Genomic DNA, 57,671 nt, shown 5'->3' on the forward strand with positions numbered 1-57,671 from the left:
GCTGCTGTCAGCGACCCTATTACCTGTTTTGTCTCTCCAGGCGGCAGAAGCACCCGCAACGACTCAGGTCAGCAAACCGCTGACGATTATCGATCTCTCGGAACTGCAGATCGACGGTGCCGCTGCGCTGGTCTTAACCTTCAGTCAGCCGCTGGATGAAAAACAGGATATCGCCCACATCGTCAGGCTGACCGATGATCAACAGGGCCGGGTAGATGGCGGCTGGGAGCTTTCCACTAACCGCAAAACGTTGCGCTTCCGCCATCCCGAGCCGTCCCGTCACTTCACCGTCACGGTGGATGCCGGACTGCGCGCGGCCAGCGGTGAGACGCTGACTGCCAATTACAGCCAGAAAATCGCCACCCGTGATATCCAGCCTATGGTGGGCTTTGCCAGTCGCGGTTCACTGCTGCCGCTGCGTATTACTCAGGGGCTGCCGGTACTGGCGCTGAACGTTGACCAGGTCGATGTCGATTTCTTCCGGATAAAGAATGCCGGCCTGGCGGAATTCCTCTCCCAGTGGAATTACGGTAATACCCTCTCCAGTTGGCAGTCGCAGGATCTGCTGAAAAGCAGCCAACTGGTCTATAGCGGACGCTTTGAGCTTAATCCGGCGCGTAACATCCGTGAAAAACTGCAGCTGCCGATGAGCGACATTACCGCCCTTCAACAGCCGGGCGTCTATCTGGCGGTAATGAAGCAGGCAGGTACCTATCGCTACAGCCAGCCCGCTACGCTTTTTACCCTCAGCGATATTGGCCTGTCACTGCATCGCTTCCCGACCCGGTTCGAACTGTTCGCCCAGAGTCTGGCAAACGGCCAGCCGCTTTCTGGCGTCAGCGTCAGGTTACTGGATGCGAAAGGGCAGGTTCTGCAAAGCGGTACCAGTGACAACACCGGTCATCTGCGCCTCAAGGCGGATGAAAAAGGTAAGCTCCTGCTGGCATTGCAGGGCGAGCAGACCTCGCTGATCGACCTGGCGCGTCCGGCGCTGGATTTAGCGGAGTTTCCGGTTGCCGGGCCTCAGGGCTATGACAAACAGCTGTTTGTCTTTGGCCCGCGCGATATCTACCGCCCAGGCGAAACGGTTATCGTGAATGCGCTGCTTCGCGATGCCGACGGACACCCCTTGCCTGCCCAGCCGATCAAAGCGGAACTGGTGCAACCCGACGGTCAGGTAATGCGTACCTTTGTCTGGCAGCCTGACGCGGGATTCTACCAGCAACGGCTGGCCCTGCCCGCCTCGGCGATGACCGGCGACTGGATGCTGCGACTGAATACCGGCGATAACCTGACGCGACAGTGGCATTTCCACGTCGAGGATTTTCTGCCAGAACGTATGACGTTGACCCTGAAAAACGACCCTCAGCCGCAGCCCAATGATGCCAGTGTTGAATTCGGTATTGAGGGACGCTATCTCTATGGCGCGCCTGCCGTGGGTAACACGTTACAGGGACAACTCTATCTGCGACCGGCACGCGAGGCGGTGACTGCACTGCCCGGCTACCAGTTTGGTGACATCACCGAAGAGGGGTTAAAGCGCACGCTGGATGAGGTGGATCTCCAGCTTGACGCCAGCGGTAAAGCACAACTGACGGTAGAGAATCAGTGGGATCAGCTCCACTCCCCGCTCAATCTGATCCTGCAGGCCAGCCTGCTGGAGACCGGCGGACGTCCGGTCACCCGTCGGGCCACCCAGGCCATCTGGCCCGCTGACGCGCTGCCAGGTATCCGGCCGCTGTTTGGTAACAAGGCGGTTTATGACTACCGCAGTGACCGCTATCACGATGAGCCGACCGTGCCGGAACAGAGCCTGGCCGAATTCGACATTGTCTATGCCAATAGTCAGGGCAAAAAACTGGCGGCAGAGAAGCTGGATGTGCGCCTGATCCGTGAACGCCGTGATGACTTCTGGAGCTTCTCTGACAGTGAAGGCTGGCAGTCGCAGTATAACAACAAGGATCTGCAGGAAGATGAACGCGCCATCTCTGTCCCGGCTGACGGCAGCACCAAAGTCAGCTTCCCGGTCGAGTGGGGCCACTACCGGCTGGAAGTTCAGGCGGGCGAAAAGATCGTCAGCAGTGTGCGGTTCCAGGCGGGTTATGACTGGCAGGATAACACCCACGGCACGGGTGCATTGCGTCCCGATCAGGTCAGACTGAAGCTGGATAAAGCGGCTTATCAACCTGGCGATACCGTGCATCTGCAGGTTGAGTCACCAGCGGCCGGTAAAGGTTATCTGATGGTGGAGTCGAGCAGCGGCACCCTCTGGTGGCAACCGCTGACCGTACCGCAGGGCGGCACAACGGTAGATGTGCCGGTGGCTGAGAGCTGGCGGCGTCACGATCTTTACTTCAGTGCCATCGTGGTGCGTGACGGCGATAAGGTCAGTGGTGCCACGCCAAAACGCGCAGTGGGGCTGTTACACCTGCCGATGGCGACGGAGGCGCGCCGCTTAAACCTGACGCTGGCTGCACCGGATAAAATCCGCCCCGATCAAAACCTGACGCTCAGGGTTCATGCCAGCCGTGACGGTGGCCCACTGCCTGAAAAAGTAAATGTGCTGCTGTCAGCGGTGGACAGCGGCGTATTGAGCGTGACGGATTTCAAAACGCCCGATCCGTGGCAGGCTTTCTTTGGCCGCAAGCGCTACAACGTCGATCAGTACGATGTGTTTGGTCAGCTGATCGAAGGCGGTGGCCGGCTGGCGGCGCTGCGGTTTGGTGGAGATGGCGAAGATGAATCGATGACGCGCGGCGGTAAAAAGCCGGTGACGCACGTCAATATCGTCGCACAACAGTTACAGGCGGTGACGCTAGATAAAGAGGGCAACGGATCGATTACGCTGCCGATCCCGGCCTTTAATGGTGAACTCCGGCTGATGACCCAGGCCTGGAGCGATGACAGCTTCGGTGCCGCAGAGCGCAAACTGGTGGTCGCGGCGCCCCTGATCAGCGAGCTGGCTACCCCACGTTTCCTTGCCAGCGGCGATACCGCATCCCTGGCGCTGGATCTCACTAACCTGACCGACCTGCCGCAAACCCTGAAGGTGGAACTGTCCAGCAGTGGCCTGGTGGATCTGGCCGGTGCTGCCAGTCAGAGTGTGACGCTGGCTAAAGGTGCACGCACCACATTGCAGATTCCGGTTACGGCGAAAACCGGTTTTGGTGAAGGCGAGGTTGCCGTGCAGATTTCCGGTCTGAATCTGCCGGGTGAGCAGGTGAAATCTGGCAAACAGCAGTGGAAAATTGGCGTCAGACCACCTTATCCGGCGCAGACGCTGAACTTTGATGCCGTTATCAATCCCGATCAGCCCTGGCAGGTTGCGGCTGCGGCATTCGCAGGGCTGGATGCTCAGACTCTGAGTGGACAGCTGACGCTGAGCAATCGACCGCCGCTGAACATCGCCCGCTATATCAGTGCACTTTACGCCTATCCCTACGGCTGTCTGGAACAGACCAGTAGCGGCCTCTGGCCTTCGCTCTACACCAGCCATGCTGAGCTGACCGCCATGGGCATTAAAACCAGCAGCGATGAGGCGCGTCGGGCCGCAGTCGACACCGGTATTGCCCGTCTGGCCGGGATGCAACGGGCTAACGGCAGCTTCGGGCTGTGGGATAAACAGAGTGAAGAGGAGTTCTGGCTAACGCCTTATGTCACGGACTTTCTGCTGCGCGCCAGTGAGGCAGGCTATGCGCTACCGGATAATGTGGTTGATCGCGCTAACGCACGGCTGTTGCGCTATCTGCAGGACCCATCGCAGATCAGCGGCGGCGGCAGTGAAAACAACGCCGCGCTGCAGTTTAGCGTTCAGGCTTACGCCGGACTGGTGCTGGCGCGTCAGCAGCGCGCACCACTGGGCGCGCTGCGCGCAGTGTACCAGCAGCGAGAGAAGTCCCGCTCCGGCCTGGCGCTGATGCAACTCGGCGTAGCGCTGAAGCTGATGGGTGACGGGCAGCGGTCGCAGCAGGCGATCATGCAGGGTGCCACGCTGACGCGCTCAGATAAAGAGTGGTATGGCGACTATGGCAGCACGGTGCGCGATCAGGGGATGATGATTGCCCTGTTAGCAGAGAATAAGCTTCAGCCTGATCTGCAAAATAGTCTGCTGCTGTCGCTGTCAAAAGAGGTCAACGGCAAGCGCTGGTTCTCGACCCAGGAGAATAACGCGCTCTATTCAGCAGCGCATACTCTGCAGCGTGCGCAGGGCGGAAGCTGGCAGGCGCAGCTGTCGGGCAATGCACAGCCCCTGCAGGGCGAGGCGCCACTGAATAAAGGGGTTGCGGCTGAACGCCTGTTGCAGGGCTTAGCCATCCGTAATCCGGGCAGTGCGCCGCTGTATGGTCGTCTGGATGTGACAGGCTATCCGCTGACCGCCCCGCAGCCGGAGAGCAATGTGCTCGGGATAAAACGTGAATACTTTACCCTGGATGGCAAAGCCGCCGATCTCAGTAATCTGCGCAGCGGCGAGTTGCTGGTGGTGCGTCTGACCGTTTCGTCGAAACGCAGCATCAGCGATGCGCTGGTGGTGGATCTGCTGCCTGCCGGTCTGGAGCTGGAAAACCAGAACCTGGCCGACAGCAGCGCCAGCCTCGGCGACAGTGCGGATGCGCTGAAAGAGAGCATGGGCGATATGCAGCAGGCTGACATTAAGCACATTGAGTTCCGCGACGATCGCTTTGTCGCAGCACTGGCGGTTGATACCTATCGTCCCGCGACGCTGATCTATCTGGCACGGGCAGTCACACCAGGTCGCTATCTGATGCCGCCATCGCAGGTCGAGTCAATGTATGTGCCGGAGTGGCGCGCCACCGGCAGTACGCCGTCGCAGTTGCATATTCAGTAAGTGACGCGACGCGTGGTAAAAATCAGCACTATCAAAAAGCGGTGGTTCGTGCTGCCGCTTTTTTTTCTGGCGCTGTGGCTGTTGACGTGGGGGCTGGATCGGCTATTCCCGTTACCGCTTAAACAGGTGCAGCCTTCGCGAATGATTGTTGCCAGCGACGGCACGCCCCTGTGGCGTTTTGCTGACAGCAAGGGGATCTGGCGCTATCCGGTTACGCCAGAGGACGTTGCTCCGGCCTATCTGCAGGCGCTGCTCACCTATGAAGATCGTTGGTTCTGGTATCACCCCGGCATCAATCCCCTGGCGCTGCTACGCGCCGCCTGGCAGGATCTCCGCCATCAGAGCGTGATTTCCGGGGGCAGCACCCTGACCATGCAGGTTGCACGCCTTATCGACCCGCAACCCCGTACGCTGCGCGGTAAGCTGGTTCAGGCCTGGCGCGCGCTGCAGCTTGAGTGGCATCTTTCTAAACGTGACATTCTGATGATCTACCTTAACCGTGCGCCCTTTGGCGGCACGCTGGAAGGGGTGGGGGCGGCAAGCTGGAGCTGGCTGGGAAAAGCCCCGTTACAGCTGACGCCGGGTGAGGCAGCGCTGCTGGCCGTTTTGCCGCAGGCACCCAGCCGTCTGCGCCCCGATCGCTGGCCTGAACGGGCGGAAGCCGCACGCAATAAAGTGCTGGATCGGCTGGCGCAATACCGTATCTGGACACCTGAACAGGTGGCGGAAATTCGTCAGGAACCGGTGTGGCTGCCACCGCGACAGATGCCGCAGATGGCGCCGCTGCTGGCCCGGCGGCTACTGTCGATCAGCCGCAACGATAAAATTGTCTCTACGCTCGACCCCTCACTGCAGCGCGAACTGGAAAGTCTGGCGCTGAACGTTAAAAACCAGCTTCCGCCGCGCACTTCGCTGGCGATGCTGGTGGTGGATCACACCACCATGGCGGTGCGCGGCTACGTCGGCTCGGCTGACTTTACCGATGACAGCCGTTTTGGTCATGTGGATATGATCGCCAGCGTGCGCTCGCCAGGCTCGGTGTTAAAACCCTTGATTTACGGTATGGCGCTGGACGAGGGGCTGATTCATGCCGAATCACTGCTGCAGGATGTACCACGTCGCTTTGGTGATTACCGGCCAGGCAATTTCGACACTGGGTTTCACGGGCCGGTCAGTGCCAGTGAAGCGCTGGTGCGATCCCTGAATCTGCCCGCCGTGCAGCTGCTGGAAGCGCTGGGACCGAAAAACGTCGCAGCGCGTCTGCGCAATGTCGGTCTCAACTTACGTTTCCCGCCCGGCGCTGAACCTAATCTTTCCCTGATTCTCGGCGGCACCGGGGCGCGGATGGATGAGATCGTGGCGGCCTACAGCGCCTTTGCCCGCCACGGCAACGCCGGTCAGCTGCGCTGGATGCCCGATCAACCCTTGCAGCAGCGGCCGCTGCTTTCGCCTGAGTCGGCGTGGATCATCCGGCGTATCCTGGCCGGCGAAGCCCAGCCTGCGGGTAATGGTAGCGTACCCGACGTGGTGCCACTGGCATGGAAAACCGGCACCAGTTACGGCTATCGCGACGCCTGGTCGGTCGGCATTAATCCCCGTTATCTGATTGGTGTCTGGGTCGGACGACCGGATGCCACCCCGGTTGCCGGGCAGTTTGGTTTTGCCTCTGCCGTGCCGATCATGAATCAGATTAATAGCATGCTGATGAGCCGCCTCGGCAGGCGGGACGTGCCGGGCGATCCGCGACCGGCCTCGGTGACGGTGGCGACCATTTGCTGGCCTGGCGGTCAGCCGCTGCCCGCCGGAGACGAAAATTGCCGCCAGCGACGACAAAGCTGGGTCGCCTCGGACACGTTGCCGCCAACCCTGCTTGCCCCCGGTCAGGAGAGCCACAGCGGATTACACATAGGCTACTGGCAGAATGCGCAGGGAATGCGCGTGGCAGCGGATTGCCCCGGCGCCACCCGTCACGAACGGCGGGTCTGGCCACTGCCGCTGGAAGCCTGGCTGCCGCCTCAGGAGCGGCGGGCGCAACGCCTGCCGCCTGTGGATACCCATTGTCCGCCGTTACAGCAGGGCAGTCGCGCACCGCTGATCGTCACCGGCGTGATTGAGGGGCAAATCGTCAGGCCGCTGCCGGGCAATAGTACGCTGACGATCCCGGTAGCGGTGCAGGGGGGGCAGGGCGCACAGCGCTGGTGGTTCCTGAATGGTGAGCCTTTGATGACGCAAAACGCCGCGGACAGCCTGTCACTGTATCTCAATAATCCGGGCGAGTACCAGTTGGTGGTGATGGATGAAGAGGGGCAACTTGTCTCGGTCACCTTCAGTCGGGGCTGATGATTTTTTGCGCTAAATCATAGTTGTGGCGCGCCTGCTTCGACTCAGATCAAGAATTTTCAACAAATTAGGGATCTCTGATAGGCAATGCCAGACTCAGCCCCTATAATCGGCGCCGTTTCTAACCGGGGCGGACGCCACCGGTTTCTTCAGAACGTCAAGACAGAGGTCATCATGGCAATCGAACGTACTTTTTCTATCATCAAGCCAAACGCCGTCGCTAAAAATGTGATTGGTGCTATCTACAACCGTTTTGAAAGCGCAGGCTTCAAAATCGTTGGCGCAAAAATGCTGCAGCTGAGCAAAGAGCAGGCTGAAGGTTTTTACGCTGAGCACCAGGGCAAGCCATTCTTCGAGGGTCTGGTTGAATTCATGACCTCTGGCCCGGTCGTTGTTTCCGTGCTGGAAGGTGAAAATGCTGTTCAGCGTCACCGTGACCTGATGGGTGCCACTAACCCGGCAAACGCTCTGGCTGGCACACTGCGTGCTGACTACGCTGACAGCTTCACCGAAAACGCCACGCACGGTTCAGATTCAGCTGAATCCGCTGCCCGCGAAATCGCCTACTTCTTTGGCGAAAACGAAATCTGCCCACGTACCCGTTAATCGCCTGGCGATAAACGTTACGTCGGCTTTACAAAAATCTGCCTGAGGGAGGCCACTCCCGCCTGTTATCAGGCTGCAGATGTTGTACAATATTGCGCCTTCATTGACTCCGCTTAATGAAGGCGCAATTTTTTACCTATCACTGAACAACGCCATAACGTGTAACAACGAGGCCAGAGAATATTATGTCCGAACAGATTGTGACGTCCGCGTCCGCATCCCCCATTGTCGTCTCCCCTAAAAACCAGAAAATAAACCTGCTGGATCTCAATCGTCAGCAGATGCGCGAATTCTTCCTGTCACTGGGCGAAAAACCGTTCCGCGCCGATCAGGTCATGAAGTGGATTTACCACTACTGCTGCGATGACTTCGAGCAGATGACCGACATCAACAAAAAGCTGCGTAACCGACTGATGGAATTGACAGAGATCCGTGCGCCAGAAGTGGCGGAAGAGATGCGCTCTACCGATGGCACCATTAAATGGGCCATTCGCGTGGGCGATCAACTGGTGGAAACGGTCTATATCCCGGAAGGCGATCGCGCCACGCTCTGTGTCTCTTCACAGGTGGGTTGTGCGCTGGAGTGTAAATTCTGTTCGACCGCACAGCAGGGCTTTAACCGTAACCTGCGGGTGTCAGAAATTATTGGTCAGGTATGGCGTGCGGCGAAAATTGTCGGCGCAGCGAAAATCACCGGCCAGCGTCCTATCACCAACGTGGTGATGATGGGCATGGGCGAGCCGCTGCTCAACCTTAATAACGTGGTTCCGGCGATGGAGATCATGCTGGATGACTTCGGTTTTGGTCTGTCGAAGCGTCGCGTGACGCTCTCTACCTCGGGTGTGGTGCCTGCGCTGGATAAACTGGGCGATATGATCGACGTCGCGCTGGCGATTTCACTGCATGCGCCGAATGATAAGCTGCGTGATGATATTGTCCCAATCAACAAAAAGTACAATATCGAAACCTTCCTGGCGGCAGTAAAACGCTACATTGGTAAATCTAACGCCAATCAGGGACGCGTGACCATTGAGTACGTATTGCTGGATCATGTTAATGACAGCACAGATGATGCGCATGAGCTTGCCGCATTACTGAAAGAAACACCGTGTAAAATCAACCTGATTCCCTGGAACCCCTTCCCGGGTGCGCCGTATGGTCGTAGCTCAAACAGCCGCATCGATCGTTTTTCCAAGGTCCTGATGGACTATGGTTTTACCACCATTGTGCGTAAAACCCGTGGCGACGACATTGATGCCGCCTGTGGTCAGTTAGCCGGAGAGGTGATTGACCGTACCAAGCGAACAATGCGTAAAAAAATGGCAGGTGAAGCCATATCTGTGAAGGCTCTCTAGAAGGGTGACAGAGTGCGTTTCCTGAAGTGATGACGCATGGCAGGCTGCAGGCTGTCAACGTCAACCGGATGGGAACGATTATGCGTAACGGATTACCTGCAGTTTTACTGGCGCTGTTTGTTGTAAGCGGGTGTGTCAGCGAGCCGCATCAACCCGGCGCTGAAGAGGTGCGTCTGCAATTAGGAATGCACTATCTGGCGGGGGGAGACTATGCTGCGGCTGAGCGGAACTTTCTGCGGGCACAGGCCGCCGCGCCAGAGGATTACCGGGTCTCGCTTGCGCTGGCACGACTGGCGCAGAAGCAGGGTAATCAGACAGCCGCCCAGGCGCAGTTTATACGGGCACAGCAGCAGGCCCCGGATAATGGTTTTGTTGCTAACAATTACGGTGCGTTTCTCTGCGCTTTAAGGCAGTATGACGAAGCGCATCAACAGTTTAGTTGGGCAAGAGAAGCACAGCAGTTTGATGCACGCAATGATGCGCTTGAACTGGCGGGATTTTGTTACCTGCAGGCTGGCAATGTTGCCGCAGCACGCAGGACATTACGCCAGACCATTGAGGCTGACAGGCGCAAAGCGGACTCGCTGCTATCGGAAGCTGAAAAGCAGATGACAGACAACCAACTGGCGAAGGTGCAGATTTTGCTCGACGTTTACCAGCAACAGTTGCCCGAAACGGCACGCAGTCTGGCGTTACACTTACGTTTCGCCGCGCTACAGGGAAATGCCGCTGACGTTTTACGTTATGGCGACCAGTTAGCGCGACGTTTTCCGCAATCGATACAGTACCAGCGTTATTTAGCTAATGAATACTGAAGCCACTCAAGAAAACTCTGCATTACACTCAACAGGCGAACGCCTGCGTCTGGCCCGTGAGCAGATGGGGCTGACGCAGCAGAACGTCGCTGAACGCCTGTGCCTGAAACTTTCTACCGTGCGTGACATTGAGGAAGATAAATCGCCTGCCGATCTGGCCTCCACGTTCCTGCGCGGATACATTCGCTCCTACGCGCGTCTGGTGCACATTCCTGAAGAGGAACTGCTACCGATGATGGCGAAACAGACACCTGTTCGGGCTACAAAGATCGAGCCGATGCAAAGTTTCTCACTGGGCAAGCGCCGCAAGAAACGCGACGGCTGGTTGATGATTTTCACCTGGCTAGTGGTGTTTGTAGTGGTGGGGCTGACCGGTGCCTGGTGGTGGCAGAATCATAAAGCGTCGCAGGATGATCTGGTGCCGATGACCGATCAGAACAGCAGCGGCGGTGATAACGGTCAGTCGATTCCGCTGGGTGAAACCAGCGGTGACAGCGCAGCGCCTGCTGCGCCGGACGAGAGCAATATCCCCACCCGCGACAATAACGCGGCCAGCACGCCAGCAAGTGCGGCTCCGGCCACCAGTGCCAACAATAGCGCGACCGCCGCCAAGCCGGATACCACCAGCAATGCCGTGGTTTCGCCGAGCCAGGCGCCCGTAGAAAACTCAGCGGCTGCACCTGCAGCCACCCAGTCCGGTACCAGCACATCACCTCAGATGCCAGTGGGGGCAGCGGCGGTCAGTGAACCGGCGGCTGACCCTAACGCGGTGGTGATGACCTTCAACGCCGACTGCTGGCTGGAAGTGAGCGATGCGACTGGCAAAAAACTGTTCAGCGGCATTCAGCGCAGTGGTGGTAAACTCAGCCTCGCAGGAACGCCTCCGTATCGTCTGAAAATTGGCGCGCCTTCCGCGGTTCAGGTGCAATATCAGAATCAGCCCGTTGATTTGAGTCGTTTTATCCGTAATAACCAGGTTGCTCGCCTGACGTTGGGTGCGCAATAACAGCGTATCGCGTACCGGGCAATTGTGGAGAAGAAATATGCATAACGAAGCACCCATTATCCGTCGTAAATCCAAACGCATTTACGTCGGCAAGGTGCCGGTCGGCGACGGCGCGCCAATCGCTGTTCAGTCGATGACCAACACCCGCACCACTGACGTGGCGGCGACGGTAAATCAGATCAAAGCCCTTGAGCGAGTCGGTGTCGACATCGTTCGTATCTCGGTGCCTACCATGGATGCCGCAGAAGCATTCAGGCTGATCAAGCAGCAGGTGAATGTTCCGCTGGTTGCCGATATTCATTTTGACTACCGCATCGCCCTGAAGGTCGCCGAATATGGCGTTGACTGCCTGCGCATCAATCCTGGTAATATCGGGAATAATGAGCGTATTCGTATGGTGGTCGACTGCGCGCGCGACAACAATATTCCGATTCGAATTGGCGTGAACGCCGGTTCGCTGGAAAAAGATCTGCAGGAAAAGTATGGCGAGCCGACGCCGCAAGCGTTGCTGGAATCCGCCATGCGCCATGTCGATCATCTTGACCGTCTCAACTTCGATCAATTCAAAGTCAGCGTAAAAGCCTCTGACGTTTTCCTCGCGGTTGAATCTTATCGTCTGCTGGCGAAACAGATTGAACAGCCACTTCATCTCGGCATTACCGAAGCGGGCGGTGCGCGGGCAGGCGCAGTGAAATCGGCGATTGGACTCGGTCTGCTGCTGTCAGAAGGGATCGGCGATACGCTGCGTATCTCACTGGCGGCCGATCCGGTAGAAGAAGTTAAAGTCGGTTTCGATATCCTGAAATCACTGCGCATTCGCTCTCGTGGTATTAACTTCATCGCCTGTCCAACCTGCTCACGTCAGGAATTTGACGTTATCGGCACGGTTAATGCCCTGGAGCAGCGTCTGGAAGATCTGATCACTCCGATGGATGTCTCCATTATCGGCTGTGTGGTCAACGGACCAGGCGAAGCGACCCTCTCTACGCTGGGCGTGACCGGCGGCAGCAAGAAAAGTGGTTTCTACGAGGATGGTGTACGTCAGCGCGATCGTCTCGACAACAATGACATGATCGACCAGCTGGAAGCGCGTATTCGAGCCAAAGCGTCGATGCTGGATGCCAGTCGACGTATTGATGTGCAGCATCTGGAAAAATAATGGCGTGCGCGGCCTGCGTGCGTGACTTTTTTGACTGAACCTGTGCGGTTTCATCCTCATAAGGTATGATGCCGGACAGGTTTTTTGCATTAAGAGATTTTAACGTGGCGAAGAATATTCAGGCGATTCGCGGGATGAACGACTACCTGCCTGCGGATACTGCCCTCTGGCAACGGATTGAAGGCGTTCTCAAGCAGACGCTGGCGAGCTACGGTTATAGCGAAATTCGCTTACCGCTGGTGGAGCAAACCCCACTGTTTAAACGCGCCATCGGTGAAGTCACCGACGTGGTTGAAAAAGAGATGTATACCTTCGAAGACCGCAACGGTGAAAGCCTGACGCTGCGTCCCGAAGGAACGGCGGGCTGCGTGCGTGCCGGTATCGAACACGGTTTACTCTACAACCAGGAACAGCGCCTGTGGTATATGGGGCCGATGTTCCGCTATGAGCGTCCGCAGAAAGGCCGCTATCGTCAGTTCTACCAGATTGGCGTAGAAGTATTTGGTCTGCAGGGACCGGACATCGATGCTGAACTGATCATGCTGAACGCCCGCTGGTGGAAAGCCCTGGGTATCGCCAATCACGTTCGTCTGGAACTCAATTCTATCGGTTCGCTGGAGGCGCGTGCGCATTACCGTGATGCGCTGGTTGCCTTTCTCGAACAGCACAAAGAGGTGCTGGATGAGGATTGCAAACGCCGCATGTACAGCAATCCGATGCGCGTTCTCGACAGTAAGAATCCCGATATTCAGCAGTTGCTGAATGATGCGCCACAGCTTGGCGACTATCTGGATGACGAATCACGCGAACACTTTAGTGGGCTGTGTGCCTTGCTGGATGATGCCGGAATCAGCTACACCGTCAATCAGCGTCTGGTGCGCGGTCTGGATTACTATAATCGCACCGTAATTGAATGGGTCACCGATAGCCTGGGTTCACAGGGCACGGTATGCGGCGGTGGTCGCTATGATGGCCTGGTGGAGCAGCTCGGTGGCCGCGCAACACCTGCCGTTGGTTTTGCCATGGGCATGGAGCGTCTGGTGCTGCTGGTTCAGGCAGTTAATCCTGAATTTGAACCGACGAGCAATGTGGATGTCTATGTTATCGCTTCAGGTCAGGGCGTGCAGTCTGCTGCAATGCAACTGGCTGAGAAATTGCGTGATGAAGCGCCAGAATTGAGGCTGATGACCAACTTTGGCGGCGGTAACTTCAAGAAGCAATTTGCCCGTGCCGACAAGTGGGGCGCGCGTGTTGCCCTGGTGTTAGGCGAAGATGAAGTCAAAGCCGGTCAGGTCGTGATTAAAGATCTGCGCCGTGGCGAGCAGCAAACGCTGGATCAGGCAGAGGCTGCTGCTGTATTGCGCACGCTGTTACAGTAAGCGTGACACAGCACCAACCATAGAAAGGAGAAGGATTGCGTGGAAGTGTATAGCAATGAGAACGAGCAGACCGACGCGCTGCGCAACTTTTTTGCCAACAACGGCAAGGCGTTAGCCATTGGCGTGGTAATCGGCATTGCTGCGCTGGGTGGCTGGCGTTACTGGAGCAGTCATCAGGATGATACGGCGAAGTCAGTATCTGCGCAGTATCAGCAGCTCACCACTGCCATGCAGGCAGGTAAGCCGGAGACGCTGGAAGCGGTAAACCGTTTTGCCAGTGAAAACAGCAACACGTATGGTGCGCTGGCTGCGATGGATCTGGCGAAGCAGTATGTTGACGCCGGTCAGTTTGATAAAGCCGCGACGCTGCTGCAAAACGGACTGAAAGATACCAAAGATGCCAATCTGCAGGCGGTAATCAACCTGCGGCTGGCACGCATTCAACTGCAACAGAATCAAGCCGATGCGGCACTTAAAACCCTTGACGGTGTGAAGGGTGATGGCTGGACAGCCATTGTGGCCGATATTCGTGGCGAAGCGCTGCTGACCAAAGGCGACAAGCAGGGGGCGCGCGATGCCTGGAGTAAAGGGGTTGAGTCTGACGCCTCTCCGGCATTGAAGCAAATGATGCAGATGAAGATGAATAACTTAAGCTAAGCCAGTCAAGAGAGAGCGCATGGAATTACGTAAATACCTGCTGCCGGGACTGATTTCAGTCACTTTGCTCAGCGGTTGTTCGCTGTTTAGCGGCGAAGAAGATGTAGTAAAAATGGCCCCATTACCGAAGGTGGAAAATCAGTTCACGCCACAGAAAGTGTGGAACACCTCGGTAGGTGACGGCGTCGGTGATTTCTACTCAAATCTGCATCCTGCCTGGCAGGATAATAGGGTTTACGCTGCTGACCGCTTTGGTATCGTCAAAGCGCTGGATGCGGCAGACGGTAAAGAAAAGTGGAAAGCCGATCTCTCTGAGAAAACCGGATTCTTCTCTAAAAATCGCTCAGCCTTGTTATCGGGCGGCCTGACCGCTGATGGCGATCGAGTTTATGTTGGCAGCGAACGTGGCCAGGTTTATGCCCTGAACAGCAGTGATGGTAGCCTGGCCTGGCAGACCAAAGTCGCCGGTGAAGCACTGTCTCGCCCGGTGGTCAGCGATGGTCTGGTGCTGATTCATACCAGCAACGGCATGTTGCAGGGACTGGATCAGAGCAGCGGTGCCGTGAAGTGGAGTGTCAACCTGGATATGCCTGCATTGTCACTGCGCGGTGAATCTGCTCCCGCTGTCGCTTTTGGCGGCGCAATTGTCGGTGGTGATAACGGTCGTGTCAGTGCCGTGGTGCTGAACCAGGGACAACTGATCTGGCAGCAGCGCATTTCTCAGGTCAGCGGTGCCACTGAGATTGATCGTCTTAACGATGTCGATACTACCCCGGTTATCGTCAACGGCGTGGTCTACGCGCTGGCGTACAACGGTAATCTGACCGCACTGGATCTGCGTTCCGGCCAGATTTTATGGAAACGCGAAATTGGCGGTGTCAAAGATCTTATTGTTGATGCCGGCCGCATCTATCTGGTCGATCAGGACGATCGTGTGATTGCGCTTAACGCGGACGGCGGCGTTGCTATCTGGCGTCAAAGCGATCTGCTGCATCGCAACCTGACGTCACCGGTGCTTTACAATGGCTATCTGGTCGTCGGCGACAGCGAAGGTTATCTGCATTGGCTGAACACCACTGATGGTCGTTTTGTCGCGCAGCAGAAACTGGATAGCTCAGGCTTCCAGACCGAGCCGGTGGTCGCCAGCGACAAGCTGCTGATTCAGTCGAAAGAGGGTGAGGTTTATGCGATTACCCGTTAACGGGTAAACCTCTGGCAGGTGAAATCCTCCGCTCCGACGGCTCCTGATTTAATCAGGGGCCGTTTCGTTTTTAGTCAGGCATGGTATTCTTTGCGCCTTAAGCCTGAACTTAACGGCCATAGCCGTTATAATCACGCCATTCGGGCGATTCATTATTTATTGAGGCATTTTGTTATGGTACCTGTGGTCGCGCTGGTTGGGCGTCCCAATGTGGGAAAATCTACGCTATTCAACCGTTTAACTCGCACACGTGATGCGCTGGTAGCGGATTTTCCTGGACTGACTCGCGATCGCAAATATGGTCGCGCCGAAGTGGAAGGGCGCGAATTTATTGTTATTGATACCGGTGGTATCGACGGCACCGAAGAAGGTGTTGAAACGCGGATGGCCGAGCAGTCACTGCTGGCGATTGAAGAAGCGGATGTCGTACTGTTTATGGTCGACGCGCGTGCCGGCATGATGGCCGCCGATCAGCAAATCGCTAAGCATCTCCGTTCCCGCCAGAAAGCGACTTTTTTGGTGGCCAACAAAACTGATGGGCTCGATCCTGATCAGGCGGTTGTCGACTTCTATTCATTGGGTCTGGGCGAGATCCATGCCATTGCGGCCTCGCATGGTCGTGGTGTGACCAGCCTGATCGAAACGGCACTGCTGCCATGGATGGACAAGGTTGAGCCGGTCGAACTCACTGAAGAAGAAGAGAACCAGGCTTACTGGGCAGCACTGGAGGCCGGGGAAACTGCAGAGCTGGAAGCCGCAGAGGAAGAAGAAAACTTCGACCCGACTGGCTTGCCGATCAAACTGGCGATTGTAGGCCGTCCTAATGTAGGTAAGTCAACGCTTACTAACCGTATTCTCGGCGAGGACCGCGTAGTGGTCTACGATATGCCGGGCACCACCCGCGACAGTATCTATATTCCGATGGAGCGTGACGGGCGTGAATACGTTCTGATCGACACCGCAGGCGTGCGTAAGCGTGCCAAAATCTCTGACACTGTAGAGAAATTTTCGGTGATCAAGACGTTGCAAGCGATAGAAGATGCCAACGTGGTGATGCTGGTGATTGATGCCCACGCCGGTATTTCCGACCAGGATCTTTCGCTGCTTGGCTTCATTCTTAACAGTGGTCGTTCGCTGGTGATTGTGGTCAACAAATGGGATGGCCTGACGCAGGAAGTGCGTGACGAAGTGAAAGAGACGCTGGACTACCGTCTGGGCTTTATCGATTTTGCCCGCATCCACTTTATCTCTGCACTGCACGGCAGCGGCGTCGGTAATCTGTTTGAATCGATCACCGAAGCTTATGACTGTTCGACGAAGCGCGTAAACACCTCGTTGCTGACCCGCATCATGAATATGGCGGCTGACGATCACCAGCCACCGCTGGTGCGCAGTCGTCGCGTTAAGCTTAAATATGCGCATGCCGGTGGTTATAACCCGCCTATCGTTGTGATCCACGGTAATCAGGTTAAGGAACTGCCCGATTCTTACAAACGCTACCTGATGAACTATTTCCGGAAATCACTCAACGTGATGGGAACGCCAATTCGTATTCAGTTCAAAGAGGGTGATAACCCTTATGAAGGCAAACGCAACCTGTTGACGCCGACTCAGCAGCGTAAACGTAAGCGTCTGCTGGCGCATATGAAAAAGAATAAGCGTTAGGAAAATGGGGGCCATCTGGCCCTCTTTTTTTGCTCTGATTACCTCAGGGCAGGGAGAAAATGATGAGTGTAATTTGCGAAACATGTCAGCAACCGCTGTCGCTCAGCGACGGTGAATTTATCTGTCCTGCCTGTGGTACGCATTATCCTGCGGAACCCTGTTGTCCCGAGTGTCATCAGCCTCTTGAAGTGCTCAAAGCCTGCGGCGCGGAAGACTATTTTTGTCGGAACGGACATGGCCTGATCTCCCGAAAACGGGTGCTTTTCCAGCCGCCAGCACACTGATAGCTTTCGGCTACGCTTAAACTGTCAGGTGAACACTTTTCTCCCTGCCCGATTTTGTAGCAAAAATGCTATTACGTCGTAACAAATGGGTTGTATATGTTCACTCTGTAATGTACCAGGTGGTACAATCCTGCCGCGTCGTGGGAGGAGGCAGCCACATCCGTGCTTTTCCGGCCCACAGATTCTTACGGACGCGGGTCTGTTTATATTCGATTTGAAACCGAGCGATGCCCTATGCGGACCTATTCAAAGTGCCGGAGTCCGGATGGCACCTGTCCGGGCGTTCTGTTTTATTCAGGAGAGTAAGTGTTATGGCTGAAACATCCTCCCGTTCCGGAAAGGGGCTGGGAATAACATCCGTTCTGCTCGGATTGGTACTGCTTGCCACTGGTCTGTTTTTTGCAATTGGCGGCGGTAAACTGGTTGCCCTTGGTGGCAGCGGGTACTTTTTAATTGCGGGTATTGTCACTGTACTTTCCGCAATCCAGTTCTTCCGTCGTAAATCATCAGCAGTGGTTCTGTTCCTGCTGGTCTTTGTCGGCACCCTGATCTGGTCGTTATTCGAAGCAGGGCTGGAGTTCTGGCCGTTGGTATCACGCCTGATGGTGCCTGCCGGGCTGATGCTGCTTGCCTTCCTGATCTGGCCTTCACTGCGTAAGAATGAAGGTAAGCACTCACTGGCGAAACCATCTTATCTGCTCTCTGCGCTGCTGGCGGCAGGCATGGTTGTTACGCTGGTGCAGATGTTCCAGCCACATCCTACCGTTGCAGGCACGGGCGAAGAGCTTCCGCTGATCCCGGTAGATAAAGCGAAACAGCAGAAAGACTGGGATAACTACGGTAATACCCCGCAGGGCAGTCGCTTTGTGGCGCTGGATCAAATCACCCGCGATAACGTCAAAGATCTGCAGGTCGCCTGGACCTTCCGCACTGGTGATACGCCTGCCAGCCCGACGGGTAACGGCGCAGAAGATCAGCAGACGCCATTACAGATTGGCAATACCCTCTATCTTTGTACGCCGCACAACAACGTTATTGCCGTTGAAGCCAACAGCGGTAAGCAGATCTGGAAACGTGAAATCAATGCCAAAGCGGAAGTCTGGCCGCGCTGCCGTGGTCTGGCTTACTTTGACGCTACTAAACCGCTGCAACAGCCGGATAAACCGGGTTCTACCCCGGTGACAGCCGCTGTGCTGCCAGTTGGTGATAGCTGTCAGCGTCGTATTCTGATGAACACCATTGACGCGCGTCTGATTGCGATCAACGCCGATAACGGTGAATTCTGTGAAAACTTCGGCGATCACGGCATCGTTGATCTCAAAGCGGGCATGGGCAAGGCGCCGGATCCGCAATATCAGCTGACCTCAGCGCCAACGCTGGCAGGCACGACCGTTGTCGTGGGTGGTCGCGTCGCGGACAACGTGCAGACGGATATGCCGGGTGGCGTGCTGCGTGGCTTTGACGTTATCACCGGTCAGATGCGCTGGGCGTTTGACCCTGGTAATGTTGACCCGAATGCGATACTGATGCCCGGTAAAGAGTACACCCGCAGTACGCCGAACTCCTGGGCCCCGATGTCTTACGATCCGGCGATGAACACCGTGTTCATTCCAATGGGTAGTTCGTCGGTTGACCTTTGGGGCGCGAACCGTACCGAATTGGATCACAAATATGGCGCATCGGTGCTGGCGCTGGATGCCACCACCGGTAAAGAGAAATGGGTCTATCAGACCGTGCATAACGATCTGTGGGACTTTGACCTGCCGATGCAGCCAAGCCTAATCGACTTCCCGCAAAAAGATGGCAGCACGACGCCAGCGGTGGTGATTGGCGGTAAAACCGGGATGATCTTCGTGCTTGACCGTATGACTGGCAAGCCGCTGACCAAAGTCGAAGAACTGCCGATGCCGCAGGGCCATATCCCGAACGAGCAGTACACCAAAACGCAGCCACACTCGACCGGTATGCCGCAGATTGGCAATCAGACGCTGAAGGAGTCTGACATGTGGGGTGCGACGCCCTTTGATCAGCTTGCCTGCCGTATTGGCTTCAAATCAATGCGCTATGACGGCCTGTTCACCGTGCCGGACACGGACAAGTCTCTGAGCTTCCCGGGGTCGCTGGGTGGTATGAACTGGGGCAGCATGTCGACCGATCCGAACAACCACCTGCTGTTCGTCAATGACATGCGCCTGGGCCTGTGGGTACAGATGATCCCGGCTGATACCAGCAGCATTTCGCGTGGCAGCAACGGCGGCGAAGCGATTAATACCGGTATGGGCGCCGTTCCGCTGAAAGGCACGCCCTATGCTGTGAATAAAAACCGCTTTATGTCACCGCTGGGCATCCCTTGTCAGAAACCGCCATTTGGTACGCTGTCGGCGATTGACATGAAAACGCAAAAAATCGTCTGGCAGGTGCCGGTCGGCACTGTGCAGGATACCGGTCCGTTTGGCATTAAAATGCGCGTGAAAATGCCGGTTGGCATGCCAACCCTGGGCGGTACGCTGGCAACACAGGGTGGCCTGGTGTTCATCGCCGGTACGCAGGATTACTATCTGCGCGCCTTTGATTCCTCAACCGGTAAAGAAGTGTGGAAAGCACGTCTGCCGGTTGGCAGTCAGGGTGGCCCGATGAGTTACGTCTCACCGAAAGATGGTAAGCAATACATCCTGATCTCCGCCGGTGGCGCACGTCAGTCACCGGATCGCGGTGATTACGTGATTGCTTACGCGCTGCCAGACAGCAAGTAACAACGCTTAAGGAAAAGGGCCGACATTGTCGGCCCTTTTTTTGCTTATTTACCGTCGCGCCACAGCGCCTGTAATTCAGGGGGCGCCACCTGTTCCGGAATCAACAACACAAGGGTGCCGACCTCGCGGCGGGTAGCATACTGAATCTGGATGCGAAAATAGCGCTGATCGCCACTGCCCACCTGCGCGGCTTTCTCTTCCGGTTCGCCCAGCGGCATCGCCTGTTCCAGCGCATGGCAGACGCGTTGTCTTTCAGGCGGCGCCAGGTCGCCCAGCATAAAGCGACGTTCGGCGCGCAGCCCCGGAATAAAGGCCATGCCGCCTTCACGCGCGACGATGATGGTGGCATCATCGGTGAGTTCAGGCAGTTCACTCATAGCACGCCAACCTCCTTCCACGCCTGTTCAATGGCACTGCTGACCGACTGATTAAACCGCGTTTTACCATGCTTAATGGTGAAGCTGGCAAAGGTCTTAAAATCCGCATCCTGAGGCAGTTCGTCGTCACACAGTGTGTCATACCAGGCATATCCCGCCTGTTCCCATGCATAACCGCCCAGTGCGGTTGCCGCCAGATAAAAAGCCCGGTTTGGAATACCGGAGTTAATATGGACTCCGCCATTATCTTCGCGGGTTTTCACATAGTGATCCATGTGAGCGGGTTGTGGGTCTTTGCCCAGCATCGGATCATCGTAGGCGGTGCCCGGTTCAGACATCGATCGCAGTCCACGCCCGTGGATGCCGCTTGCCAGCAGGCCTTCACCGATGATCCAGTCTGCCTCATCGGCGCGCTGTTTTTTACTGAACTGTTTCACCAGCGAGCCAAAGACATCCGACAGTGACTCATTCAGCGCGCCAGCCTGCTCGAAGTAGATCAACCCGGCTTCGTTTTCTGTGACGCCATGTGTCAGTTCGTGCGCCACAACGTCAATCGCAATGGTGAAGCGATTAAAGATTTCGCCGTCACCATCACCAAAGACCATCTGCTGACCGTTCCAGAAGGCGTTCTGGTATTTCTCACCGTAGTGTACGGTACCCAGCAATTTCAGCCCCTGATTATCCAGCGAATTACGCTGATAAGCCTGCCAGAAAAAATCATAGGTCACGCCAAGGTAGTCCCAGGCTTCGTCAGCTGCGACGTCGCTATTGCTGGGCTGGCCCTCCTGACGAATCAGCTTACCCGGCAGGTTTTGCTGGCTTTGCGCATCATAAATTTCACGATCTACATGGCCACCCGCCGCCGTTTTAACGCCGGTCGTCTTTTGCCAGTGTTCCGCCATCAGGTGCTGAACGTGTGTCAGGGTGCGACGCGCCTGCTCCTGCTGGTGGCCGGAACTGTGCGCAATGATTTTGCGAAGAATATAGGGGGGAATAACGCAGTAAGCCATCTTAAACTCCTTGACAACAGGGATGTGTCAAAAAGTATAGACCCGTCAGTCTGGATAGACCTGGTTATTGAGGCCAGCGGTAAATGGAAAAGTGTGAGCCGACGGGCAGAGTCAGGAGGCAGTTTTGCGGCGGCGCTTTTTCTCAGGCAACAACTGCGTCACCTGGCTTTCAACCCAGCCGTCATCAAGACGGGTGCGCAGCAGGTCGCCGCTCTGGAGCTGCCCGGTTTTTTTCACCACCTGTCCGGCGGTGTCGGTGGTAACGCTAAAACCCCGCGCCAGCGTTGCCAGCGGGCTGACGCCTTCCAGCTGCGCAACCAGCCGACCAAAGTGCTGTTTACTGGTGCTCAGCTGTTTTGCCATGCTCTGCTGCAGGCGGTAGTGCCAGCTTTGCAACTGCTTTTGTGCCTCGAACAAGCGCTGTTGCGGCTGCTGGGCATTGAGCCGATGCGACAGGCGATCCTGCTGACGTGTGGCCTGACGCAGGCGGGCTTCCATCGCTTCACCCAGACGCTGCTGCAGGCGAAACAGGGCTGTCTGCTGGCGGGCCAGACGCAGCTGTGGATGCTGCTGTTGCAGGCGATGCTCAAGGCGGGTGAAGAGCCGCTGCTGGCGCGCCAGATAGTAATCCATCGCCATCTCCAGCCGCTGTTGCTGTGACTGCAACTGGCGCAGCAGCTCCACCTGGTTACGGCTGACAATTTCAGCCGCGGCGGAAGGGGTGGGCGCGCGTAAATCGGCGACGAAGTCAGCAATGGTGATGTCGGTTTCATGACCCACCGCGCTGACAATGGGAATGCGACTGGCAAAAATGGCGCGCGCCACGCGTTCGTCGTTAAAGCTCCATAAATCTTCCAGCGAACCGCCGCCGCGTCCGACGATTAATACGTCGCACTCGTTGCGCAGGTTGGCGATTTCAATCGCCCGCACGATAGCCGCTGGCGCATCGACGCCCTGGACTACGGTCGGGTAAATGATCACGGGCAGGGAGGGATCACGGCGATGCAGCACGCGTAACACATCGTGCAGCGCCGCGCCGGTGGAAGAGGTGATCACCCCGACCTGACGCGCCGGCGCCGGCAGCGGTTGCTTATGCTGCGGCTCAAACAAGCCTTCGGTTGCCAGCTTTGCTTTCAGCAGTTCAAACTGCTGCTGCAGCAAGCCCTCACCCGCCGGATGCATGCTTTCTGCAATCAGCTGATAGTCACCGCGTGGCTCATAGAGGGTGATGTTGGCGCGCACCAGCACTTGCTGACCATGCTGCGGGCGAAAGGTGACGCGTCGATTGCTGTTGCGGAACATGGCGCAGCGAACCTGAGCGCCATCATCTTTCAGCGTGAAGTACCAGTGACCGGAAGCTGGTTGCGTGAAGTTGGAGATCTCGGCGCTGATCCAGACCAGGCCCATCTCTTTCTCCAGCAACTGACGCACTGTCGTATTGAGACGGCTGACGGTAAAAATATTGGCGATAGGAGGCAGCGACATGTGACGAAGATCAAATTCCAAATCAGCAGGTTAATTCATCGATACTACAGGGCTGTCGGTGCGGATCAAGAGTTTTTCGTAAATAATGCTGGAGGCAATCAATTACGGCCTGTATAATGCCGCGGCAATATTTTATCTAATCTCAATCACCCGAGGTGGAGTATTGCCATGTTAAGAATCGCTAAAGAAGCACTCACTTTTGACGACGTTCTGCTCGTTCCTGCTCACTCCACCGTCCTGCCGAACACGGCCGATCTCAGCACTCAGCTGACCAAAAATATTCGTTTAAACATTCCTATGCTCTCCGCTGCAATGGACACCGTGACCGAAGCGGGTCTGGCGATTGCGCTGGCACAGGAAGGCGGCCTTGGCTTCATCCATAAAAACATGTCAATTGAACGCCAGGCGGACGAAGTGCGCAAGGTGAAGAAACATGAGAGCGGCGTGGTCACTGAACCGCAGACCGTGCTGCCAACCACGCCACTGGCTGACGTTAAAGCGTTGACCGAGCGCAACGGCTTTGCGGGTTACCCGGTTGTTAACCGTGACAACGAACTGGTGGGAATCATTACCGGTCGTGACGTGCGCTTTGTGACCGACCTTTCTCAGCCGGTCTCGGCGGTAATGACCCCGAAAGATCGCCTGGTGACGGTGAAAGAGGGTGAAGCGCGCGATGTGGTGCTGCACAAGATGCATGAAAAGCGTGTTGAGAAAGCGTTAGTGGTGGATGACAGCTTTCATCTGCTGGGCATGATCACTGTTAAAGACTTCCAGAAAGCCGAACGTAAACCAAACGCCTGTAAAGATGCGCAGGGTCGTCTGCGTGTCGGTGCGGCTGTGGGTGCCGGTGCGGGTAACGAAGAGCGTATTGATGCGCTGGTTGCAGCAGGCGTTGACGTGTTGCTAATCGATTCTTCTCATGGTCATTCTGAAGGTGTGTTGTCACGTATCCGCGAAACCCGTGCTAAATACCCCGATCTGGAGATTGTCGGCGGTAACGTCGCCACCGGTGCAGGCGCACTGGCGCTGGTTGCTGCTGGTGTCAGCGCCGTTAAAGTGGGTATCGGCCCGGGTTCTATCTGTACCACCCGTATCGTCACCGGCGTGGGCGTTCCGCAGATCACTGCCGTGTCTGACGCAGTGACCGCGCTGGAAGGCACCGGTATTCCGGTCATTGCCGATGGCGGGATCCGTTTCTCGGGAGACATTGCCAAAGCAATCGCCGCTGGTGCGTCTTGTGTGATGGTCGGTTCGATGCTGGCGGGGACCGAAGAGTCACCGGGCGAGATCGAACTCTATCAGGGCCGTTCATTTAAATCCTATCGCGGTATGGGTTCACTGGGCGCGATGTCCAAAGGCTCATCTGACCGTTATTTCCAGACCGATAATGCCGCGGACAAACTGGTACCGGAAGGGATCGAAGGTCGTGTGGCCTACAAAGGCCGTCTGAAAGAGATCGTGCATCAGCAGATGGGCGGACTGCGCTCGTGTATGGGCCTGACCGGTTGCCCGACCATTGACGACCTGCGCACCAAAGCGGAATTTGTCCGCATCAGCGGCGCAGGCATCAATGAGAGCCATGTGCATGATGTGACCATCACCAAAGAGTCACCGAACTACCGCATGGGTTCATAATTCCGATTTCCCGCCCGGCTTCAGCCGGGCGCTTTTATTGATCTAGTCACCGTTCTGGAAACCCCTCAATGACGACGGAAAATATCCATAAGCATCGCATTCTTATTCTCGATTTCGGTTCGCAATATACTCAGCTGGTCGCACGCCGCGTGCGTGAGCTGGGCGTTTACTGTGAACTCTGGGCATGGGATGTTACCGAAGAGCAGATTCGCCAGTTCAACCCAAGCGGTATCATTCTTTCTGGTGGCCCGGAAAGCACCACCGAATTGAACAGCCCACGTGCGCCTGAATATGTCTTCAGCGCGGGTGTTCCGGTGCTGGGTGTCTGCTACGGTATGCAGACCATGGCCATGCAGTTGGGCGGTACCGTTGCTGGCTCAACCGAGCGCGAGTTTGGTTATGCGCAGGTTGAAGTGACGACTCCAAGCGCGCTGGTTCGCGATATTGAAGATGCGATCAGCGCAGCCGGTAAACCGTTGCTGGATGTCTGGATGAGTCACGGCGACAAAGTCACAGCGATCCCGGCTGACTTCGTCACTGTTGCCAGCACAGAGACCTGTCCGTTCGCCATCATGGCCAACGAAGAAAAGCGTTTCTACGGTGTGCAGTTCCACCCGGAAGTGACTCATACCCGCCAGGGCCTGCGGATGCTTGAGCGCTTTGTTATCGACATTTGTGAATGTGAAGCCCTGTGGACACCAGCCAAAATCATTGAAGATGCGGTTGAACGTCTGCGTGCGCAGGTCGGTAATGACAAAGTGATCCTCGGCCTGTCAGGCGGTGTTGACTCCTCCGTAACAGCGATGCTGCTGCACCGCGCTATTGGCGATCGCCTGACCTGTGTGTTTGTGGATAACGGCCTGCTGCGCCTGAACGAAGCCCAACAGGTGATGGATATGTTTGGCGACCACTTCGGCCTCAACATTATTCATGTTGAAGGCGAAGCGCGTTTCCTTGAAGCCCTGGCCGGTGAGAATGAGCCGGAAGCGAAACGTAAAATTATCGGTCGCGTCTTTGTGGAAGTGTTTGATGAAGAAGCGCTGAAACTGCAGGACGTTAAGTGGCTGGCGCAGGGCACCATCTATCCGGATGTGATTGAGTCTGCAGCCTCCGCAACCGGTAAGGCGCACGTCATCAAATCGCATCACAACGTCGGCGGCCTGCCGAAAGAGATGAAGATGGGTCTCGTTGAGCCGCTGCGTGAGCTGTTCAAAGATGAAGTGCGTAAGATTGGTCTGGAGCTGGGCCTGCCTTACGATATGCTCTACCGCCATCCGTTCCCGGGTCCAGGTCTGGGGGTACGCGTGCTGGGTGAAGTGAAGAAAGAGTATTGCGACCTGTTGCGCCGTGCCGATGCTATCTTCATCGAAGAGCTGCATAAAGCGGATCTCTACAACAAAGTCAGCCAGGCATTCACTGTCTTCCTGCCGGTTCGTTCGGTCGGTGTGATGGGGGATGGCCGTAAATATGACTGGGTTGTCTCGCTGCGTGCGGTTGAAACCATCGACTTTATGACCGCACACTGGGCGCATCTGCCGTATGAGTTCCTTGGCCGCGTCTCTAACCGCATCATCAATGAGGTCGACGGTATCTCCCGCGTCGTTTATGACATCAGCGGTAAGCCACCGGCAACGATTGAGTGGGAATAACCCAGCCACAGTCAATTAATCCCTGACGCTAAAGCCCGCTTTCCTGGCGGGCTTTTTAATGTTTAAGCCTCATCTGACCCCGTGGTTTAACCTTTCAGCGCATCCACAACCACTACTGACGGTTTTCTGTTCATTTTACTGAGAATTACGCTATTCTCCATGGAGTAGAAGCCCGCACTTAATGTCAGTCGTGTCCCGCTTTTATCCGTTGCTTTCACCTATCATCCGTATCCCAAAGCCGCCGCGTACTGAAACCGCCTGTTGATAAGGCGTTTCGTGATTCTTATGTCACCAGGAATGTTGTCATGCTCTCACTCAAAGTGTTCAGCCTGTTTTTTGTTGCCGTACTGTTGCTGTCGCTCGGGGCCAGCATCGCCCAGGCGACGCGTCACAGCGAAACCGCTGAGCGGGGTGGCTGGATGACCGCCCGGCGCGATTCGGCCGGAATAGCGCCCGATCCGCGCGCTTTATCTGACCTGGCTATCGTGCAGGTCTATGCCGCGCCGACCTATGGCTGGAAAGGAGCAGTAGCGGTGCATCCGTGGATCATCTTCAAGCGCGCCGGTGAAACGCGATTCACTCGCTATGAAGTGATTAGCTGGGGCAGTGGCGATAAAGTCCGGCGCAACACGAACCTGCCTGATGGCTACTGGTATGGTGCTAAACCCAGACTGCTGGTGGAACATCGCGGTCCAGAAGCGGAAGCGATGATCCCGCAGATTGAAGCCGCCATTAAATCCTATCCCTGGCCGACAACGTATCGTGCCTGGCCCGGACCGAACAGCAACACTTTTATGGCGCATATTGGCCGCGAAGTCCCGGCCTTAAGGCTGGATCTGCCAGCCAATGCGCTGGGTAAAGATTACCGGCCACTGTGGCGTCCGGTCGGGCTGCCACCATCCGGGCGCGGTCTGCAGGTATCGATTCTGGGCGTGGCAGGTGTGACATTGGGTGCGGAAGAGGGGTTTGAAGTGAACCTGCTGGGTCTGAACATGGGACTCGATTTTACGCCGTTCCGACTGCGTCTGCCGTTTATTGGCGGGCTGGGCAATGACAACCTTCAGCAGGACAAGCTCTGACAGTCTGGCCCCGCTAGCGGGGCCATTTCGCCTTAACACACGCCAAAGTCACCCTCTTCGTGATAGAGATTGACGTTCTCCGCCTTCACTTCAATCTCTTTCTTTGCTGCATCATCAACGCGTGCGCACCACAAGGTGTCGCCTTCAACGCGCAATACCTGCATCTTAGGACCACCGGTTTTCGACTGAACAAAATCCTCTGCTTTAAACATATTTCCTCCGTTGTTTATCGTTGCTGCTGCCAGATTATCGCTGGCGCTGATCGTTTTTACGTAACGCTTTCCAGTTTATACCCTGACTGTTTTACTGCGAGAAAAAGTCTCCGCATGCTGATCCGCATTAAGAAATAACCCTCAGGTTGTCAGTTGACAACGCATAAATTCGCCGTCAGGATAGGGACAGATATGGCAAGGAAGCGGTATCCCAATAAAGAGATCGAGACGGCGTTACGCTACGCCGAATCCCATGGCTGGCTGGTTGTTACAGGAGGCCATCACGCCTGGGGAAAAATGTACTGCCCGAAAAATCTGATGATGTGCCGATGTGGGGAATTTTGTCTCACTTGTATCTGGCGCACACCGAAAAACACCTATCAGCATGCCCGTGCGCGGCGGCGCGTGGTTGATAACTGTTACGATATGAAGTCCTGATACAGCACAAGGAGAGGCATATGGAATATTGTTTTACATTACGGTTCAGCTTGCCGGAAGGTCATGCTCCGGAGGATGAAATGCTGGAAACGCTGGCGGCAGCAGGTTGCGACGATGCGTTGATTGGCCTGGGCATGCCGGGGCGCATTGCGCTGGAGTTCACCCGCGAGTCTGACACCGCTACAGATGTATTGATGCAGGCGGAACAGGATGTACTGCGTGCAATACCGGGAGCTACGCTGGTGGAAGCCGCACCCGATTTTGTGGGATTGACGGATGTGGCGGAGATCATGGGTATGACGCGGCAGAATATGCGCAAGCTGATGCTCAGCCACCGTCCGCCATTTCCACCGCCGGTGCATGACGGTAAAACGGCCATCTGGCACCTGTCGGATGTGCTCGAGTGGCTAAGCCAGCGCAGCAACTATACGCTGCCTGCGGCGACCCGTGAGCTGGCACAGGTGACGCGCCAGCGTAATTTTAACGGGTCGCTGCAACGTTACGGCCTGCAAGCCTGACGATCAGTGCGGCAGCAGAAAGATCGTCGCCAGCCCCAGGAAGATAAAGAAACCGCCGGTATCGGTAAGGGCGGTGATCAATACGCTGGAGCCGACGGCGGGATCGCGCTTCATTTTAGTCATTACCAGCGGCACCAGTACGCCCATCAATGCGGCCAGCAGCAGATTGAGCGCCATTGCGAGCATCATCACGCCGCCCAGCGCCATATTGTCATACATCAGCCAGGTGATGCCGCCCATGATGCCGCCCCAAAAGAGGCCGTTAATCAGCGCCACGCCCAGTTCCCGGACAATCAGAAACGAGAAGTTACCCGGTTCAACCTGATGTAAGGCCAGCGCCCGCACAATCATGGTGATGGTCTGGTTACCGGTGTTGCCGCCGATACCCGCAACAATTGGCATCAGGGTGGCCAGGGCAACGATTTGCGAAATCGTCCCTTCAAACAGCCCGATGACCCGGGAGGCGACAAAGGCGGTGCAAAGATTAATGGCTAGCCAGGCCCAGCGTTTTCGCACCGATTTACGCACCGGCGCGAAAACATCCTCTTCCTGACTGATACCGCCCATTTTACGAATGTTGCTTTCGTTTTCGGCATTCACCAGGTCGATGATGTCTTCAATGGTCACGCGGCCAATCAGTTTGCCCTTAGCGTCGGTGACGGCGGCAGAAATCAGGTTGTAGCGCTCAAAGGCGCTGGCGGCGTCTTCGGCCTTATCGTTGAGCTGGAAGGTGGTAGGACGTGCATTCATGACGTCGCTCACCAGCGTTTTGGGTTTGTTAAGCAGGATATCTGTCAGCAGCAACTCGCCCAGTAGCTGATTATCTTTGTTGGTGATAAAGAGTTTATCGGTACCGCCCGGCATGCTTTTGCGCTTGCGCAGAAAACGCTGCACCGTCGCCAGCGTGACATCTTCGCGCACCGTCAGGATATTGAAATCCATCACCCGGCCTACGCGGTCACGGTCGAGCTGCACCATATCGAGCATACGGGCGCGCAGAGCCGGCTCCACGGTCGCCAGCAGGCGTCCGGTCAGGTCACGTGGCAGATAACGTGCCAGCCAGACCTGATCGTCGATGTCCAGCGGCTGAATAGCGCGCAGGATATCGCGGTCGCTCATCTCTTCGGTGAGACTTGCCCAGACCGTTTCGGACGCTTCAACCAGCACATGGCCACGCCGCTCGTTTGGCACCAGTCGCCACAGCGCCTGACGTTCCTCTTCGGGCAGGGCTTCAAGAATATCGGCGAGGTCAGCGGCATGAAGCTGCAAAATGTCCTGTTCCAGCGCGTCACGCTGGGTCGCATTTTCACGTTGCTGTTCAGGATTGAGATCGCCAGCTTTCTCCAGCAGGGAATCAACCAGATCGTGCTCGTTGAGCAGCAGCGTCAGAATGCGATGACGTATTTCACTTAAACGTTGAGAATGAGAAACAGACACATTGAATCCCTTAGTCTGAAAGCACCAGCACGAAGTGTAGCGTTTCGCCTGAAAAAGCGATGCAAAAAAGAGTCCAGTTATCTGGATAACAGTTACGTTTCAGGTGCGTTTCAGGCGAAAAGTCAGTATTCGTTAGCGCGTATCACCTGATGTGGCCGCAACCGGTTCAGGAATAGCTTTCTTTTGCTGATGATGCTCGAAGGCAGCAGGCAGGATAAAAATCAAGCGACTAAAAAGAATGATAAAACTAATCAGCAGCACAATGCGGGTCATGGTGCCGGTTTTTTGACGTCTTCGGGGAGAAATAGCGCTGTTCACGCGGGGTGGTTCCTGTAATGACCCGTTAAGGGCGACTGCAATATTTAGTCACAGTCGCCTGATGAAATCAATCGTTGCTGAAAAAAACAGCAGATGAAGATCAGTAACTCGCTTTTTGCGCCAGCAGCGTAGCAAAGCGGCAGGTGATGCGGTTGCCATTTTCATCTGTACGATGCAGCTGACCGGGGTGCTCGTTGTACTTCACGATGTGCCAGTTGCGGTAGTAGTGGCTCAACTCGCCTGACTTAAAAGCAAACGAAAAGTCAGCCGGGCAGGGCATATCCTCCGTGTTCATCGCTGCCACAATCAGGTTAAAACCCTCCCTGACCGTGCAAGCCTGCATGTCGGCAATCAGCTGCGGAATGGTCTGAGGCCGCAGGAACATCATCACCACCGTCGACAGCACAAAATCGAAGCCGCCATTAAAGCGCGTATTATTCAGGTCGCGCTGCTCGGTGTGAATACCGCTGAGATTTTCCTGCGCAATAATCGCCTGCAGGCGCGCCAGACTTTGCGGATTGTGATCCCATGCCGTGACGTCAAAACCCTGCTGGTTCAGAAACAGCGTATTGCGTCCCACGCCACAGCCAAGGTCAAGCGCCTTGCCGACGGTGAGCTGGGGCAGAGCCGCAACCACTTCGGAGTGGGGCGGCGTCAAACCATAGGATTCAGCAAAATAGTGTTCGCCTGAAAGCGGTGCAGTTGGTTGTGTCATATTCGTCAATTCAGTTAAAAGGGCGCAGGGGCGCCCAGGTTGTCAGATTTCTTCTTCGAGGATCAATTTCCATCCTGTGACGTCGTTCCAGTAAACCTGCTCACGTTCAAGATCAAGCTGAACCAGGTTGTTCTGAGTGAAGTAGCCCGCCGGGAAAATCAGCGTCCAGTGGCCATCATCGCATTTCAGAGTTAACGCATCCGGACGCGTGGTGGCCTGGCGCTGATTATTCAGCAGGGTACCCAGACGAAGCAGGAAAATCAGCGGCACAAACTGCTTTTTCTTGAACAGCGTGACGCGAGGCAACTCATCGAGCTTCACCGCTTTACGATGGAATCTGACCAGGGCTGCCAGCAGCATCTGCTGATCCTGATTGAATCCCGGCAGGTTGGTGTTTTGCAGGATATAGGCTGAATGGCGTTGCAGCGCACTGTGATTGATGGTCAGGCCCACTTCGTGCAGCATCGCCGCCCATTTCAACAGTGCGGCCAGCTGCGGATTCGCCAGTTTCGGATTCTGTTCGCTCCATTGCAGATAAAGCTGCTCGGTGGTTTCAAGTACACGTCGCGCCTGATCGCTGTCGATGGCGTAATGATTAGCCAGGCTTTGTGCCGTACGGCTGCGAATATCCTGATGGCGGAAACGGCCCTCCATCTCATAGAGCACACCTTCACGCAGCGCACCATCAGAGAGGCGCAGTTCGCGAATCGCCAGCGCATCAAATACGCCACACAGAATTGCCAGCCCGGGTACAAAAACGCCTTTACGCTCTTCTGACAGGCCCGGCAGGCTCAGTGCCGCAAAGGATTTGTGTTTCATCACCTCGTCATAGAGCTTGTCGAGGCGATCTGGCGTAATCAGCTTCTCTTTCTCATCCATCGCCTGCAGCACTTCGCAGGCTGCTTTGATCGTTCCGGAAGCACCCAGCGCATATTGCCAGCCATGCAGACGATATTGCCACGCCAGTGTTTCCAGCTTCTGCGCGGCCGCTAAACGGGCGCGACGGAAATTTTCACGGCTGATTTCACCTTTTGGGAAATAGAGCTGGGCAAAACTGACGCACCCCATACGGCGACTTTCAACCAGTTGCGGTTCAAAATCCTCGCCAATCACCAGTTCGGTTGAGCCGCCGCCGATATCAATCACCAGCTTGCGGCCTTTCTCCGGCTGGGTGTGTTCAACCCCCATAAAAATCAGGCGAGCCTCTTCATGCCCCGAAATCACCTCTATCGGATAGGGGATCACCTCAGCAGCACGTTGCAGGAAGGTTTCGGCATTGACCGCCTCGCGCAGCGTATGGGTACCGACAATCGTCACGTTGCTGGGACTGAATCCCTGCAAGCGCTCGGCGAACAGGGCCAGGCAAGCTAACCCACGTTCCATCGCTTCTTCGCTGAGGTTGTGCTGGGAATCCAGTCCGTCAGCCAGATGGACGCGCTGCTTAAGGCGGCCTAACACCTGCATTGCACCATCGACAACCCGCGCAATCACCATATGGAAACTGTTCGAGCCCAGGTCAATCGCCGCAAACTCCTGGGGTTTAGGCGTACTTTTATGAGAAATTGGCATAGGATTTATTCAGGTTGTTCCAGTTTCTTGATGTAATCATAGATGGCCAGCTGTGAGCGCACTTTACGACGATTGCCACGCTGGACGTAATGGTTACTCAGCTCTTTATCGACGATGCGCGCTTTCACCGTATCGCTCAACTGAATAGCAATAATGTCGACGATGCGCTGCCGGATGTGGGGATCGAGAATCGCCACGGCCACTTCGATGCGGTAATCAATGTTACGTGTCATCCAGTCAGCGGAGGAGAGGAACACCTTCTTATCGCCGCCATTCTCAAAAATATAGACGCGGTCGTGTTCCAGATAACGGTCAACAATACTGATGACGCGAATATTTTCACTGATCCCGGGCAAATCGGGGATTAATGAGCACATTCCACGCACCAGAAGATTGACCTTCACCCCTACGCTGGAGGCTGTATAAAGCCGATCAACCAGACCTTTGTCCACCAGATTGTTTATTTTCAGAGTAATGCCGCAGGGCTTATTTTGCTGGGCATTGGCAATTTCAGTGTCGATCAGTTCATACAACATCCGGCGCGAATTCTGTGGCGACACCATCAGATGATCAAACGTCACGGGCCGATAGGGATTCTCAATGAAGTTGAACACCCGACGCACTTCATTAGTGATGCGCGCATCCGCGGTCAGTAACGAGTAATCCGTATAGAGTCGCGCAGTTTTCTCGTTAAAGTTGCCGGTGCCGATATGTGCGTAGCGCACAATCTCTTCGCCTTCGCGGCGTGAGATCAGGAACAGTTTGGCGTGGATCTTCAGTCCCGGTGCGGAGAAAATCACATGGACACCCGCTTCGGTCAGGCGTTTCGCCCAGTAGATGTTGGCTTCTTCATCAAAGCGCGCCTGCAGCTCCACCACCACCGTGACCTTTTTACCGTTATAGGCGGCATGGATCATCGCATCCATGATGCGGGAATGTTTGGCGACGCGGTAGATATTGATTTTTATCGCCAGCACGCTGGGGTCAAAAGACGCCTGACGCAGCAGTTCCAATACATGCTCAAAGGTGTGGTACGGATAATAGAGCAGCACGTCGCGATCGCGAATCGCATCAAAGCCGTTACGAAAGCCATCAAAACCGATATGGCGAATCTGAGACAGCGGGCGGTTGACCAGGTTATTTTTGCCGACACTCGGGAAGCCGATAAAGTCTTTAAAGTTGTGATAGCGGCCGCCCGGCAATATGGAGTCCAGGTTAGAAATTGAAAGCTTATGGCACAGCAGCTCCACCATCGAATCGGGCATATCGCGCTGATAGACGAAACGCACCGGTTCAGCCGTCAGTCGCTGCTTCAGGCTGGAGGACATCAGCTCCAGCAGGCTCGATTCCATCTCCGTTACCAGATCGTACTCGGCGTCACGCGTCATTTTCATTGAATAGGCGTTGAGCGCATCGTAATCGTAGAAGCCTTTGAAAATATCATCCAGGCAATAACGTAAAATGTTATCCAGCAGGATCATTGGTTTACGGCGACGCGGAGGCTCTGCCGGTAAATTAATGAAACGCGGCACTTTGTCGGAGGGGATCTCCAGCAGCGCATAACGAATATCGTCACCGCGGATAATTTCTACCGCCAGGTAGGTGTAGTCATCTTTAAGAAATTCGGTCAGGTCAGTTTCATGGGTGATGAGAATCGGAGAGATATGCTGACGCAGCTCATGTTTAAAGTAGTGGCGCAGCCACGCCTGCTGATTGGATGAGAGCTGGCGTTCGTTGATCAGAAAGATCTGGTTACGTGCCATTTCCAGCAGCAGATCGTTATAGAGTGCATCAAACTCCTGATCGGACTTCATCACCCGTTGTTGAATTTTCTTAAACAGATGGCGTGGCGTACTGGCGGAACCCTGCTCTTCACCAATCAGAATGCGGCGTTTGAGGTCGGCGAAGCGGACTTTATAGAATTCGTCGAGATTGTTGGAGTAGATACCCAGAAAGCGCATCCGCTCAATCAGTGGATTGCTTTTATCTGCCGCTTCCTGCAAAACCCGTTCATTAAAGGATAACCAGCTTAATTCTTTTTCTATATAAAGCTTTACCTGACCCATTCTCACTCCATTTAGCGGTTGCAGGACTGAAGATCCAGTATCCACGAACATTATGGCGAGAGTATGGCAGCGTTGTCCAACGCCAGGAGTTGTCTTATTAATCGGCTACGGGCAACATAGCGGCTTATTTTGGCCTGCTACCGGAACCGCATGAGCGCAAACCACATTCCTGTCCAATTCAGCGATCGTAAACGTCGCGCCGTTGACCGTCTGACGCGGCGGCTGGTGACCTGCTGTGGCGTGGCGATCCTGCTGTTGATGCTGCTGCTGTTCTGCTGGCTGATTGGCGTGGTATTACCGCTGTTTAATGCGCCGGGCCTGCAAATCGCGGCCAGCCAGCAACTCTGGGATCGTGCGCCAGCATTAGCGATTGGCAATCAGGGTCATGTCGGCTGGCGTATTAGCGAACGCGGTGCGGCCCGTTTTATTCCGCTGGATGGTCAGCCTGCGGAACCGGCGCTGGCGCTGACCCCAGCACCCGACGAGATAGTGAGGAGCGCCGATGGCCAGACGCTGCTGCTGACTATGCAGGGCGCGATGACACTGATGCAGCCCACGGCCGATCAGCAGTGGCGTTTTCCGCTGGGCGATAAACCCTTTCATCTCCCCGATGGCGCGGTGACAAAGATGGCGCTGGCGACGCGCCATGTGGGTCAGTGGCGCATTGCCGCACTCACTGAGGCCGGACTCCGGGTGCTGACGCTCGACACCGATCGACATGCCTCGATCATCTCGCTACCGCAACGCCAGCTGGATCTGCTGGCGCTCTCTCCGGCCGGCGATCTGCTCTACACCACCGAAGGTAATCTGCTGCGGGTCTGGCAACTCGACGATGACCGTGCACTATTGCGTGAAACGCATACCTTGCCAAAGCGTCCGACCAGTCTGAATCTGCTGGTGGGTGGCAAAAGCCTACTGATCCAGGATCACAGCGGTGTCACGCAGTGGTTTGCTATCGCCAGCGACCAGGGGCCACGACTGCAGCGTATTCGTACCTTTGCCGACAGCGACGGCGAGACGATTCTGGTGACGGAATCACAACGTCGCGTGTTTGCGACGCTCAGTAAACAGGGGCTGTTGCGGCTCTTCGCCAGCAAGCAGGCTGGCCCGATTCTGCAGCGTCAGCTGGAACCTGGCATTGTGCAGGCTCAATTTTCACCCCATGGTGACAGCCTGCTGATTGAGCGGCCGGGAAGCTGGCAGACCCTGCGGCTCGATAATCCATGGCCGGACGTCACCTGGCGCAATTTCTGGCAAAAAATCTGGTATGAAAACTACCCCGAAGCGGATTGGATCTGGCAATCAACGGCGGCGGGCGACAGCTATCAGGCCAAGTTCAGTCTGGTGCCGATGGTTATGGGAACGCTGAAAGCGGCCAGTTTAGCGCTGCTGTTTGCCACACCGCTGGCGCTGGCCGCGGCGATGTACACCGCGTGGTTCATGGCACCAGGCCTGCGACGCTGGGTTAAACCGGCAATTGAGATGATGGGGGCGCTGCCGAGCGTGGTGGTGGGGCTGATTGCCGGGATCTGGCTGGCTCCGCATATTGGTCAGGCGCTGGTCGGTGTGCTGCTGCTGCCGCTGACGCTGGCGGGCACGCTGCTGCTGTGCGGGGTATTCAACGCACGTTTACCGCCGCGCTGGCGTCAGCCGGGCCGTGAGATGCTGATGCTGCTGCCACTGTTGCTGCTGATGACGCTGCTGACGCTGTGGCTGCCCACGCTGTTTATACCGGATGCCGGCGACTGGCTGCCGCATTATGAGCAGCGCAATTTGCTGGTGGCCGCGCTGGCGATGGGTTTTGCGCTGGTGCCGCTGATATTTACCCTCTCTGAAGATGCGCTGTTCAGCGTGCCTGCTGCGCTGGGGCAGGGCTCGCTGGCACTGGGTGCGACGCCATGGCAAACCCTGACCCGCGTCGTGCTGCCGGATGCCTCCGCCGGTATTTTTGCCGCTCTGATGATTGGTCTGGGACGTGCCGTGGGAGAAACCATGATTTTGCTGATGGCAACCGGCAATACACCACAAAGTGAAGGTGGCCCGTTCAGCGGCCTGCGTGCCTTGTCCGCGAATATCGCCATTGAGATGCCGGAAGCGGCGGCGGGCAGTGCGCACTACCGCGTACTGTTTCTTAGCGCCCTGATGCTGTTGCTGTTTACGCTGGTGATTAACACTGTTGCCGAGCTGATCCGCCAGCGGCTGCGTCAGCGCTACAGCCAGCACGAGGAGCAGGCATGAAGGCGATGCGACAGAACGATCGCTGGCGCTGGTTAACCGCCGGTGCGGTCGCCGTCTGCCTGCTGGCCTTTACGCTGCTGATTGGGTTACTGGCCTGGCAGGGCGTTCGCGCTTTCTGGCCGCAGCACGTTGACCTCTACACGTTCAGTCAGCCTGAAGGGGGCGAGACGCGCCTGTTGGGCGAAACCCTGGAACATCAGCGGCGCTTTCCAGCCCCGGCAGATGAGCAGGGCAACAGCGGCGGTCAGGTTAATCGCTATCTGATTAAAACCGGTAACCGTGACTGGGATGCACCCGATTTTCGCGTGGTCTACAGCCGCGCGGCGGCGCAGGCCAGCCAGCCAGCGGATATCATGGTGCTGCAGCGGCGCAGCCACGGTCAGGCATACGGCTGGTTTGTCGGCCTGCGTGAAGATAACGAAGAGCTAACCGCGCAGGATCCCGCTGCGCTGTTGCAACAGCGGCTCGGACAGGTGCAAATGCTGGTGCGGCAGGCTAACCAGATTCGCCGGGTCGATATGGCGCGCCTCAACAGCCAGCGTGAGCAGCTTGATGAGCAGGCGGCCACAAACCGTGCTGCCGGGCACTTTGATCTACAGGCAGAGTCAGAATATCAGGCAAATCAGGCCGCATTGCAGCGTCGCTTTACTCAGCTGAGTGAGACACTGGCCTCTCTGCAACTGCAGAGTCAGCGCGATCTGCTAATCCTGCGTGATGTGCATGGCAGCGAACAGGCGATCCCGCTGACCGAAATCGTTGACAGCTGGAAGCCGAACGCGATGACGCTGACCGGCAAAACGCTGCATTTTCTGCATCAGTTATGGCGTTTCATCAGTGACTCACCCGCCGAGGGCGAAAGTGAATCCGGGGCGTTCCCGGCGATCTTTGGCACCGTGCTGATGGTGCTACTAATGTCGGTGGTGGTGATGCCGCTGGGCGTCATTGCCGCCATCTGGCTGCATGAATATGCCGGACGCAATGCGCTAACAAGACTGGTGCGTATCGCGGTGGTCAATCTGGCTGGCGTTCCCTCCATTGTCTATGGCGTATTTGGTCTGGGCTTCTTCGTCTGGCTGGTGGGCGGCACGATTGACCAGCTCTTCTTCGCCAGCGCACTGCCCAACCCCACCTTTGGAACGCCAGGTCTGCTGTGGGCGTCGCTGACCCTGGCCTTGCTAACGCTGCCCGTGGTGATTGTGGCGACCGAAGAGGGGTTATCCCGTATTCCCAACAGTCTGCGGCAGGGCTCGCTGGCGCTGGGCGCGACCCAGGCGGAAACGCTGTGGCACGTGGTGTTGCCTATGGCGGTGCCTGCCATGCTGACCGGTCTTATTCTGGCGGTGGCGCGTGCGGCCGGAGAGACTGCGCCGCTAATGCTGGTTGGCGTGGTAAAAATGGTGCCGGAACTGCCGGTCGACGCGGTGTTTCCTTATCTGCATCTGGATCGCAAGTTCATGCATCTGGGCTTCCAGATTTACGATCTGGCGTTTCAGAGTCCGAATATTGAAGCTGACCGGCCGCTGGTGTTCGCCACCGCGCTGCTGCTGGTGCTGATTATTCTGTCGCTTAATCTGCTGGCGATGGGCCTGCGTCACCGTCTGCGTGAACGCTATCGCCTTATGACTCAATAACAGGCTATGACTATGACGTCCGACACGGATATCGCGCTGACCGTTAACCATCTGTCGCTATGGTATGGCGAGCGCCAGGCGCTGCAGAATATTTCGCTGCGTGTACCGAAAAACGAGATTACCGCGCTGATTGGCCCTTCCGGCTGTGGCAAATCGACGCTGCTGCGCTGCTTTAATCGCATGAATGACGTGATTGATCACTGCCGGGTAGAGGGCGAGGTGCTGCTGGGATCGCAGCCGGTCCTGCGACCTGAGCAGGATCTCTCGGCGTTGCGCCGTCGGGTCGGCATGGTGTTTCAGCGGCCCAATCCCTTCCCGAAGTCGATTTATGAAAATGTCGTTTACGGGTTGCGTTTACAGGGTGTGCGCGACCGGCGGGTACTGAATGAAGCCTGTGAACGTGCGCTGCGCGCGGCTGCGCTATGGAGTGAGGTTAAAGATCAGCTGTCTCAGAATGCGCTGACGCTCTCGACCGGACAGCAGCAGCGGCTGGTGATTGCCCGCGCCATTGCGATTGAACCTGAAGTGCTGCTGCTGGATGAGCCGACCTCCGCGCTGGATCCGATCTCCACGCTGGTGATTGAAGAGCTGATGACCACGCTGAAGCAGCATTTCACGCTGGTGCTGGTGACGCACAACATGCAGCAGGCCTCGCGCGTGTCCGATTTCACCGCGTTTATGCATCAGGGCGCGTTAGTGGAGTTTGATGAGACCGACCGGATTTTCACCGCGCCGAAGCAGCGACGGACCGAAGATTACATTACGGGGCGCTACGGTTAAGGAAGGGGAGAAGGCCGGTTTCATGCGGTGCGAATGAAGCACCGGCTCAGGTAGCCTGTACCCTTCGTAAAGACGCAAAATCGCCATTCATGGCACGCGCGGCTTTATTACGGGTACAGGCTCCCATCGCTTTGAGTTTTCAGCCGTTGAGGGTGAAAACCCGTGACGGCTTCAAACTCGTCAGTCGTTAGCATAACCCTGCGGCGGCAGTAGTTCGCCATCCAGCCAGGCTTTACCGTCATGCATCGCCAGGCGTCCCTCAGCAAACCAGTTAATCACCAGCGGATAGATGGCGTGCTCCTGGTGCTGCACCCGTTCGGTGATCTCCGCTTCGCTATCGCCGGGAAAAACCGGAACTTTCGCCTGGAGGATCACCGGCCCCCCATCCAGCTCGTCAGTCACGAAATGCACTGAGGTGCCATGTTCGCTGTCACCATTTTCCAGTGCCTGACGGTGAGTATGCAGACCTGGATATTTTGGCAGCAGGGAAGGGTGGATATTCAGCAGGCGATCGTGAAAATGGGCCACGAACGCGCTGCTGAGAATGCGCATATAACCTGCCAGCACAATCAAATCTGGACTGTATGCTTCGATTTCAGCGATGAGTTGGCGATCAAAGGCTTCACGGTCAGCGAAGTCGCTGGCGGCAAGCGCGTGAGCGGGAATACCTGCCTCCTGCGCCCGCGTCAGGCCATAAGCGGCGGCACGGTTGCTGAACACGGCAGCCACGCTGCCGTGAATTCGCTCGCTTGCACAGGCGTCAAGGATGGACTGAAGGTTACTTCCGTTGCCGGAAATCAGTACAACCAGTTTTTTCATCCGTTGATGACCACACGCTCTTCGGCATCAGAGGCTTTAATCACGCCGAGATTCCAGGCTTTCTCGCCCGCAGCCTGCATCAGCGCAATGGCTTTGTCCGCGTCTGCCGGGCTCAGGGCAATGATCATGCCGACGCCGCAGTTAAAGGTGCGGTACATCTCGAAACGGCTGACGTTGCCCGCTTGCTGTAACCAGCTGAAGACGGCCGGCCACTGCCAGCTTGTCTCGTCAATCACTGCCTGAGTGTTGTCGGGCAGCACGCGCGGGATATTTTCCCAGAAACCGCCGCCGGTCAGGTGGGCGATAGCGTGCACGTCGACCTGCTCAATCAGGCTCAGGATATTTTTCACGTAGATACGGGTGGGTTCCAGCAAATGATCAGCCAGCGGTTTGCCTTCCAGCTGTTCAGCCAGCGGATCGGTGTTGCTGACTTCCAGAATTTTGCGCACCAGCGAATAGCCGTTGGAGTGCGGGCCGCTGGAGCCGAGTGCTATTAGCACATCGCCATCCTGCACCTTGCTGCCATCAATGATCTCAGACTTCTCCACCACGCCGACACAGAAACCGGCCACGTCGTAATCTTCGCCGTGATACATGCCTGGCATCTCAGCGGTTTCACCGCCCACCAGCGCACAACCCGACTGCAGACACCCTTCGGCGATGCCGGTGATCACCGCAGAGGCGGTATCCACATCCAGTTTGCCGGTGGCGTAATAGTCGAGGAAGAAGAGCGGCTCGGCGCCCTGTACCACCAGGTCGTTGACGCACATCGCGACCAGGTCCACACCAATGGCATCGTGGCGTTTGAGATCCATCGCCAGACGCAGCTTGGTGCCAACGCCATCGGTGCCGGAGACCAGCACCGGTTCACGGTATTTTTGCGGCAGCGCGCAAAGCGCACCAAAACCGCCCAGTCCACCCATCACTTCCGGGCGACGCGTCTTTTTCACCACGCCTTTAATACGGTCAACCAGAGCGTTACCAGCATCAATATCAACACCGGCGTCTTTGTAACTGAGAGAGGTTTTGTCGGTCACTGCGAGGTCCCCACGCGAGTTGCGGTTGGTGGTTAAAATAAAGCGCGGCAATTCTATCAGTGCAGGCAAACGTTTGCGAGTCCGGGATTGCGCATCGGATGATTTTCATTAATCCTTAATTCGTCCCGGTAAAACCCGCGGCTTTGCGCAAGAGCAGGTGGCGCAGAGTGCAAAAGGCGGTATAATCCCGCGATTTTTTTTAGCTCAACTCATTCCGGGAGAACACCAATGAAGATCGTGGAAGTCAGACACCCGCTGGTCAAACATAAACTGGGCCTGATGCGTGAGCATGATATCAGTACAAAGCGTTTTCGTGAGCTGGCCTCTGAAGTGGGCAGCCTGCTGACCTACGAAGCGACCGCCGATCTGGAAACAGAGCGCGTAACCATTGAGGGCTGGAATGGCCCGGTAGAAATTGACCAGATCAAAGGCAAAAAAATCACGGTGGTCCCGATTTTGCGTGCTGGCCTTGGCATGATGGAAGGGGTGCTGGAGCACGTTCCCAGCGCCCGTATCAGCGTGGTGGGTGTCTACCGTGATGAAGAGACACTGGAGCCGGTTCCCTATTTCCAGAAGCTGGTTTCTAACATCGAAGAGCGTCTGGCGCTGGTGGTCGATCCGATGCTGGCGACCGGCGGTTCCATGATTGCCACCATCGACCTGCTAAAGAAAGCGGGCTGCACCAGCATCAAAGTGTTGGTACTGGTTGCTGCGCCAGAAGGGATTGCCGCGCTGGAGAAAGCGCATCCTGACGTCGAACTCTACACCGCGTCAGTGGATCAGGGATTGAATGAGAAGGGTTACATCATTCCCGGGCTCGGCGATGCCGGGGACAAGATTTTCGGAACCAAATAAATCGCACAGCCGACCAGAGAGTCGGCTTTTTTTTGGCAAAAAAACTCTCTGACCGGTTTCGGTTTGCTGCAAGGCTAACCGGCGTGCCTGCTGCTGTGCCAAGGGCGCGAACCTGCGGGGATAAATACATAAGGGGATAAATGATGACTCGTCGCGCCATTGGCGTCAGTGAACGACCGCCGTTACTGCAAACCATTCCACTCAGCCTGCAACACCTGTTCGCCATGTTTGGTGCCACAGTACTGGTACCGATTCTGTTCCACATTAACCCGGCGACGGTGCTGTTATTCAACGGCGTGGGGACGCTGATCTACCTCTTTATCTGTAAAGGCAAAATTCCCGCTTATCTCGGTTCCAGTTTTGCCTTTATCTCGCCGGTGCTGCTGTTGCTGCCGCTGGGTTATGAGGTCGCACTGGGCGGATTTATCCTGTGCGGCGTGCTGTTCTGTCTCGTGGCGCTGATTGTCAAACGCGCGGGCACCGGCTGGCTCGATGTGATGTTTCCCCCGGCAGCGATGGGCGCGATTGTCGCCGTCATCGGTCTGGAGCTGGCGGGTGTGGCCGCTAATATGGCGGGCCTGCTGCCCGCGGAAGGCAGTGCGCCCGACAGTAAAACCGTGCTGATTTCGCTGGTCACGCTGGCAGTGACGGTCTTCGGTTCCGTGCTGTTTCGTGGCTTCCTGGCGATCATCCCGATTCTGGTTGGGGTCGTGGCGGGTTATCTGCTCTCCGCGTTTATGGGCATCGTTGACTGGAGCGGCGTAGCCAAAGCCCCGTGGTTTGCACTGCCAACCTTCTATACACCGCGCTTTGAGTGGGTGGCAATGCTGACGATTCTCCCTGCGGCGCTGGTGGTGATTGCCGAGCATATCGGTCATCTGGTGGTCACCGCCAACATCGTAAAGAAAGATTTGATTCGCGACCCTGGCCTGCATCGTTCGATGTTTGCCAACGGCTTATCAACCGTAATCTCCGGCTTCTTTGGTTCGACGCCCAACACCACCTACGGCGAAAACATCGGTGTGATGGCGATTACCCGCGTCTACAGTACCTGGGTGATTGGCGGCGCAGCGATCCTGGCGATCCTGCTTTCTTGCGTCGGTAAACTGGCGGCGGTGATCCAGGCGATCCCGGTACCGGTCATGGGCGGCGTGTCGCTGCTGCTGTATGGCGTGATTGGCGCATCCGGTATCCGGGTGTTGATCGAATCCAAAGTCGATTACAGCAAAGCACAAAACCTGATCCTTACCTCGGTGATCCTGATCATCGGCGTCAGCGGTGCGAAGGTGCATATCGGCGCGGCGGAGCTGAAAGGCATGGCGCTGGCGACTATCGTGGGTGTCGGACTGGCGTTGATTTTCCGTGTGATCTCGTTGTTGCGCCCGGAAGAAGTAGTGCTGGAGGCGGAAGAAACGCGCGAGCCGTGATCGCAATGAGCCTGGCAGGATCGGGGCAGGGACGCCCCATTCATCTCTTTCTGAAAACTGTGTTAGACTTCCCCCGATTTTTTGCTTGTTCTCTTGCTGAGGTGCTTCTGAACACGCCGGCACAATTGTCATTGCCACTCTATTTACCTGACGATGAAACCTTCTCCAGCTTCTGGCCGGGGGAAAACCCGTCGCTGATTGCCGCACTGAAAGGCGCTCTCAACCAACAACATGGCAGCTATCTCTACTTCTGGTCACGTGAAGGCGGTGGTCGGAGCCATTTGCTGCACGCCGCGTGCGCCGAGATGTCAGCGCGCAGCGAAGCGGTCGGTTACGTTCCGCTGGATAAACGCACCTGGTTTGTCCCGGAAGTACTGGAAGGGATGGAGCAGTTGTCTCTGGTCTGCATCGATAACATTGAGTGCATTGCAGGTGAGCCGGAGTGGGAAATGGCGATCTTCGATCTCTATAACCGAATTCTGGAAACCGGCAACACGCGCCTGTTAATTACCGGCGATCGTCCGCCACGCCAGCTAAACCTCCAGCTACCCGATCTCGCCTCGCGCCTGGACTGGGGGCAAATTTATCGCCTGCAGCCCCTCTCCGACGAAGACAAATTACAGGCGTTGCAACTGCGCGCCGGGTTACGCGGATTTGAACTGCCGGAAGATGTGGGGCGCTTCCTGCTGAAGCGACTGGATCGTGAAATGCGTACCCTGTTTGATACGCTGGATCGGCTTGACCGTGCATCGATCAGCGCCCAGCGGAAGCTCACTATTCCCTTTGTTAAAGAGACGCTCGGCCTTTAAAGAATGTCGAGCACCGCTTCTGGCGGACGTCCGATCCGCGCCTTGTCGCCATTGATCACTATCGGCCTTTCAATCAGTACCGGATTTTCCACCCGTGCATCCAGCAATGCACTTTCATTTTTGTCGCTGAGTGCCAGTTCGCTATAGATTGCCTTATGAGTTCGCATCAACGGACGTGCGCTTTGCATCCCCAGTGTCTGCAGCAGGAGTTGCAGCGTTTCGCGTTCGGGCGGCGTGTGCAGATAGAGCACCACTGCCGGCTTAATTCCGCGGGCGGTGAGCAGCGTCAGCGTCTCGCGGCTCTTGCTGCAGCGCGGGTTATGGTAAATCGTCACCCTCTCAGACTCTCCTTTTATTCCCGGCATAAATGCTCAGCCTTTCTGATATTGCTTAAAGCGCTGTTGTAACTGGCGCAGCTGATCGATTCGGGCATCGTAGCGCGCCTGTTTGAGGCTGCCGAGTGGCACCTGTGCGCTGGCGCTGCCAAGCGCGGTGATCGCCTGATCAAGCTGGCCATTCAGCGCCAGACTCTCTGCCCGTGCCGATAACTCTTCATCATTCAGGCCCTGCTGCGCAGACGCCTGTGCCAGCAAATCCCAGCCGTTGGGGTCATCTTTATTGGCCCAGGTGTAGCGGTTCAGAATACGGCTGGCGTTGGCATACTGTTTCGCTTCAACGTAGGCATTGGCCAGGTTGAGCTGCACTACCGGACTGTTTTTTGCACCGGTGGCGGTGGTGAGCAGGGCGATAGCCTGCTGAGGCTGATTCAGGCCAATATCGATGTCTGACATGATATCGAGGAACCAGACGTTATTGGGCTGTTTCGCCAACAGCGGCGTCATAATCCGCTTCGCATCGGCAAAACTTTTCGCCTGCAAAAACTGCACGGCTTTGCCATATTGTGACGCCAGCTGCTCACGGGCATTGCCGCTGGCATACTGACTCAGCAGTTCATCGGTGAGCTGATTACGGCCGGTTGAATACATCCCCAGAGAACGCACCTTTGCCAGATAGAAATCTTCAGTAGACTGCACCACCACTGGCCGCATCTGATTGGCGCGGTTACGGGCATCCGCCAGACGGCTGTCGGGCAGGGGATGCGTCAGCAAAATTTCAGGGGGCTTCGAGGAGAAGCGGCTCTGATCGGCCAGCTTTTGCAGAAAGTTCGGCATCGCCTGGGGATCAAACCCGGCGCGTTGCAGCACCTGAATCCCGATGCGGTCGGCTTCCTGCTCATTGCCCTGGGTAAAGCTGATAATTCCCTGTTGCGAACCCGCCAGTGTGCCGGTGAGTGCAGCCATGCCCGCCTGCGGACTGGCCATCGCCAGCAGAATGGAGCCCAGCGCCCCGACCCAGGTCAGTGGTGCATTGCGTTTCTGATCTTCCATGGCGCGTGCCAGATGGCGCTGGGTAACATGTGAGATCTCATGCGCCATCACTGATGCCAGCTGGCTCTCATTTTCGGTAAAGCGGAACAGCGCCGAGTGCAGCACCACGTTGCCACCAAAAAAGGCAAAGGCGTTAAGTTCGTCATTCTGGATCAGAAAGAAGTGGAAAGGAGTTTTCACTGAGTCGGCGTGCGAAACCAGTCGCTGCCCCAGCTGATTAATGTACTGATTGAGCAGTGGATCGTTGATCAGCGGCGTACTGGCACGCAGCTGGCGCACATAAAAGTCGCCCATCTGCAGTTCCTGGTTAATCGACAATGTCGAACCGGCCGTGGTGCCAATATCAGGAAGCGAATCACTGACATCGGCATTAGCCGGTGACAGAGTGGTGAAAATGAGCGTCGGAAGGAGCGCGGCGATCAGCGTTTTCTTTAACCGGTTCAACATGCCTTAATCCTGTAGAGAGGCCCTGAAATGGACAGGTGCGCAGCGGGAATGTTCCCTTTTTCGCGGATAACGACGGTTCGTGACTATCTTAACCAGAGCCTCAAAAGAAAGAAATGTCGTTTTCTGGCAAACGCCCGGTGGTGATTTGTGTAACATCCTCAATTATGGCGAAAAAAATTGACTATTTTGCCAACTTAAACCGCAGTTAAACGAATAAAATCCGGCAGAGTATCGCCGGGGTCGTCAGCGGTAAAGTTGCTGCTTATTCCTTTATTCCTGATGCGCATCGGTGGAATAAAGCAGAATCTGCTGGCGGGCTTCTGAAGGGGGTGAGCTTCTTTTTTTAAAGTTATGTAAATTCACTCAAAAAAATTGAATGTGGCACGCATTTTTCCAGGCTTACTCTGAAAAAACTCTCCTACCTGCGCGGTTTAATACTTCTCCCTCATTGATAAATTAAATCGTGATTGCCGCATTTATTTCACTGATTCCAGTAAAGCCTGGAGGTTATTTTTTCCGACTATGTGCAGCAAACAAGATAAAAGGCGAAATAGTCAGGTCCATTCACGACAAGACTGTTTTCCCCACATGATGAAATTTTTCGATTAATTTTTTCGGTGGATAATTTCAGCGGTTATCAGCGGCGCGCTGACCTGAATTTACACAGGCGAGAATTACGTCTGCGCTGTGATATAGATAGCCGACCTGATTCAGTCCTGAATCTGCCAGACATTATATTCCGGAGAGAAGTGTTATGCGTTCAGCTGTTTCATACGCGTTAATCGCCATTATTGGCGGAGTTGTTGGCGCGGCTGTCACACAGAGTGGCGATATTTATGACAAAGTGACACGCCATTTTGCCACCGAGCCACAAGAAGCCGCCGGATTCTGGAGTACACCCGCGATTCAAGGCTACGGCAAAATTCATTATGAGCCCGACGCCGCTTTTAAACCGGTGGCGGGCCTGAGCAATAAAATTGTTTTCCAGATTACCCGAAGCGACGGTGCGATGACCGCACCCAATCTGGGACTGGAACGTGTGGCGCGCGTGGTGAATTTATATATCGCTTCCGGCATCCCGGCCAATCAACTGAAATTTGTAGTCTCGGTCACCGGCGAGGCGACGCCGGCCATGCTGGACAATGCCCATTTTAAAAACTTTTATGGCATCGAAAATCCAAACCTGAAGCTGATTAATGCGCTAAATCAGGCGGGAGTGAAAGTCTCAGTCTGCGATCAGTCTGTGGCATTTCATCACTATCCCAATAACTGGATTGATAAATCAGTGGTACATGCGCTTTCCAGTCCGACCACCGTATCAACGCTGCAAAATCAGGGGTACGCGTGGCTGGCAATGTAAATTACATTTTAAACGATCAGGAGAAGAGTGAATGCGTCCAGCAGCTTTAGTTGTGATGGCAGCCGTAGCGGGGTTTATAGGAGGCAATGTTTTACAGTTGCCAGAATTATTCGATAAGGTCAGCGGTAAAATGGCGGATAATAAAGCCGAGCCTGCTGATTTCTGGAGTACGCCAGCAATTGATGGCTACGGCAAAATACATTATGTCGATACGCCCGCATTTAAACCCGGCACAACAGCGGGTCTGAGTAATAAAATCGTTTTCCAGATTAACCGTAGTGAAGGGGATATTCGTAAGCCGAATCTCGGTCTGGAGCGCGTGGCACGCGTCACCAATCTCTATTATGCAGCGGGTGTGCCACTCGACCAGCTTAAATTTGTGGTATCGATTAACGGCGACGCGGTTTCATCAGCCCTGAATAATGACCAGTTCAGCAAAGCCTACGGCGTCGATAACCCCAACCTGAAGCTGATCAGTGAGCTGAAAAAAGCGGGCGTTCAGGTCACTATCTGCGACCAGTCAGTGGCGTTTCATCAGCTTGAGCGCAACTGGATTGACCCAATGGTGACACACACCATCTCCAGTGGCACCACCGTTGCCACCCTGGAAAACAGTGGTTACGCCTTCCTGATGCTTTAATTCCCCGTCAGCGGCGTCACTGCCGCTGTCACCTGCAGTCATGGTCCCGTGATAGGCCTGTCATATAACGCCGCTCGTTTTGGTCGCAATGAGATCGATTTCATTGACGATAATCGGGGCAGTTATGACCGATTTAATCAGCGTAGCCAGACTGGCAGCGGCCTCCCGCGCAACCGCTGCGCGTGCCCTTTTCTGATCCTCATTTGCTAAAACCTGCCACGCGGCAAAAGGTGCTTAGCGCCTCGGAACAGATGGCTTTCCGGCCGAATCATATTGCCCATCAGCTCCGCACCCGACACTCCACCACGCTGGGTGTACGGTTGCCTTCCTTACTCAATCCGGTTTTTGCCCTGCAATTACAGACGATGGAGCAACAGGCTCGTCTGGCAGGCGATGGCACTGGGCGATCGCATCAGGTGGCACTGGATCTGCATCCCGAGGGGCCGGCTCACTTTATTCTGGAGCCGTCCGGCTTTTTACTCCATTGCTGGCAACCCCTGCAGGGTATGCTCACGCATCAGTGCGCGATTGGCCACTTTTCGGGCCCATGGCCATTTTATACTAGTCAGGGTTTAATCGATTAGTGCCAGCCAAATCTACATGCAGCGGGGTGAAATTTGTCTTAATGCTGCTCAAAAATGCCGACACAGTGTAGACTTAGGCCCGGATATCAAGGCTTCTGGCACACATTAAGATAAATAATCAGGCATTTATGACATGACATTCTTCTTCAGGACGGCGACGCCATTGCTAAAGCTCTTTCGGCCAAAGGCCGATTTGCGCAATCTGATCGCCCTGCTGGTGATTGTCAGCATTGTTATTACGCTCGCGAATACGCTTTACGCCACCTGGCGGGTGCAGCGCCAGTTGCTGATTGACACTACGCTTGAGGCTAACCGGGCTTATGCCGCCAAACTGGCCTCAACCAGTGAAATTTTCTTCCAGTTGGCGCAGTCACAATTGCACTACAGCGCCAATCAGCTAAGCCATGACTTTAATAATGCGGGGCTGCTCAGGCGTGAAGTCAATCGCCTGCGCGAGCAGACCACCAGTTTCAACTCGGTCGCCGTGGTGGATGAGCAGGGCACGATTAAAGCGATTTCACCCGAGTCACTGACGTTTCAGGGAATGCACCTTACCAGCGATGCCTCACGTGAAGCGCTGACCCTGCGGCAGCCGATCATCAGTAAACCGACGCTTTCTGCAGCCAATAATCTGCTGGTGTTTGTCTCCTGGCCAGTCTGGAGTCCCGAGGGCGACTACCTGGGCTACATTGGTGGCACTATCTATCTGAAGAAAAAAAGCATTCTGAATGCACTGCTGGGGGAACAATTCCACCGGGATGGCACCACGGTTTATGTACTCGACAGTAATAATGAAGTGTTGTACCACCAGAATCGTCACCTGATTGGTAAAGTGCTGCCCGCCATCGTCAGTCCGCGTGATGAGCAGACCAACGGATCGCTGATGCTTGCGGGTCCAGGTGAGTCAACTCAGCTGGCGGGCTTTGCCATTGTGCCGACCACCGGCTGGACGGTGGTCGCGTTGAAGCCGATTAACGTCACGCTGAATCCGCTTTCGGGTCTGTTAATGAAAGTCCTGAAAAACTCGGTGCCGTTCGCGCTGCTGACCCTGCTGGTAGCGCTGGTGCTGGCGCGGCTGATTGCCCGGCCATTATTCCAGCTGGCCCGTAAAGCCAGCCGGATGGATGCGCAGGGCGTCTCAAAAGAGATTGGCGGCATCAGTGCCTGGTATTTTGAGGCGGCGCAGGTCAAGCGCGCGTTGCTCACCGGCATTGGGCTGGTGCAGGACAAAATTGGTCGTCTTAACTCGGAAGCGCAGACCGATCCGCTGACCCAGTTGCTGAATCGCCGTGGTCTTAACGCTGTGCTTGAGTACTACCGCACGCTGCGTCAGCCTTTCTCGGTGCTTGCGCTTGATATCGATCATTTCAAAAACGTCAACGATAACTGGGGCCATGACGTGGGCGACCGGGTGATTCAGCAGGTCGCGAGCACCCTGCGCGCCAGCGCCCGTCAGTCTGATGTGGTGTGTCGCAACGGCGGAGAGGAGTTTCTGATGCTGTTGCCGGCAACGGCACTGGATGAGGCGCAGATCATTGCGGAGCGCGTGCGGCTGGGCATTGCAGAAGCCTGGCTCACCGACGTGGGGCGAATTACCTTGTCTATCGGCGTAGCAACATGGAACGGTTCGCAGGATGCAGGCCTGGAAGGCAGTTTAAAACAGGCGGATGCAGCGCTTTATCAAGCGAAGAAGGGCGGGCGTGACTGCGTTTTCGTTGCCACACCTTAATCGCGCATAGCCAGGGTGTTTATAACGGGAAACGTCCAGGGAAGGGAGAGATAAGCAGGGCGCGGCGGTAGGCTGCCGTGCCCCTCAACATCAGGCTGACTTGACGTAATCCAGCACCATGTCGTGATGGTTCGACGTCTTAAAGTTATCAAACACTTTTTCGACCTTGCCCTCTGCATCTACCAGAAAACTGATGCGATGAATACCGTCGTAGGTTTTTCCCATAAACGTTTTTTCACCCCAGACGCCAAACGCCTGGCAGACTTCATGGTTTTCATCCGAGAGCAGCGTAAAGTTCAGCAGCTCTTTTTCGACAAACTTCGACAGTTTTTCCGGTTTGTCGGTGCTGATGCCCAGCACTTCCACGCCCGCTTTTTTTAACTCATCCATATTGTCACGCAGACCGCACGCCTGGACGGTGCAGCCTGGCGTCATCGCTTTCGGGTAGAAGTAAACCAGAACGCGCTGTCCCTGGAAGTCGGTCAGATTCACTTGTTCGCCATCCTGATCGGGCAGGCTAAATGCGGGTGCGGTATCACCGGCTTTCAGTGGATTCATCACATCTCTCCATTTTCTTATTCAGGCTGTGGGTAATACACCATCCGGACAGAAACAGCCAGAGGGAAAATTACCATCAGGGGGTATTTCACCACATAGCCGATCACTCAGGTGCCAGTAATGTGGAGAAATAACTCCGGTTTATTGAACATAGCTTAGCGCACTGCGCTGACAGATTCGCTGCTGTCAGCGTCTGACACACTGTAGAGACGCAGCGTCCCCCGGGCATTCAGCTCCTGACACAGGGCATTAAAAGCCTGTTCGAACGTAGTGCCACTGGTCCGCGTGGGACTATGGGCCGTCATTTGAATATAGAGTGTGGGGGGCAAATCGTGCTGCCCAGGTGTGATGCGCGACACCAGTTCGGCCACATTCATCTGATGCTTATCGATAAGGTCGGTAAAGCGCTCAATAATATGTGGCGAATCGGCTACCTCAACCTGGATAAATGCGGTGTCGGGCATTGGCGGACGGAGCCGGGCGTTGGTGCGCTTCATGACGATCAGCAGTTCCAGCTCTGCCCCTTTCAACGGCAGGGTCGATTCAATCAGCGTGATCGCGTTCCAGCTGCCCGACAGCAGCATGATAAAGGTGAACTCATCCCCAAGCATGGCAAGACGGCTATCTTCAATATTGCAACCGCAGCTGCTGACGTGTCGGGTGATGGTGTTGACGATACCCGGACGGTCAACACCGAGTGCGGTGATCACCAGATGATGGGGCTGAGATTGCGGCAAAATGGCTTTTCCTCTGCTTTCGCTAATAACCATAAGGTAAACATAAAAAAAACTGCTGACAAGCGCGGGAATGGCGTGGCTTGCTTGCTTTTCCCTAAGTGTAAAACGTACCATGAAGCACTTGTTTGTCGAGGGGATCGCCAATGTTTACGGGAAGTATTGTTGCACTCGTTACGCCAATGGATGACAGCGGCAATGTCTGCCGGTCGAGTCTGAAAAAACTGATTGATTATCACGTCGCCAGCGGCACCGCGGCGATCGTTTCCGTCGGTACTACAGGCGAATCTGCCACCCTGAGCCATGAAGAACACGGCCATGTGGTGATGCTGACCCTGGAACTGGCCGATGGTCGTATTCCGGTGATTGCCGGAACCGGTGCCAACGCCACTGCTGAAGGCATCTCTCTGACTAAGCGTTTTGAAAATTCCGGGGTTGTCGGTTGCCTGACCGTGACGCCCTATTACAACCGTCCGACGCAGGAAGGGCTGTTCCAGCACTTTAAAGCGATTGCTAATAGCACCAGCCTGCCACAGATGCTGTATAACGTTCCCTCACGTACCGGTTGCGACATGCTGCCGGAAACCGTTGCCCGTCTGGCCGAAATAAAAAATATTATCGGAATCAAAGAGGCGACCGGGAACTTATCGCGGGTTAGCCAGATCCAAGAGCTGGTTAATGAAGATTTCATTCTGGTGAGTGGCGATGACGCTACTGCACTGGACTTTATGCAACTGGGCGGCAAGGGCGTCATTTCGGTGACGGCGAACGTGGCTGCGCGTGAGATGGCCGAACTGTGTCAACTCGCACAGCAGGGCAATTTCGTTGAGGCACGCCGCCTGAATCAGCGTCTGATGCACCTGCACCAGACGCTTTTCTGTGAACCCAATCCTATCCCGGTGAAATGGGCTGCGAAACAGCTAGGATTAATCGCTAACGACACGCTGCGTCTGCCAATGACGCCACTGACTGCAGCCGGCCAGCCGAAAGTGGAGCAGGCGCTGGTGAAAGCGGGTTTGCGATAATTTAGGGAGTTTAAATGAATTACTCAGTAAAGCGGTCAGCCGTAGCCACAGTGGTGGGACTGTCCACTCTGATGCTGTTGTCGGCCTGTTCGAGCGATCAGCGTTATAAGCGCCAGGTCAGCGGTGACGAATCTTATCTTGAAGCCAGTGAATTACATGAACTGAAAGCGCCTGCCGGAATGATTCTGCCGATACAGCGTGGTGATTTCGATGTGCCGCGCACCGTCAGTCAGGCACCGACCGGTAAGCAGCTTGACATTCGTCCGCCAGCCCAGCCGCTGGCACTAATGAATGGCACCCGCGCGCAGTACAGCAACAATACCGGCGCACTGCTGATTGATAACAGCCGTGGCTCGGTCTGGTCGCAGGTCGTTAACGTGGTGCAGTCCTACAAGTTTCCGATTGCCTCACGCAATGACGCCGGACAGCAGCTGACCACCGACTGGGTACAGTGGAACCGTGCTGATGAAGATCAGCAGTATCGTGGCCGCTACCAGATCAGCGTGCAGGCGCAGAGCTACCAGCAGCTGTTAACGGTCCGCCTGCTGGAGCTGCAGCAGGATGGTAAAACCATTACTTCCCCTGCGCAGATTCAGCGTTATACCGCGCAGATGCTGAATGACATCAGCACCGGTATGGACAAGATTGATACGGCCAGTGAAAACGCGGCGTCCGGTCGGGTGAATGGCGCTGTTGATGTGCAGAGCGGCGCAGATGACACCGGCCTGCCGTTGTTGATCCTGCGAACCTCATTCAATGTGGCATGGCAGCGTTTGCCAGATGCGATGAAACGCATCGGGATGGAAGTGACCGACACCACCCGCTCGACCGGCAGCATGAAGGTGACCTACAAGTCACTGAGCAGCGGCGACTGGGATGAGATCGGCGCAAAAGATCCGGAGTTGCCAAACGGTGATTACAAAGTGCAGGTGGGTGATCTCGACAACCGCACCAGTCTGCAATTCATCGACCCGAAAGGGCATGTGCTGACCCAATCACAGAACGATGCGCTGGTAGCCGTGTTCCAGGCGGCGCTGAACAAATAAAGTTGCCTCAGGCCGGAGATTCTCCGGCCTTTTTATTTTGTTTTTGGCATAATAGCGCGCGGCGAAGTAAACGATTGCGTCAAAGCAATCGCCGCAGTGGCACTGGCTGCTGAACACCCGTTATTTCAAGTCTGGAGTGAATAAGATGCAAAAGCGAGCTGAGTTGTATCGCGGTAAAGCGAAAACCGTATACAGCACCGATAACCCGGATCTGCTGATACTCGAATTCCGCAACGATACGTCAGCAGGTGATGGCGCCCGAATCGAGCAGTTTGATCGCAAAGGAATGGTTAACAACAAGTTTAACCACTTCATTATGACCAAATTGCAGGAAGCGGGTATCCCGACCCAGATGGAAGCACTGCTGTCAGATAACGAAGCGCTGGTGAAAAAGCTGGAGATGGTGCCGGTAGAGTGCGTGGTACGCAACCGCGCCGCAGGCTCACTGGTAAAACGTCTGGGTGTGGAAGAGGGTATTGTGCTCAATCCGCCGCTGTTTGATCTTTTCCTGAAAGATGATGCAAAGCATGACCCGATGGTCAACGAATCCTATTGCGAAACCTTCGGCTGGGTCAGCAAGCAAAACCTGGCGCGGATGCAGGAGCTGACCTTTAAAGCCAACGAGGTGCTGAGCAAACTGTTCGACGACGCGGGTCTGATTCTGGTCGACTTCAAACTGGAGTTTGGTCTGTTTAACGGCGAAGTGACGCTAGGCGATGAGTTTTCGCCAGATGGTGCGCGCCTGTGGGACAAAGAGACGCTGGATAAAATGGATAAGGACCGTTTCCGCCAGAGCCTTGGCGGTGTCGTCGAAGCCTATGAAGCGGTGGCACAGCGGCTGGGCGTAAAACTCGACTGAGTATACCTGCAGCACAGAAAGAAGAAAAAGGAGAGCCGAGGCTCTCCTTTTTCATTTTGGTGTAAAGCTGGTGATTGCTCCGTCACACAACTAAAATCATGCCATCTGAAAACGTCTGAGGGAGTACAGCATGCGCTGGCAAGGGCGTCGCGAAAGCGACAATGTAGAGGACCGTCGCGATCAATCGTCCGGTTTTGGAGGAGGAGGCCGCCAGATTCGTCTGCCACGTGGCAAAGGCGGTATCGTGCTGCTGATTATAGTGGCGGTTGCTGGCTATTATGGTTACGACCTGACCGCACTGTTGACGGGGGGTGACGTGGCGCCGACCAGCCAGCAGCAACAGCGCAGCGTCAGCGCCAATGATGATGAGGCTGCGAAATTTACTAAGGTGATCCTGGCCACCACGGAGGATACCTGGGGCAAATTGTTCCAGCAGATGCACAAAGAGTATGTGGCGCCGAAGCTGGTGATGTATCGCGGCGCGACCCGCACCGGCTGCGGAACCGGACAGTCTGTGATGGGGCCGTTTTACTGTCCTGCCGACCAGACCGTCTACATCGACCTCTCTTTCTATGACGAGATGAAAACCAAACTCGGCGCGGGCGGTGACTTCGCCCAGGGCTACGTTGTAGCGCATGAGGTTGGCCACCACGTACAAAAACTGCTGGGTATTGAACCGAAAGTGCGTGAAATGCAGCAGGGCGCCAGCCAGACACAGGTCAACCAGCTTTCCGTCAAAATGGAACTCCAGGCGGACTGTTTTGCCGGTGTGTGGGGGCACTATATGCAGCAGGAAAACATCCTTGAAGCTGGCGACCTGCAGGAAGCGCTGAATGCCGCTGAAGCGATTGGTGACGACCGTCTGCAACAGAAAGGTCAGGGCCGCGTAGTGCCAGACAGCTTTACCCACGGCACCTCTGAGCAGCGCTACACCTGGTTCAAACGCGGATTTGAGGGTGGCGATCCAGGGCAGTGCAACACCTTCGCCAGCAACTGATGAACCTGCAGCACTCTACACAACTTATGCAGGAGGCCGGTGTGCGTCGTCTGGCGGTGATCAGCGGCGACCCGGCCTGGTGCTTAGTACGGGCTGCGGAGTGGCGTGAAATGCTCACTGGTGACTGGCTGGAGCTAAGCCCGGAGCCGTTGTTTCCGGGGCAGCATAAAGCGCCTGGCCTGCACAGGCAGCCTGGTGCGGTACGCACGCTGCTGGGCCGTGAATTTCATCATGCCATTTTCGACGCCCGACAGGGCTTTCATGCCGACGCTTTCGCTGCGCTGGCTGGCACGCTTACTGCGGGTAGCTGGTTGTTACTGCTGGTGCCGCCCTGGGAAACGTGGTCGCAGCAGCCTGATGCCGACAGCTTGCGCTGGGCGGATGTCGCGGAACCCATCGCAACGCCTCATTTTGTTCACCATCTGCAAAAGTTGATCCTGGCGGATGACCAGGTGCTGCTGGAGCGGCAGCATCAGCCATGCCGTATTCCTGCGCAGCCGGACTGGCCAGCGTGGCACTGTCAGGCATCGCAGCAGCAGCAGGCGACACTCGATCAGCTGATGACGCTGCCATCGGGTGTCGCGGTGCTGACCGCCGCCCGCGGACGCGGCAAATCGGCGCTGGCGGGCATGCTGGCCCGGCAGAATAGAGAGTGTCTGGTGACGGCTCCGGCCAAAGCCTCAACGGACGTGCTGGCCGCCTTTGCTGCTGATCATTTTCATTTTATGGCACCGGATGCGCTGCTGGCGCTGGAGACGCCGCCTGCGGTGGCATGGCTGATTGTGGATGAGGCGGCGGCGATCCCGGCACCGCTGCTGCAGGCGCTGGTCAGCCGATATCCCCGCGTGTTGCTCACCACCACCGTGCAGGGCTACGAAGGAAGCGGGCGCGGATTTATCCTTAAATTCTGTGACGGGCTTGCCGATCCACACTATTTCACGCTGGATGAGCCTCTACGCTGGTCGCGTCTCGATCCGCTGGAGCAGTGGCTGAATCAGGCGCTGCTGTTTTACGATACCGTAACGACCGTACCCAACTCCCCGGCCACGCTGCATCCTGTTGCGCGCCATGATTTCAGCGCGCTGGAGGCCGCGTATCGTCTGCTGACCAGCGCTCACTACCGTACTTCGCCGCTTGATCTACGCCGCCTGCTGGATGCACCCGGTATGCATCTGTGGCGGGCGGGCGATGCGCCGGCGTTACAGGGCGCGCTCTGGCTGGTGGAAGAGGGGGGGCTTGAACCTGCACTGGCACAGGCGGTCTGGGCGGGTACCCGGCGTCCCCGCGGGAATCTGGTGGCGCAGTCGCTAGCGGCGCACGCGGGTCTGGCTGAGGCGGCAACATTGCGGTCGCTGCGTGTCAGCCGGATTGCCGTAGCGGCGGAGAGCCGTCGACTGGGAACCGGAAAGCAGCTTGTTGCAGCGGCGTTCAGTGCGGCGGCCGGACACGACTATCTCTCGGTCAGCTTCGGCTACACTGAGTCTCTGTGGGCGTTCTGGCGCGCCTGTGGCTTTAGCCTGGTGCGTATTGGCAGTCAGCGTGAAGCCAGCAGTGGCTGTTATGCGGCGATGGCCATGTTGCCCTGTTCTGCTGCGGGCGAAGCATTGCAGCGCCGGGCGGTACAACAGCTGGCGCGTGACTGGCCGCTATTGCGCCACACTATTGCGCTGGAACTGCAGTTTGATGAGGTTGCTGATGACGGATTGACTGCGCAGGATATCCATCTGGCGACGGGCTTTGCCTGGGCGCAGCGGCCACTGGAGGCGAGCCTGCCGGTGTTGCAGCGTCTGATGGAGGCCAGTGACGCGCCCGTAACGCTGCTGGCGGCGGCAGTTGCCTCACCCAACTCGCTAAACGCACTGGCACAGCAGGCGGGAGTGAGCGGACGCAAAGGGCTGATCGCGGCGCTGCGTCAGCAGGCGGCGACAGCCCTTCACACCCTGGGCGTTGAGGCGGACTTGCTGCATCTGCCGTTGAAATAATTCGATCAGCTGGTTCAAATAATCCTAATATCATCTTGTACCAGGCGGCGTAGAGTGAACACAGGAGGTCAACATGACACTGAAATATGTAATCGTTCAACAGCCTGCTACCACAGCACTGCTGTTTCTGCTCTACCATGGCGTTGGCGATA

48 protein-coding genes and 1 pseudogene (2 of these 49 only partly in view) are annotated in these 57,671 nt (G+C 56.0%); 34 read left to right on the top strand and 15 right to left on the bottom strand.

All coding sequences use genetic code 11. The features are described from left to right. From WFO64_RS05370 to WFO64_RS05430, 13 genes are all read left to right on the top strand, one after another. Positions 1–4,846 carry the 3' portion of an alpha-2-macroglobulin family protein gene (locus WFO64_RS05370; protein ID WP_337009649.1) on the top strand. 50 nt of this gene lie to the left of the window's left edge, so 4,846 of the gene's 4,896 nt are visible here — the last part of the coding sequence; its start codon lies off the left edge, out of view; its stop codon occupies positions 4,844–4,846. After that, positions 4,847–7,186, top strand: coding sequence for a peptidoglycan glycosyltransferase PbpC (pbpC, locus tag WFO64_RS05375; protein ID WP_442956128.1), 2,340 nt, complete (start codon positions 4,847–4,849; stop codon positions 7,184–7,186). 174 nt (positions 7,187–7,360) lie between these two features. Further along, positions 7,361–7,792, top strand: coding sequence for a nucleoside-diphosphate kinase (gene ndk / locus WFO64_RS05380; RefSeq protein ID WP_337009653.1), 432 nt, complete (start codon positions 7,361–7,363; stop codon positions 7,790–7,792). A gap of 185 nt (positions 7,793–7,977) precedes the next feature. After that, complete coding sequence (locus tag WFO64_RS05385) at positions 7,978–9,147, top strand: bifunctional tRNA (adenosine(37)-C2)-methyltransferase TrmG/ribosomal RNA large subunit methyltransferase RlmN (RefSeq protein WP_337009654.1); 1,170 nt, start codon at positions 7,978–7,980, stop codon at positions 9,145–9,147. An 80-nt stretch (positions 9,148–9,227) separates the two neighbouring features. Then, positions 9,228–9,962 carry a type IV pilus biogenesis/stability protein PilW gene (gene pilW / locus WFO64_RS05390; RefSeq protein ID WP_337009656.1) on the top strand — a complete coding sequence of 245 codons (735 nt, stop codon included), beginning with the start codon at positions 9,228–9,230 and terminating at the stop codon, positions 9,960–9,962. After that, positions 9,952–10,968 (top strand): cytoskeleton protein RodZ, encoded by a 1,017-nt coding sequence (rodZ, locus tag WFO64_RS05395; RefSeq protein WP_337009658.1) that lies wholly within the window; start codon positions 9,952–9,954, stop codon positions 10,966–10,968. The genes pilW and rodZ overlap by 11 nt, the downstream gene beginning before the upstream one ends. Before the next feature lie 37 nt (positions 10,969–11,005). Beyond that, positions 11,006–12,127 carry a flavodoxin-dependent (E)-4-hydroxy-3-methylbut-2-enyl-diphosphate synthase gene (ispG, locus tag WFO64_RS05400; RefSeq protein WP_337009660.1) on the top strand — a complete coding sequence of 374 codons (1,122 nt, stop codon included), beginning with the start codon at positions 11,006–11,008 and terminating at the stop codon, positions 12,125–12,127. A 104-nt stretch (positions 12,128–12,231) separates the two neighbouring features. Then, entirely contained in the window at positions 12,232–13,506 is a 1,275-nt protein-coding gene (hisS, locus tag WFO64_RS05405) for a histidine--tRNA ligase (protein WP_337009662.1), read from the top strand. A gap of 39 nt (positions 13,507–13,545) precedes the next feature. Then, positions 13,546–14,163 carry a YfgM family protein gene (locus WFO64_RS05410; protein WP_337009664.1) on the top strand — a complete coding sequence of 206 codons (618 nt, stop codon included), beginning with the start codon at positions 13,546–13,548 and terminating at the stop codon, positions 14,161–14,163. Positions 14,164–14,182: 19 nt separating this feature from the next. Then, positions 14,183–15,364: an outer membrane protein assembly factor BamB gene (gene bamB / locus WFO64_RS05415; RefSeq protein ID WP_337009666.1), complete on the top strand. Its 1,182-nt coding sequence runs from the start codon at positions 14,183–14,185 to the stop codon at positions 15,362–15,364. Between the two features lie 174 nt (positions 15,365–15,538). Further along, positions 15,539–17,029: a ribosome biogenesis GTPase Der gene (der, locus tag WFO64_RS05420; RefSeq protein ID WP_337009668.1), complete on the top strand. Its 1,491-nt coding sequence runs from the start codon at positions 15,539–15,541 to the stop codon at positions 17,027–17,029. A gap of 62 nt (positions 17,030–17,091) precedes the next feature. Then, a complete protein-coding gene (locus WFO64_RS05425) occupies positions 17,092–17,313 on the top strand; it encodes a zinc ribbon domain-containing protein (RefSeq protein ID WP_337010501.1) in 222 nt (73 codons plus the stop codon). Positions 17,314–17,624: 311 nt separating this feature from the next. Beyond that, a complete protein-coding gene (locus WFO64_RS05430) occupies positions 17,625–20,066 on the top strand; it encodes a glucose/quinate/shikimate family membrane-bound PQQ-dependent dehydrogenase (protein WP_337009670.1) in 2,442 nt (813 codons plus the stop codon). A gap of 44 nt (positions 20,067–20,110) precedes the next feature. On the opposite strand, the gene WFO64_RS05435 is transcribed toward WFO64_RS05430, so the two are convergent. From WFO64_RS05435 to xseA, 3 genes are all read right to left on the bottom strand, one after another. Next, positions 20,111–20,443 (bottom strand): protealysin inhibitor emfourin, encoded by a 333-nt coding sequence (locus tag WFO64_RS05435; RefSeq protein WP_337009672.1) that lies wholly within the window; start codon positions 20,441–20,443, stop codon positions 20,111–20,113. Beyond that, positions 20,440–21,453: a M4 family metallopeptidase gene (locus WFO64_RS05440; protein ID WP_337009674.1), complete on the bottom strand. Its 1,014-nt coding sequence runs from the start codon at positions 21,451–21,453 to the stop codon at positions 20,440–20,442. Before WFO64_RS05440 ends, WFO64_RS05435 begins: the two co-directional genes overlap by 4 nt. Before the next feature lie 111 nt (positions 21,454–21,564). After that, a complete protein-coding gene (gene xseA, locus WFO64_RS05445; protein ID WP_337009676.1) occupies positions 21,565–22,938 on the bottom strand; it encodes an exodeoxyribonuclease VII large subunit in 1,374 nt (457 codons plus the stop codon). A 168-nt stretch (positions 22,939–23,106) separates the two neighbouring features. Between xseA and guaB the strand changes: the two genes are divergently transcribed. The 3 genes from guaB (at position 23,107) to WFO64_RS05460 (ending at position 27,301) form a co-directional block, all read left to right on the top strand. Continuing rightward, positions 23,107–24,573, top strand: coding sequence for an IMP dehydrogenase (guaB, locus tag WFO64_RS05450; protein ID WP_337009678.1), 1,467 nt, complete (start codon positions 23,107–23,109; stop codon positions 24,571–24,573). Between the two features lie 68 nt (positions 24,574–24,641). Beyond that, a complete protein-coding gene (guaA, locus tag WFO64_RS05455; protein WP_337009680.1) occupies positions 24,642–26,222 on the top strand; it encodes a glutamine-hydrolyzing GMP synthase in 1,581 nt (526 codons plus the stop codon). A 305-nt stretch (positions 26,223–26,527) separates the two neighbouring features. After that, a complete protein-coding gene (locus WFO64_RS05460) occupies positions 26,528–27,301 on the top strand; it encodes a DUF3750 domain-containing protein (RefSeq protein WP_337009682.1) in 774 nt (257 codons plus the stop codon). A 32-nt stretch (positions 27,302–27,333) separates the two neighbouring features. Here WFO64_RS05460 and WFO64_RS05465 read toward each other — a convergent pair whose 3' ends face one another. After that, positions 27,334–27,513, bottom strand: a complete 180-nt coding sequence (locus tag WFO64_RS05465; protein WP_337009684.1) for a DUF2158 domain-containing protein — start codon at positions 27,511–27,513, stop codon at positions 27,334–27,336. A gap of 192 nt (positions 27,514–27,705) precedes the next feature. On the opposite strand from WFO64_RS05465, the gene WFO64_RS05470 reads away from it, so the two are divergent. Beyond that, a complete protein-coding gene (locus tag WFO64_RS05470) occupies positions 27,706–27,951 on the top strand; it encodes a hypothetical protein (protein WP_337009686.1) in 246 nt (81 codons plus the stop codon). A gap of 20 nt (positions 27,952–27,971) precedes the next feature. Next, positions 27,972–28,469: a helix-turn-helix transcriptional regulator gene (locus tag WFO64_RS05475; protein WP_337009688.1), complete on the top strand. Its 498-nt coding sequence runs from the start codon at positions 27,972–27,974 to the stop codon at positions 28,467–28,469. Between the two features lie 3 nt (positions 28,470–28,472). Here WFO64_RS05475 and mgtE read toward each other — a convergent pair whose 3' ends face one another. From mgtE to ppk1, 5 genes are all read right to left on the bottom strand, one after another. Continuing rightward, complete coding sequence (gene mgtE / locus WFO64_RS05480) at positions 28,473–29,906, bottom strand: magnesium transporter (protein ID WP_337009690.1); 1,434 nt, start codon at positions 29,904–29,906, stop codon at positions 28,473–28,475. A gap of 132 nt (positions 29,907–30,038) precedes the next feature. Further along, a complete protein-coding gene (locus WFO64_RS05485; protein WP_337009692.1) occupies positions 30,039–30,224 on the bottom strand; it encodes a YfgG family protein in 186 nt (61 codons plus the stop codon). Positions 30,225–30,324: 100 nt separating this feature from the next. Further along, entirely contained in the window at positions 30,325–30,939 is a 615-nt protein-coding gene (gene tehB, locus WFO64_RS05490; protein WP_337009694.1) for a tellurite resistance methyltransferase TehB, read from the bottom strand. A 42-nt stretch (positions 30,940–30,981) separates the two neighbouring features. Further along, positions 30,982–32,508, bottom strand: a complete 1,527-nt coding sequence (ppx, locus tag WFO64_RS05495; RefSeq protein ID WP_337009696.1) for an exopolyphosphatase — start codon at positions 32,506–32,508, stop codon at positions 30,982–30,984. A gap of 5 nt (positions 32,509–32,513) precedes the next feature. Then, a complete protein-coding gene (gene ppk1, locus WFO64_RS05500) occupies positions 32,514–34,574 on the bottom strand; it encodes a polyphosphate kinase 1 (RefSeq protein ID WP_337009698.1) in 2,061 nt (686 codons plus the stop codon). A gap of 150 nt (positions 34,575–34,724) precedes the next feature. On the opposite strand from ppk1, the gene WFO64_RS05505 reads away from it, so the two are divergent. The 3 genes from WFO64_RS05505 to pstB are packed head-to-tail and all read left to right on the top strand — an operon-like array spanning position 34,725 to position 39,223. Further along, a complete protein-coding gene (locus tag WFO64_RS05505; protein ID WP_337009700.1) occupies positions 34,725–36,812 on the top strand; it encodes an ABC transporter permease subunit in 2,088 nt (695 codons plus the stop codon). Beyond that, the gene (gene pstA, locus WFO64_RS05510; protein WP_337009702.1) at positions 36,809–38,443 is read left to right on the top strand and encodes a phosphate ABC transporter permease PstA; all 1,635 of its coding nucleotides are present in this window, start codon (positions 36,809–36,811) and stop codon (positions 38,441–38,443) included. The genes WFO64_RS05505 and pstA overlap by 4 nt, the downstream gene beginning before the upstream one ends. A gap of 12 nt (positions 38,444–38,455) precedes the next feature. After that, a complete protein-coding gene (gene pstB / locus WFO64_RS05515) occupies positions 38,456–39,223 on the top strand; it encodes a phosphate ABC transporter ATP-binding protein PstB (protein ID WP_442956129.1) in 768 nt (255 codons plus the stop codon). Positions 39,224–39,403: 180 nt separating this feature from the next. Here pstB and purN read toward each other — a convergent pair whose 3' ends face one another. After that, the gene (purN, locus tag WFO64_RS05520) at positions 39,404–40,042 is read right to left on the bottom strand and encodes a phosphoribosylglycinamide formyltransferase (protein ID WP_337009706.1); all 639 of its coding nucleotides are present in this window, start codon (positions 40,040–40,042) and stop codon (positions 39,404–39,406) included. Then, positions 40,039–41,079 (bottom strand): phosphoribosylformylglycinamidine cyclo-ligase, encoded by a 1,041-nt coding sequence (gene purM / locus WFO64_RS05525; RefSeq protein ID WP_337009708.1) that lies wholly within the window; start codon positions 41,077–41,079, stop codon positions 40,039–40,041. Before purM ends, purN begins: the two co-directional genes overlap by 4 nt. A 228-nt stretch (positions 41,080–41,307) precedes the next feature. On the opposite strand from purM, the gene upp reads away from it, so the two are divergent. The 3 genes from upp to hda all read left to right on the top strand — a co-directional run bounded on the left by upp (position 41,308) and on the right by hda (position 44,170). After that, a complete protein-coding gene (gene upp, locus WFO64_RS05530; RefSeq protein ID WP_009088774.1) occupies positions 41,308–41,934 on the top strand; it encodes a uracil phosphoribosyltransferase in 627 nt (208 codons plus the stop codon). Between the two features lie 143 nt (positions 41,935–42,077). Beyond that, positions 42,078–43,361 (top strand): uracil permease, encoded by a 1,284-nt coding sequence (gene uraA / locus WFO64_RS05535; protein ID WP_337010503.1) that lies wholly within the window; start codon positions 42,078–42,080, stop codon positions 43,359–43,361. Positions 43,362–43,468: 107 nt separating this feature from the next. Beyond that, positions 43,469–44,170: a DnaA inactivator Hda gene (hda, locus tag WFO64_RS05540; RefSeq protein ID WP_337010505.1), complete on the top strand. Its 702-nt coding sequence runs from the start codon at positions 43,469–43,471 to the stop codon at positions 44,168–44,170. On the opposite strand, the gene arsC is transcribed toward hda, so the two are convergent. Further along, entirely contained in the window at positions 44,167–44,535 is a 369-nt protein-coding gene (gene arsC / locus WFO64_RS05545; RefSeq protein WP_337009710.1) for an arsenate reductase (glutaredoxin), read from the bottom strand. The two genes, hda and arsC, sit on opposite strands and share 4 nt — an antisense overlap. Before the next feature lie 6 nt (positions 44,536–44,541). Continuing rightward, positions 44,542–46,005: a beta-barrel assembly-enhancing protease gene (locus WFO64_RS05550; RefSeq protein ID WP_337009713.1), complete on the bottom strand. Its 1,464-nt coding sequence runs from the start codon at positions 46,003–46,005 to the stop codon at positions 44,542–44,544. Positions 46,006–46,759: 754 nt separating this feature from the next. Here WFO64_RS05550 and WFO64_RS05555 point away from each other — a divergent pair. The 4 genes and pseudogenes from WFO64_RS05555 to WFO64_RS05575 all read left to right on the top strand — a co-directional run bounded on the left by WFO64_RS05555 (position 46,760) and on the right by WFO64_RS05575 (position 50,318). Next, the gene (locus WFO64_RS05555; protein WP_337009715.1) at positions 46,760–47,365 is read left to right on the top strand and encodes a DsrE family protein; all 606 of its coding nucleotides are present in this window, start codon (positions 46,760–46,762) and stop codon (positions 47,363–47,365) included. 31 nt (positions 47,366–47,396) lie between these two features. Beyond that, on the top strand, positions 47,397–48,005 hold the full coding sequence (locus WFO64_RS05560; protein ID WP_337009717.1) for a DsrE family protein: 609 nt from the start codon (positions 47,397–47,399) through the stop codon (positions 48,003–48,005). 124 nt (positions 48,006–48,129) lie between these two features. Next, positions 48,130–48,403, top strand: a pseudogene (locus WFO64_RS05565) (LacI family DNA-binding transcriptional regulator); the annotation flags it as partial. 349 nt (positions 48,404–48,752) lie between these two features. Next, positions 48,753–50,318 (top strand): sensor domain-containing diguanylate cyclase, encoded by a 1,566-nt coding sequence (locus WFO64_RS05575; RefSeq protein WP_337009719.1) that lies wholly within the window; start codon positions 48,753–48,755, stop codon positions 50,316–50,318. 90 nt (positions 50,319–50,408) lie between these two features. On the opposite strand, the gene bcp is transcribed toward WFO64_RS05575, so the two are convergent. Both bcp and WFO64_RS05585 read right to left on the bottom strand, forming a co-directional pair. Beyond that, positions 50,409–50,876, bottom strand: a complete 468-nt coding sequence (gene bcp / locus WFO64_RS05580) for a thioredoxin-dependent thiol peroxidase (protein ID WP_337009721.1) — start codon at positions 50,874–50,876, stop codon at positions 50,409–50,411. Between the two features lie 155 nt (positions 50,877–51,031). Further along, on the bottom strand, positions 51,032–51,613 hold the full coding sequence (locus tag WFO64_RS05585) for a glycine cleavage system transcriptional repressor (protein ID WP_337009723.1): 582 nt from the start codon (positions 51,611–51,613) through the stop codon (positions 51,032–51,034). A 143-nt stretch (positions 51,614–51,756) separates the two neighbouring features. On the opposite strand from WFO64_RS05585, the gene dapA reads away from it, so the two are divergent. The 6 genes from dapA to ypfH all read left to right on the top strand — a co-directional run. Beyond that, positions 51,757–52,635, top strand: coding sequence for a 4-hydroxy-tetrahydrodipicolinate synthase (dapA, locus tag WFO64_RS05590; protein WP_337009725.1), 879 nt, complete (start codon positions 51,757–51,759; stop codon positions 52,633–52,635). Between the two features lie 14 nt (positions 52,636–52,649). Beyond that, positions 52,650–53,681 carry an outer membrane protein assembly factor BamC gene (gene bamC, locus WFO64_RS05595; RefSeq protein WP_337009727.1) on the top strand — a complete coding sequence of 344 codons (1,032 nt, stop codon included), beginning with the start codon at positions 52,650–52,652 and terminating at the stop codon, positions 53,679–53,681. 145 nt (positions 53,682–53,826) lie between these two features. Then, positions 53,827–54,540, top strand: a complete 714-nt coding sequence (gene purC / locus WFO64_RS05600; protein ID WP_337009729.1) for a phosphoribosylaminoimidazolesuccinocarboxamide synthase — start codon at positions 53,827–53,829, stop codon at positions 54,538–54,540. Between the two features lie 130 nt (positions 54,541–54,670). Then, entirely contained in the window at positions 54,671–55,537 is an 867-nt protein-coding gene (gene ypfJ / locus WFO64_RS05605) for a KPN_02809 family neutral zinc metallopeptidase (protein ID WP_337009731.1), read from the top strand. Continuing rightward, positions 55,537–57,519, top strand: a complete 1,983-nt coding sequence (locus tag WFO64_RS05610; RefSeq protein WP_337010507.1) for a tRNA(Met) cytidine acetyltransferase TmcA — start codon at positions 55,537–55,539, stop codon at positions 57,517–57,519. The genes ypfJ and WFO64_RS05610 overlap by 1 nt, the downstream gene beginning before the upstream one ends. A 73-nt stretch (positions 57,520–57,592) precedes the next feature. After that, a protein-coding gene (ypfH, locus tag WFO64_RS05615) for an esterase (RefSeq protein ID WP_337009733.1) crosses the window boundary here: on the top strand, positions 57,593–57,671 show its 5' end (the start). Its footprint extends 602 nt past the window's final position; the window shows 79 of its 681 coding nt (coding positions 1–79); the start codon lies at positions 57,593–57,595; its stop codon lies beyond the right edge, outside the window.

Source organism: Pantoea sp. AS142, assembly GCF_037152305.1.
GTDB lineage: Bacteria > Pseudomonadota > Gammaproteobacteria > Enterobacterales > Enterobacteriaceae > Pantoea.

What these genes read in the sequence shown, in the direction of transcription:
- ndk (WP_337009653.1), top strand. Translation starts at nt 7,361, where the DNA reads ATGGCAATCGAACGTACTTTTTCTATCATCAAGCCAAACGCCGTCGCT.
- WFO64_RS05385 (WP_337009654.1), top strand. Translation starts at nt 7,978, where the DNA reads ATGTCCGAACAGATTGTGACGTCCGCGTCCGCATCCCCCATTGTCGTC.
- pilW (WP_337009656.1), top strand. Translation starts at nt 9,228, where the DNA reads ATGCGTAACGGATTACCTGCAGTTTTACTGGCGCTGTTTGTTGTAAGC.
- rodZ (WP_337009658.1), top strand. Translation starts at nt 9,952, where the DNA reads ATGAATACTGAAGCCACTCAAGAAAACTCTGCATTACACTCAACAGGC.
- ispG (WP_337009660.1), top strand. Translation starts at nt 11,006, where the DNA reads ATGCATAACGAAGCACCCATTATCCGTCGTAAATCCAAACGCATTTAC.
- bamB (WP_337009666.1), top strand. Translation starts at nt 14,183, where the DNA reads ATGGAATTACGTAAATACCTGCTGCCGGGACTGATTTCAGTCACTTTG.
- der (WP_337009668.1), top strand. Translation starts at nt 15,539, where the DNA reads ATGGTACCTGTGGTCGCGCTGGTTGGGCGTCCCAATGTGGGAAAATCT.
- WFO64_RS05425 (WP_337010501.1), top strand. Translation starts at nt 17,092, where the DNA reads ATGAGTGTAATTTGCGAAACATGTCAGCAACCGCTGTCGCTCAGCGAC.
- WFO64_RS05430 (WP_337009670.1), top strand. Translation starts at nt 17,625, where the DNA reads ATGGCTGAAACATCCTCCCGTTCCGGAAAGGGGCTGGGAATAACATCC.
- WFO64_RS05435 (WP_337009672.1), bottom strand. Translation starts at nt 20,443, where the DNA reads ATGAGTGAACTGCCTGAACTCACCGATGATGCCACCATCATCGTCGCG.
- WFO64_RS05440 (WP_337009674.1), bottom strand. Translation starts at nt 21,453, where the DNA reads ATGGCTTACTGCGTTATTCCCCCCTATATTCTTCGCAAAATCATTGCG.
- xseA (WP_337009676.1), bottom strand. Translation starts at nt 22,938, where the DNA reads ATGTCGCTGCCTCCTATCGCCAATATTTTTACCGTCAGCCGTCTCAAT.
- guaB (WP_337009678.1), top strand. Translation starts at nt 23,107, where the DNA reads ATGTTAAGAATCGCTAAAGAAGCACTCACTTTTGACGACGTTCTGCTC.
- guaA (WP_337009680.1), top strand. Translation starts at nt 24,642, where the DNA reads ATGACGACGGAAAATATCCATAAGCATCGCATTCTTATTCTCGATTTC.
- WFO64_RS05460 (WP_337009682.1), top strand. Translation starts at nt 26,528, where the DNA reads ATGCTCTCACTCAAAGTGTTCAGCCTGTTTTTTGTTGCCGTACTGTTG.
- WFO64_RS05465 (WP_337009684.1), bottom strand. Translation starts at nt 27,513, where the DNA reads ATGTTTAAAGCAGAGGATTTTGTTCAGTCGAAAACCGGTGGTCCTAAG.
- WFO64_RS05470 (WP_337009686.1), top strand. Translation starts at nt 27,706, where the DNA reads ATGGCAAGGAAGCGGTATCCCAATAAAGAGATCGAGACGGCGTTACGC.
- WFO64_RS05475 (WP_337009688.1), top strand. Translation starts at nt 27,972, where the DNA reads ATGGAATATTGTTTTACATTACGGTTCAGCTTGCCGGAAGGTCATGCT.
- tehB (WP_337009694.1), bottom strand. Translation starts at nt 30,939, where the DNA reads ATGACACAACCAACTGCACCGCTTTCAGGCGAACACTATTTTGCTGAA.
- ppx (WP_337009696.1), bottom strand. Translation starts at nt 32,508, where the DNA reads ATGCCAATTTCTCATAAAAGTACGCCTAAACCCCAGGAGTTTGCGGCG.
- ppk1 (WP_337009698.1), bottom strand. Translation starts at nt 34,574, where the DNA reads ATGGGTCAGGTAAAGCTTTATATAGAAAAAGAATTAAGCTGGTTATCC.
- WFO64_RS05505 (WP_337009700.1), top strand. Translation starts at nt 34,725, where the DNA reads ATGAGCGCAAACCACATTCCTGTCCAATTCAGCGATCGTAAACGTCGC.
- pstA (WP_337009702.1), top strand. Translation starts at nt 36,809, where the DNA reads ATGAAGGCGATGCGACAGAACGATCGCTGGCGCTGGTTAACCGCCGGT.
- pstB (WP_442956129.1), top strand. Translation starts at nt 38,456, where the DNA reads ATGACGTCCGACACGGATATCGCGCTGACCGTTAACCATCTGTCGCTA.
- purN (WP_337009706.1), bottom strand. Translation starts at nt 40,042, where the DNA reads ATGAAAAAACTGGTTGTACTGATTTCCGGCAACGGAAGTAACCTTCAG.
- upp (WP_009088774.1), top strand. Translation starts at nt 41,308, where the DNA reads ATGAAGATCGTGGAAGTCAGACACCCGCTGGTCAAACATAAACTGGGC.
- uraA (WP_337010503.1), top strand. Translation starts at nt 42,078, where the DNA reads ATGACTCGTCGCGCCATTGGCGTCAGTGAACGACCGCCGTTACTGCAA.
- arsC (WP_337009710.1), bottom strand. Translation starts at nt 44,535, where the DNA reads ATGCCGGGAATAAAAGGAGAGTCTGAGAGGGTGACGATTTACCATAAC.
- WFO64_RS05550 (WP_337009713.1), bottom strand. Translation starts at nt 46,005, where the DNA reads ATGTTGAACCGGTTAAAGAAAACGCTGATCGCCGCGCTCCTTCCGACG.
- WFO64_RS05555 (WP_337009715.1), top strand. Translation starts at nt 46,760, where the DNA reads ATGCGTTCAGCTGTTTCATACGCGTTAATCGCCATTATTGGCGGAGTT.
- WFO64_RS05560 (WP_337009717.1), top strand. Translation starts at nt 47,397, where the DNA reads ATGCGTCCAGCAGCTTTAGTTGTGATGGCAGCCGTAGCGGGGTTTATA.
- bcp (WP_337009721.1), bottom strand. Translation starts at nt 50,876, where the DNA reads ATGAATCCACTGAAAGCCGGTGATACCGCACCCGCATTTAGCCTGCCC.
- dapA (WP_337009725.1), top strand. Translation starts at nt 51,757, where the DNA reads ATGTTTACGGGAAGTATTGTTGCACTCGTTACGCCAATGGATGACAGC.
- bamC (WP_337009727.1), top strand. Translation starts at nt 52,650, where the DNA reads ATGAATTACTCAGTAAAGCGGTCAGCCGTAGCCACAGTGGTGGGACTG.
- purC (WP_337009729.1), top strand. Translation starts at nt 53,827, where the DNA reads ATGCAAAAGCGAGCTGAGTTGTATCGCGGTAAAGCGAAAACCGTATAC.
- ypfJ (WP_337009731.1), top strand. Translation starts at nt 54,671, where the DNA reads ATGCGCTGGCAAGGGCGTCGCGAAAGCGACAATGTAGAGGACCGTCGC.
- WFO64_RS05610 (WP_337010507.1), top strand. Translation starts at nt 55,537, where the DNA reads ATGAACCTGCAGCACTCTACACAACTTATGCAGGAGGCCGGTGTGCGT.